Source organism: Streptosporangium sp. NPDC004379 (assembly GCF_042873875.1).
In the GTDB taxonomy this organism is placed as follows: Bacteria; Actinomycetota; Actinomycetes; order Streptosporangiales; family Streptosporangiaceae; genus Streptosporangium.
Genome location: NZ_JBIAMC010000026.1, coordinates 1 through 56,540, shown reverse-complemented (window position 1 = coordinate 56,540; position 56,540 = coordinate 1). Strand labels below are relative to the sequence as shown.

Genomic DNA, 56,540 nt, shown 5'->3' with positions numbered 1-56,540 from the left:
CACCTTCCGATGTACAGAATCTTTGACATCTCGAAGGTAACCGATCTTTGACCCCATGTACAGAATTTTTTACACCGAGCTTCGCCGGTCATCGATGGGCAACCGCTCCGCGCCGATCACCTGCCTGCCGATGGGCTCGCGCGGACGTGAGAAGCCGCCGACTTCCCCGGCCACGTCGGAACCACCACGTCACCTATGAGCGGATGGCAGTAGGGCGGACACACCGCCAGACGGTTCCCGAAGACGGGCCCGGGTTCGGGGCGTGTGGCATCCGGGAGAAGCGAGGACCGGAATCAGCTGTTCCTGATCATCCGCTCGCCGCCGAGTGCCAGCAGAAGGAACATGTCGAACTGGTGGAGGTTGTTCTTGTCCATCCGTTTGATGGCGTCGATGCCGGAACGGGCGGTGTTGATGTGTCCGAGGGCGCTCATCCGCGTGGCATCGAAGGCCGGGTCGTAGTCCGCGACGCCCGCACGATCGTGGGCGCGTCCGGGACGTCCACTTCCCCGATCGCCTCGGCCAGTTCGTTCAGGGCCTCGTCACGCCGATTGACGCTCATGGTCACCATCTTGGCACTTCCCAACGCATTCAGATCGGAGGGCGGGAAAGGCCCGGCCATTCTGACACGGTCTCATCCGGGCCGTAGGGCTGATGGCAAGGTTCGACGATGGAGGACGTCATCGAGCCGGTTGGGCGGAGCCGGCTCGGTTCACGTCGCGCCGGTCAGGCGGGTGAACTCGTCGCGTACGGCGTGGCCGAGCCCGCCGAGGAGCCGGTCGGTACGGCCGTCCGAGGTCGCCGACAGCAGGCCCGCGACGACGGCGGGCGGCAGGTGGGCGAGCACCCGGCAGGCACGCCGTACCGTCATCGCCTCCACCAGGCGGGCCGCGACGGGGACGACGCCGAGCGCGCCGAGGACGGCGGCCGCTACGCGGTCGTCCGCGTGCACCAGGACGGCGGCGGACGGGCCGGTGGGCATCGCGCCCAGCAGCCTGGCCGCCCGTTGCGGCATCATGTGGTCGACCAGCCGCGCGGCGCGCTGCGCCGGCAGCAGCGTCAGCGCCTCGGCCGCCGGGCCCGGCGTCTCCGCCGCGTCGTTCAGGAGCCGTCCGGCGGCGTTCGGCTCCATCGAGCCGAGCAGGGCGGCGGCCTCCCGGCCGGACCGGCCGAGCAGCGGGTTCCCGCCGTCATCGGCCTCCCCCGCCCGGCCCGCGGCCCCGTCCCGCCCTGGTCCGCGCGCGCCGGATCCGCGCGCTCCGGGCCCGCGCCCCGCCTCCCGGGCGCGCTCCGGACCGTGGGCGCCCGCGCCGCGCCGCGCCTCCCGCTCCCGCCCCGGCCCGCGCGCGCCCTGGTCACGCCACGCCTCCCGGTCCGCCCCGTCCGCGGCGGGTCCGCGCTGTTCCTTCCGGTCCTGCCGGTGGGCGCCCTGTCCGCCCCGCGCCTCTCCGCCGGGCCCGTGCGCGCCCTGCGCGCGTCGCGCCTCATGGTCCGGCCGGTGGGCGTCGGGTCCGCGCCGCGCCTCACGGTCCGGGGGACGCGGGTCGTGTCCGCCTCCCGGCTCCCGGTCCTGCCCCCGGCCGGCGCGCCGTTCCTCCCGCTCATGGTTCCGTGGCTCGTCCTCCCGTCCACGGATCCGCGGCCCGTCCTCCCGCCCACGGGGCCGCGGCTCGTCCTCACGCTTACGGGTCCGGGGTCCCGCGGCGAGGATCGCGCCCAGCCGCCGGGCCAGCTCGGCCGCTCCCGTCCGGCCGGCGGGGTCGGCGACGAGCAGTCCGGCGATCGCGTCGGCGAGCGGGCCCGGCCGCCGGAAGTCCGGGGGACGCCCGGAGGTGACCGCCCGCACCGTCTCGATCGGACCGTCGCGGAGGAACGGCGAGTAGCCCTCCAGCGCGCAGAACAGCGTCACCCCCAGCGACCACAGGTCCGACGCCGGTCCCGCCGGATGCCCCTCGATCCGTTCCGGCGCCATGAACTCGACGGTTCCGATCAGGGTGTTGGCCGAGGTGAGGCCGCGTTCCCCGGAGATCCGCGCGATGCCGAAGTCGACCAGGAAGACCCGGTCCCCGGAGTCGACGATGATGTTCGCCGGTTTGACGTCGCGGTGCAGAACCTGCGCGTCGTGCGCGGCGGTCAGTCCGGCCAGCACCTCGCGTCCCACCCGGGCGATCTCCCGCTCGGAGAGGGGCTGCCGTTCGATCCGGTGTTCCAGCGAGGTGCCCTCGATGTACGACATGACGATCCAGGGCGACTCGTCGTCCATGATGACGTCGTAGACGTGGACGACCGCCGGATGCCGGATCCGCGCGGCGGCGCGCGCCTCGCGCAGCGCCCTCTCCCGCCGCACGGACATGTCCTCGCCGTACGGCGCCAGCACGACCTCCTTGAGCGCGACGGACCGCTGCAGCGTCCGGTCCCAGGCGAGCCACACCGTGCCCATGCCGCCCTTGGCGAGCCGGGACCTCAGTTCGTACCGGCCTCCGATGGTCCGTGCCGTCACCCGGGGGCCTCAGTCCTCGTCGGGGAGCAGTTCGACGCCGCCCGAGCGCCCCGCACCCGGCCCCGCGCCCGGTCCGGAACCCGGTTCCGGCCTCCGCACGACGCGGGTGTCGGCCATGCCGCGCAGGGCCTGGTCCTCCAGGGGCCCGTACTCGTCGCCGGACGTGGGCCCGTACGCGCCGGACTCACCGGGCCGGGGGCCGTGCCCGCCGCGCGGGGAACCGTGCTCACCGGGCCGGGGGCCGTGCCCGTCACGCGGGGAACCGTACTCGTCGCGCGGGAAGCCGTGCTCGCCGCGCGGAGGATCGTGCGCGTCGTGCGGATGGCCGTACCCGCCGCCGGACGACGGTTCGTACCCGCCGGACCCGGGGCCGTACCCGTCGTCGTCCCCGGCCCGCTCGACCCGGGTGCCGTTCGGCCCCTGGCGCGCCCCCGTCTCCTCTCCGAAGACGGAGCCGGACCGTGAGGACGTGTCCTCCGGGGACGACCAGATGCTCCAGACGCTGTTCGATCCGCCGGGCCCCGTCGGCCGGGACCGGAGCCGCGAACCGGAGCGGGCGCCGAACTCCTCGCGCACGTTGTCCATCTCGCGGCGCTCGGCGAGCGCGAGCGCCTTCTCGTAGACGCCGGGCCGCTGCATCAGCTTCACCGCGACCGGCAGGCACTCGATGAGCAGGAACAGCGCGAACAGCAGCAGCCGGGCCGCGCTGAGGGTGAAGTCCTTGCCGGTCAGCTCGTTGAGCGCCCGGAGCCGGGTGAGCAGCCCGTCGGTGGCGAGGTTGTCCTCGTCGAAGGACTTCTGGATGCGGGCCTGCTGATCGAGCGCGGCGTCGAGCTGGCGCTGGACCTTGGGCAGGGCCTCCTTGGCGGCGGCGAGCCGTGTCTCCTTGGCCTGTTCCCCGGTGGCGTTCAGCTCCCGCTTGCGGTCCTCCATCTGCCTGGTGAGCAGCTCGATGCGGTCCTTGTCCTTCTCGTAGGCGATCCGGCTCTCCCTCGCGAGAGGGCCGTTGCCCTTCTTGGGGCAGTTCGCACCGCCATAGAGCTGGCACTGCCACTCTTTGTAGTGTTTGTCCGCCTGCTTCTGCTCGTCGGCCCGCCGGGCGGACAGCGCCTTTATCTTCGGGTCCTGTTCCAGGTCGAGGGGGACGTCCCCGCCGGAGGAGATCACCTGCTGGAGGCCGGTCGCCTCCTTGCGGAGCTGTTCGACGCTCTTGCCCGTCGCGCCCTGCGCCTGCTGCACGGTGAAGTCGTCGGCGCGCCGCTGCTTCATCTCGTTGATCTGGGTGTCGATCTCCGCCTTGAAGACCTGCAGCACCAGGGGGGTTGAGATCACCAGGCCGAGCACGATGGCGATGGCGACGCGCGGCGCGGCCATCATCCAGCGGTTCGGTGAGTCGGCCCTGAGGGTGGAGACGAGCCACCGGTCGAGGCTGAGGATGGCCAGGCCCCACAGGAGGGCGACGACGACGGCGAGGACGATGTTGACGCCGAGCGCGCTGTTGAGGGCGAACGTCATCGAGACGGCGGCGAGCACGCTCGTGGTGAGGACGGCGCCCCCGATGCCCTCGAACTTGCCGCGTTCGGTGGGGCACGCCCGGAGGACCTCGGGACGCGCTCCGGAGAGCGCGATGAGAACCGCGGACAGCGTGGCCAGGAAACGTCGCATACTCCTCCTCGGAAAGGAAGTCGTACCGCGCCGGCACCGGTCGGAACGCCGCGGGCCCCCTCGGAGGGGTTATCATAGGCGCCCAATGTCACATTTCCGGATACCCAGCGGAATTTAACCGGAGAAACTCGCGGAACCTTATTCGGATAGCCCGCCATAGCATTCTATAACCGACTAACCAGGATATTGAGGACACGGCGCAGCTGATACGACATATCTACGGAGGACTCCCCGTGCCGGAGCCCGACAGGGACCTGACCAGGAAGGCGATCGCCCAGGCTCTGGCCGACCTCGCCGACACCGGCCACCTCACCGTGGTGGAGGTCGCCGCCGACGGCGTCACCACGTTCCTGCTCCACCGGGACGGCAACGGCCGTCCCCGCGGCCGGAGCTGGTCGGCGACCTGGCCGGACCTCGCGGGCGAGCACGGCTGGGACGCCGACCCGGCCGCGGTCCGCGAGGCGGTGCTCCGCGCGGCCCGCGTCCACCCCCTCTCCCCCGACACGCGTACGGCCCACGTCCACCCGCCCTCCGCCGACACGCGTGCGGCTTATGTCCACCCGCCCTCCGCCGACACGCTCCGTACGGCCCGCGGCGCCTCGCCCTCCGCCGACGTGGTCCTCGTGGCCGCGTCCGCCGACCCGAGGGCCGAGCAGGCCCTCGACTGGCTGCGCGCGGCGCATCCCGCCGCGCAGGTGCTGCGCGCCGACGCCCCGGCCGCCGCGCTGATCCGGGAGGCCATGGCCGACGACCCGCTCACCAGGTCGTACGAGCTGGTCGTCCTCCTCGCCGACCCCGGCACCGGCAGGCTCCGGCTGACCGGAAGGCGGCTCTTCCCCATCGGCTCCCGCCCGGGAACCCGGACCCGGGTCGCCCTCCGCTGCACGGCGCCGGGCGCGCACGGCACCGCGCTGGCCGTGGTCACCTGGCAGGGCCCGGAGCCGCGGCTGCTGTCCGTCCAGTCCGCCCCGATCGCGCCCGGCCGGTACGAGGTGACCGCCGAGCTGGGACGCTCCGGCCGGGTACGGTTCACCGGCCTGCCCGCCCTCTCCCCCGACCCCCGCGACTGGGACCGGCTCGTCGGCGCGCTCCCGGACCGGCTGCCGCCGCGCGCCGGATCGGCGCACCTCGTCTGCGCGGTGGAGGTCTGCGGGTCCGACGACCAGGTCTCGGAACGGCTGAGCCGGGCGCGCCAGATGATCAGCTTCGCCTCCGGAGAGCTCGGCGGCCTGATCCGGGTCTCCCTCCTCGCCTACGCCGCGCACTCGTTCGACCCGTCGGCGCCCGAGCACCCGGTGCGGATCGCGGCCTGGGAGGCGGGCCCCGCCGAGGCCCTGGACGCGCTCGGCGCGCTGGAGGACGAGGGGGCGGTGACCAGGGGATATCCGTACCACCCCCAGGCGGCGCAGCTGGAGGACGCGCTCGCCGTGGTGGCCGGGCGACTCGGCCCCGCGAGCCCGGCGCCCGCCGTCGTCCTCACGGTCGGGGGCCGCCCGCCGCACCCGCCCCGCACCGACCGCTCCAGGATCCTGCCCTGCCCCCGCCGGCACGACTGGCGGCAGCTGGCCGCAGCCCTGCGGCAGCGGCCGGACACCACGCTGGGCGCGATCTGCGACCACGCCGCCGGTCAGGCGCACCCCCTGTGGCACGGGCTCGGCGCGGCGGCGCTGGCCCACCTGGAGGCGGTGGACGTACGCGGGCTGGCCGCCGACCTCGGCCTGACCGCCCCCTCCCCCGTCCGCCTCCCGTTCCCCCTGCTCGACGAGACGGAGTGACGACGCCCATGCAGCCCGATCCGAGCCGGGGACGCCCCGATCACAACATCGCCATGTGGGGCGCCCCCGGCAGCGGTAAGACCACCCTGCTGGCGGCGCTGTACACCGCCCTGACCAGGAGCGACGACGGCTGGAAGATCGTCGGATCCGATCCCGCGTCGTCGGACTACCTGATCGAGCGGACCAACGACCTCCTGCGGGGCAAGGTGTTCCCCGAGGCGAGCATGGCCCTGGAGCGCTACCACTGGACGCTCATCGGCCCCCCTCCCCGGAGGACCGGCTTCTGGGGCAGGAAGTCCAGGCAGGCGGAGCCGCCCCGGATCGGCATCGGCATGATCGACGCCCCCGGGGGACTGTTCGGCACGGGACAGCGTACGGCGGGCGGCCCGAGCGGCCCGGACCCCTCGGAGGACCCCCGCAGGCAGGAGCTGCTGGACAACCTGGAGCAGAGCCGGGGCATCGTCTTCCTCTTCGACCCGATCAGGGAGTTCACCTTCGGGGACGCCTTCGACCACATGTACCCTCCGCTCAACCGGCTCGCCGAGCGGATGCTCGCCACCGGCGGGTTCACCGACGGGAAGCTGCCGCACCACGTCGCCGTGTGCGTCACCAAGTTCGACGACCCCCGGGTGCTGGAGACGGCCGAGGCGCGGGGGCTGCTCACCACGGACGACGACGACCCCTACCGGCTGCCGCGGGTGGCCGGCGACGACGCGCGGGAGCTGTTCCACGAGCTGTCCCAGGTGTCGGCCACCGGCAGCGCCGACATGGTGCTCAAGACGCTCGAACAGTTCTTCCACCCGGACCGGATCCGTTTCTTCGCCACCTCCTCGATCGGCTTCTACGTCGACCGGCGCACGAGGTGTTTCGACTGGGACGACTTCCAGAACATGGTCCCGGGGGAGGCGGACGAGGACTCGCGCATCCGGGGGCAGCTGCACCCGATCAACGTGGTGGAGCCCATGCTCTGGCTGGGACAGCGACTCGCCGCGACCCGGCCGGCGAAGGGGGTCTCGTGACCGGCCGCACGGCGGGGCTCCGGCGCGGGACGCCCGCCGTACGAGCGGGGCTCCGGCACGGGACGCCCGCCGTACGACCAGGGAGGGGAGGCTCGTGACCGGCCACGACATCGGGTTCGAGTGGGCGCTGGAGGGGAAACGGCCCGGCGCCCACAACGACTACGAGCTGCTCTCCTGGAGCGACGACCGCCTCGGGCCCGAGGTCTTCGAGGAGATCAGGAACAGGTACGCCACCGGCCTGTCGGCGGACCTGCCCCAGCTGACGATCGCGGTCGCGGCGACCAGGGAGCGGGAGCGGGTGTCGCGCCACGTCGTGCTCGCGGTCCAGGAGTGGTCCGGGCACCGGGACGCCACCAACCGGAAGATCGCCTACACCCGCTGGTTCTACGTCCCCTACGAGGAACTGGCCGCTCACCGGGTGTCCTACGAGGCGCTCTACCGCGCCCTCGCGCGCCTGCCGGTGACCCCGTACGCCCCGCTGGTCGTGCGGGTGCCGGAGGCCGATCCCGCGGCCTTCGACCCCGGGCCGGACGCGCGGTGCGCCGCCGCGCTGCTGCTGACCGGGCGGCCCGTCTGCGTGGTGGGCGCGGAACGGGTTCCCATGGCCGAACGGCTGCGCTTCCTGGACACCGTCGCCGCCCTCCTGCCGTACGGCATGCGGTCGAGGCTGACCGCGGCGACCTGGGTCAGCAGCACGGCCCGGCACCGGATCAGGCTGTCCTTCGCGCGGCACGCGCCGGAGGACGCCCACGAGGTGCGCTGGGGCCGCGGAACGGAGACCGCCTGGCAGGACAGCCGGGCGAAGGTCTGCCTGGACCTGCTGACCCGGCCCGACGTCCGCGTCGAGGACATGCTGGAGAACCTCGCCCGGATGACCGAGCCACTGTCGTTCGGCCCCGACGACCTTCCGGACGCCGTACGGCTGCTCGAACACTCGGGCTACCCCGAGGAGCAGCTGTCCTCCGATGACGCCGAGGTGGAGGAGGAGGCGGCGGGGTGGGAGCCGGGGTTCCGGGAGGCTCCCGGCGCGGCCCCGGGCTCCGCGGCCGGCCGCCGAGGCGCGGAGGACCCCTGGGCGGAGGAGTCCGTCGCGGCCCCGGGAGCCACGACGGGGCTCCGGCGCGCCGTGCCCGGCGGCGGGGTTCCGGAACCGGTTCCGGCGGGCGGCTCCCCGTGGCCCGGCGCGGCCCCGCGCGCCCTCGGACCCGGCGAGGAGCGGGAACCCGACGAGGCGCGGCACACCTCTCCCGTCAGCAGGCTGACCTCGCTCATCGGCACGCCGTGGAGGCGGCTGAACGGGGCCGCGCCCGCCACGACGACCGCGCCCCATCGGCCGGGCGCCGTGCCGCCCTCGATGCGGACCGCGCTCGGCGGGCTGGAGCGGGCGGACCACGCGAAGCGGTTCGGGCCCCTCTGGAGCCCGCACGGCAGGCTCACCCTGGCCGCCGCGTTCATGGCGCTGGCCGTCACCCTGATCGCCATCGGCGCCGTCGCGATGGTGAGCGCCTCCGGCGACGACCCGCCCACCGAGGAGGGCACCGCCGGGACGGGCCCGGACGTGGTCGTCGTCCAGGCATCGGCCGGGCGGCGCGACGAGTTCGCCAGGCGTCTCGTGGAAGCGGCCGTACGGCGGGCGGGCCACCGGCCCGAGGTCCGGCTGAGCGACGCCCCCGCCGCCGCCGCGCCCCTCGGGGAACCGGCCGTGCTGCTCGTGACGGCCCCTTCCCCGGACCCCGCCCCGCCGGACGGCGCCGCGCCCGAGCCTCCGGCGGACCCGCCCGCGGCGCAGGGGTTCTCGGAGGTCGCCACCATCCCGGTCCCGGACCCGTACGTCCTGGTCTACGACGCCAGGCGGACCGGGCCCGAGCAGGTGGCGGCGGCCCTGACGAGCCCGGACGGCAAGGCCCGGGTCTCGGTGCCCGACACCCCTCCCGACGCCCTCTCCGGGGAGAGCCCCGAACGGTTCCTGCGCGAGCGCCATCCCTCGCTGAAGCCGAGGACCGTCCCGGCGGCCGACCCGCTGCGCGACCTCCGGAAGGAAGAGGTGCTGGCCGCCCTCGTGCCCAGGGAGGTCGCCGGGGACTACTCCCGGTCGGAGGCGTTCGCCGACCCGCCGGGCCGCTCGATCCTCGTGCTGGCCAACGGGTCCGTCGGCCGCGGGCTGCGCGACGCGCTGGGCAGGGTCGCCCGGTCCGTCGATCCCGGCAAGCTGGTGTCGGCGGAGTTCGACACCCCGGCGCGGGCGGCGACCAGGCTGGTCGAGTCGGCCCTGCCGCCGCCCGCCGCCACCTCCCCCACCGCGGGCCGGGAGGACGACCGGGGGGAGGGCGACTGGCGGCTCGCCCTCATCCTGATCATCAGCGGGGGCGTCATCGGGTTCCTGGCCCTCCTGCTGGCCATCCGGCTTCCGTCCAGGATCGAACCGCACTGGAACGCGTCGCATCCGCCGTCCTCACCCGGCTCCAGGCCGGGCGGCCCCTGACCTCACGTCATCCGGCGGATAATCCGGTCGAACTTCACCGGACCCGGCGGAGATGATGATCCCATGGCGTTCCGCGAGCACAAGAACGACGACAACCGTCTCCGCCGGATCCTCGCCGAGCTGCACCGATCACTGGACCGGCGCTACCGGCCCGAGGATGTGGCCGATCTGGTGCTGCAGGCGCTGAAGGGACGGCTGACGCGGCGCGAGCGCGTCGTGCTGGGGCGCGCGGCCGCGCACTCCTCCCGTGGCGAGGCGTGGTTCTCCTCGATGTCCGACGACTACGCCAGGCCGGTGGGCGGCACCCGGCAGGTCGCGACGGCCGCCCGGCTGTTCGAGCACCCTGCGGAGTGCGATCCGGACGACCCGGAGGCTCTGCTCGCCTTCGCGGCCACCGTGGGCCGCTCGATCGGCTGGGCGCCGGAGCGAAGCGACTTCCTGGCGGACCGGCTCGACCGGCGGGCCCGGGACGCGGCGGGGATGGACCTGTCCAAGCGGCAGTACAACCGCCGCTTCCGGATGCTGCGCAGGATCGCCGCCAAGGCGGGCACGCTGAGCATCGAGCAGGACAAGCGGCGCCTGCTCATGGTGGGTGTCACCGGCTTCGGCGCCGACATCCCGCCGGAGCGGTTCGCCGCCGACGTCGACGCCGCCTGCTTCGTCGCCTACTACACCGCCCGGCGCAAGGTGCGCCGGGAGTTCAGCCTGTCCGGACGGGACAACCCGTTCGACGAGATCGCCCAGGTGCTGCTCGACCGGTGCGCGACGGGAAGCGACTGGTGGATGATCGCCCAGGTGCGGGCGACACCCGACGTCCTCGCCCGCCTCACCGACGAGGAGCGGGGACTGCTGCTCGGCCGGTGGTCGGCGGTCATGCGGGAGAGCGCCGGCCTGCTCCGTGACCGCTGGAGTCCCGGCGTCGACCGCACGACGATGATCGTGCGCCGGGGTGACGACTCCAGCACGTGGAACAACCTGGCGACCGCCTACAACGCGGCCCGGGCCGGCTGGCTCGCCTGTCTGGCCTCACTGGACGCTTTGGAGCTTCTGGACGCCGCCTGTCCGGGCAAGGTCATGCGGTTCATGGCGGCCGATCTCGCCGCCTGGCATCAGGTCTCCGGCGGCGGGGTCGACCCGGGCACCGCGGTGTGGGCTGCTCTGCCGCCGCCCTGGGAGGTGCTCGACGGTGAGGCGTCCTGCACCCGTCCGGACGTCGAGGCGGCCTGCCGTACGGCGGGGCTCGATCCGGAGCGGACCGGCTGGACCGCGCCCGCCGCCCGGCGCGGGACGGCGGTGTTCCGGCCGACGCCCGAGCTGGTGCACGGTGTGACCATCGCCGACCCGGTGTGGGCGGCGCTGCTCCGCCGGGCAGGGGTGTTCAGCGGCGGGCGCGTCAAGCCGGAGCTGGCCGCCGAGGCCTACCATGGGCTGGCCTCCGGGGTGGTCGCGAGCGACCTGCCCACGACGCCCCCTGCCGGACCGGTGAGCCGGTGATCGGTGGGTCCTCCCAGGGAGGACCCACCGGCGGGCGGCCTCCGGAGCCGTCGTTAACCGGTGGCCTCCGCCTGGGGCCATCGGGCAGACTGGCACCGGCACGCTGTAGTTCAGTGGTAGAACGCCTGGCTCTTTACCAGGTGGGCGCCGGTTCGAGCCCGGCCGGCGGTGCCGCGCGCGACGGACGGCCTCGCCGTAGCTCAGTGGTGGAGCGCCCGGCTCTGGACCGGGTGGGCGCCGGTTCGAGCCCGGCCGGCGAGGCCGTACCGCCGGCGCCCGGGCGCCCGAAGAAAGCCCGAGGAAGGAACTGGTCGCCGAAGCGGTCCGGGTCTACTCGGAACTGCGGCGGGAGGAGATCCGCACCAGGATGACGGAGTCCATGCGCAAACTCGACGGCTCGAACCTCGCCCGTGTCGCTCTGCTCACGGGCCTGTCCGCCGAACAGATCAACGCCGTCGGCGGAGTCCGGGAGGATGCCCTGACGGACCCTTACGCCGCCGCGGAACGCCTTGAAGCCCCACCGGAGTCGTAGATCGAAAGAAGCCCCGGCCCGGGTGCACCCGGGCCGGGGCTTCTTTTCTGTGCGCCGCCAGGGACTCGAACCCCGGACCCGCTGATTAAGAGTCAGCTGCTCTAACCAACTGAGCTAGCGGCGCGTGAAGCCCTTGAAGAATAGCGCACTCCGCCGGACGATCCGAACCGGAATACGGGGCCCGGCCGAAGGCGGAGGCGGCCTCTCCTGCCCGAAGCGCCCCGGCGCCGGAGCCGCCGGGCGGCGGGACACCCGATGCCGCCCGGCGCTGTCAGCGGCTACGCTAGAACAACATTCGGTACCTGTACGAGCCTGTTCGAGTCCGCCCGGATCGCGTCCGGGTCCCGCCCGGGAGCACACATGTGGTTCGCCTCGCCCGCCGACGTCCGTGACCGGCTCGCCGCCGCGGACTACCTCTCCGACGACTCCATCGCGACCTCGGTGTTCCTCGCCGGCGCGCTCGGCAAGCCGCTGCTGGCCGAGGGGCCGGCCGGGGTGGGCAAGACCCAGCTCGCCAAGGCCGTGTCGGCGGCGACCGGCGCCGCGCTGATCCGCCTCCAGTGCTACGAGGGGCTCGACGAGGCCCGGGCGCTGTACGAGTGGAACTACAAGAAGCAGCTCCTGCGCATCCAGGCGGGCGGCGGCGAGGGCTGGGACGCCGCCCACGACGACATCTTCACCCAGGAGTTCCTGCTGGAGCGCCCGCTGCTGCGGGCGATCCGCGCCGACGCCCCGACGGTCCTGCTGATCGACGAGATCGACAAGGCCGACGTCGAGGTGGAGGGCCTGCTGCTGGAGGTCCTGTCCGACTACCAGGTCACGATCCCCGAGCTGGGCACGGTCACCGCCACACGCCGGCCGTACGTGGTGCTGACCTCCAACGCGAGCCGCGAGCTGTCGGAGGCCCTCAGGCGGCGCTGCCTCTACCTGCATCTGGAGTACCCGACGCCGGAGCGCGAGCGTGACATCGTGCTGGCGCGGGTGCCCGGCGTCGAGGCGGACCTGGCCGAACGGCTCGCCCGTACGGTCGCCACGATGCGCGCCCTGGAGCTGAAGAAGTCGCCCTCCATCGCCGAGACCGTCGACTGGGCCGAAACCCTGCTCGCCCTCGGGCGGACCGAGCTGGACGAGGCGACCGTGGACGCCACCCTGGGGGTGGTGCTCAAACACGCCTCCGACCAGGCGCGGACCCGCAAGGAGCTGGGCCTGTGACCGGCCGGACCGGACTGTCCGGACCGTCCGGGAGCCCGTCCCGCGCCCGCCCGGCCGAGACGGCTCACCGGACGGTTCGGACACCCTCCCGTCCGGGCCGGATTACCCTCCGGGACAGCCGGGCGGGCCGGATTACCCTCCGGACGCTCCGGCACGGCCGGGCGGGGGCCGGGCGGTGAGCCTGCTGGACCGGCACGTCGGCTTCGTGCGCGCGCTGCGCGAGGCCGGGCTGCCGGTGTCACCGGCCGAGGGGCTGGACGCCGCACGGGCGCTGCTGGTCGTCGACCTGGCCGAACGCGAGTCGCTGCGCGCCGCCTACGCCGCCACGCTGGTCAAGCGGCCGTCGTACCGGCCGGGGTTCGACGCTCTCTTCGACCTGTGGTTCCCCGCCGCGACCACCGCCCCGCCCGCGGCCCGGGATCCGGAGGAGCCCGCGGACCCGCGCGACGGGGACCCCGGCGTCTCCGCGTCCCGGGACCTCACCGCGGGTGTGGACCCGGGGACCGCCGACCTGCCAGAGCTGCGCGACCGGCTGGCGGAGCTGCTGCTGGGCGCCGAGGGCATGGACGCCTTCGCCCGCGCCATGGTGGAGCGCTTCGGCCGCCAGGCCGCCTCCCCCGGCCGGCAGAACTGGTTCTCCTACCCGGTGCTGCGCGCACTGTCCCCCGAGACGCTCATGGCCCGGCTGCTGGCCGAGGTCCTCGCCGGGCAGGAGCGCGGCGGCCTGGCCGAGAAGGTGGCCCGGCGGCGGATCGGTGACGGCATCCGGCGCTTCGAGGAGGCCGTCGCCACCGACGTGCGCCGCCGGATCGCCGAGGAGTCGGGGATCGAGCGGATCGCGCGCTCCGCCGTACGGCCGCCGCTGGAGCAGGTGGACTTCCTCCGGATCACCCGGGCCGACCTGGTGAGGCTGCGCCGGGAGGTCCACCCGCTCGCCCGGCGGCTGGCCGCCCGGCTGACGGTCAGGAACCGGACCGGCCACCGGGGCCGCCTGGACTTCCGCCGGACCGTGCGGGCCTCGCTGTCCAGCGGCGGCGTGCCGCTGACCGTCGTCAACCGGCCGCGCCGCCCGCACCGGCCGGAGCTGGTCGTCCTGTGCGACGTCAGCGACTCGGTCGCCTCCTTCGCCCACTTCACGCTGCTGCTGACCTACGCGCTGCGCGAGCAGTTCGCCAGGGTCAGGGCGTTCGGGTTCGTGGACACCGTGGACGAGATCACCCGCTTCTTCACACCCGGCTCCGACGTGACGGAGGCGATGACGCGGATGACCGCCGAGGCCGACATGGTGCGGTTCGGCCGGACGAACTACGGCCACGCCTTCGAGCGGTTCGCCGAACGGTACGGCGACGCCGTGGGGCCGAAGACGTCCCTGCTGATCCTGGGCGACGCCCGGTCCAACTACCAGCCGCCCGCTCTTACGACCCTCCGCTGCATGGTCCGCGAGGCCCGGCACGCCCACTGGCTCAACCCCGAGCCGGTGAGCCAGTGGGACACCGGCGACTCCCTGGCGAGCGCCTACGGCACGGTCGTCCCGATGCGCGAATGCCGCAACGTCGTCCAGCTCTCCGCCTTCGTCGAAGACCTCACCTGACGCCCACCTCGCGTCCGGGTATCCGGCCGGCACGGTCCGCGCGGGAAAGCCATGCCGGGTCCGCAGGTCGCCGCGCCGTTCCAGGGAGGCGCACGGTCCGCGCGGGGAAGGCGTACCGCCGCCACCCGTGGCAGGGTGTGGACATGCGCGTGTCGATACTGGGGCCGTTGGAGGTGACCGTCGGCCACGACGTGGTGAGGATCGGCGGCACTCGGCTGAAGGCGCTGTTGATCCGGCTCGCGGTGGACGTCGGGCACCCGGTCGCCACGGGCTCCCTGGTGGACGCGCTGTGGCCGGAGGCGGCTCCGGAGGATCCGGCGGCGGCGCTGCAGTCGTTGATGTGGCGGCTGCGGCGGGCCCTTCCGGACGAGCGGATCGTGCGGTCCGGGAGCGGCTGGTATCGGCTCGATCTGCCGCCGGAGGCGGTGGACGCCTGTCTGTTCGAACGGCTGGCGGACGAGGGACGGCGAGCGTTGCGGACGGGTGACGCCGGGCTGGCGAGGAGCCGGTTGAGGGAGGCGTCGGCGCTGTGGCGGGGTGAACCGCTGATCGACGCCGCGGACGCGCCCTACGCCGTGGCCGCCGCCGTACGGCTTCGGGAGCTGCGGCTGGCCGCGATCGAGGACCGGGTGGAGGCCGACCTCGCGTGCGGGCCGGCGTCGCCGCCGGTGGCCGAGCTGACCGAGTTGACCGCGGCGTACCCGTTGCGTGAGCGGTTGTGCGCCCTGCTGATACGAGCCCTGGACGCCGACGGCCGGCCGGCGGAGGCGCTGGCCCTCTATGAGGACGTCCGGCGACGGCTGGCCGACGAGCTGGGGTGCGACCCGGGGCCGGAGGTACGGCGGGCGCACCTGGCCGTGTTGCGCGGCGGACAGCCGGACGGCGCCCGGCCGGCCGATGACCGGCGGGACGGGAATCGGCCGAGGGGGAACCTGCGCACACCGCTGACGAGTTTCGTCGGACGTGCCGGAGAGGTGGCACGGATCCACGCGCGGCTGGAAGAAGGCCGGCTGGTGACCCTGGTCGGCCCGGGAGGCGTGGGCAAGACACGGCTCGCGACCGAGTCCGCGTCCAGGATCACCGCGCGCACCGACGGCGGGGTGTGGCTGGTGGAGCTGGCCTCGGTGACCGCCGGTGATGTCGCGCGGGCCGTGCTCACGGCGCTGGGGCCACGTGAGGTGGGCGTTCCGGACACCTCCGCCGGGTCGGGCGATCCGGTGCGCCGCCTGGTCGAGGTGCTGGCGTCCGGTGAGACGCTGCTCGTACTGGACAACTGCGAACATGTGATCGAGGCCGTCGCGGGACTGGTCGGCGAGTTGCTGGCCCGGTGCCCACGCCTGCGGGTGCTGGCCACCGGTCGTGAACCTCTCGGCGTCACCGGCGAGCGGCTGTGTCCTGTTCCGCCGCTGCCGCTGCCCGACGCCCCGGAGGCGGAGAGTCCCGCGACACGGCTGTTCGCCGACCGCGCGGCCGCGGTGAGCCCCGGCTTCGCGCTCACCGAGGACACCGCGGCCGAGGTGACGGAGGTATGCCGCCGGTTGGACGGGTTGCCGCTGGCGATCGAGCTGGCGGCCGCCCGGTTGCGGACCATGACGCTCGGGCGGCTCCTGGCCCGTCTCGACGACCGTTTCCGGGTGCTGGCCCACGGGGCGCGTTCGGCGCCGGAGCGGCATCGGACCCTGCGGGCGGTGGTGGCCTGGAGCTGGGACCTGCTGTCCGACGCGGAGCGTGCGCGGGCGGCCCGGCTGGCGGTGTTCCCGTCCTCGTTCACCGCCGAGGCCGCCGACCGTGTGGGTGTCGGCTGGGAGACGTTGGACACACTGGTGGACAGGTCGCTGCTGCAGCTGGTGGGCGAGCGGTACCGGATGCTGGCCACGATCCGTGAGTACGGCCTGGAACGGCTCGCCGACAGCGGCCTGGCCGGCTCCGCGCGCGTCGCGCACGCGGCCTGCTTCCTCGAACTCGCCGAGCGGGCGGCGCCGCATCTGCGTGGCGCCGGCCAGCCGTACTGGCTCGGGGTGCTGACGGCCGAGGAGGACAACCTGCTCACCGCACTGGACTTCGCGGCCGAGGCCGGGAATGCCGCCACGGCCAGAAGGCTGGGCGCCGCGCTCGGGCTGTTCTGGGCGATCCGGGGAGGCCATGCCGAGGCCGCCGACCGGTTACGCACCGCGCTGACCGTTCCCGGCGCGGCCCCGGTGACGGCGAGCACGCAGGTGGCGGCGCAGTACCTGTTCCACGCGGTGCTCAGCGGGCGCGTACCGGACGCGGAAGCGACCGCCTCGGCGGCCGGAACCATCTCGCCGGTCGAGACCACCGAAGCGGCCGGAGCGATCCCGGCAGCCGGGGCAGCCGGAACGATCCCGGTGGCCGAATCAGCCGAAGCAGCCGGAACCGCGGAAACCGCGGAAGCGGCCGGAACGGCCGCCGGGCCGTTCGGCCGCGACGCCGACCACACGGCCGCGACGCTGGTGGCAGCGCTGCTGGCTCTGCTCGGGAACGACGTCCCCGCCGGCCTCACCGCGATCGACCGGCGACCACCGCCCGCGGATCCCTGGCACCGGGGGATGCTGGCCCTCACCCGCGCCATGCTGGCCGGCGCCGCCGACGGCGGCATGGCGACGATGCGGCGGGACCTCGCGGCAGCGGCGGCGGCCTTCCGGGACGCCGGGGAACGCTGGGGGCTGGCCACCTCGCTGACCTATCTCGGGCTCGCCGAGGGCATGTCCGACGATGCCCGCGCGGGCGCTTCGGCCCTGGAGGAGTCGATCACGCTGATCCGGGACCTGGGAGGCTCCGATCACTTCCAGCGCGTCTGGCTCGCCATGCTGCGGGCCCGGACCGGAGGGCCCGTGGCGGCGCGCGCCGAGTTGCTGGCGGTCCTCGACGAGAGGACGCCGCACGCCACCGAGGCGATGGCGCGGCTCTTCCTGGCCGATCTGAGCCGGCACAGCGGTGAGCCGGCCGAAGCCGCGGCCCAGATCGACCTGGCCGCCGAGCGGCTCGGCGACGGTTGCTTCAATGACGCGTTGCTGCGGTTGGGCCGGGGACGGCTGGCCCTGTCCACCGGTGACCTCCACGTGGCCCGTGCCCATCTGCGGGAGGCGTTCACACTGGCCTCCTCGATGCCTGACATGCCGATGGTGGCGCAGATCGCGGTGGGCGTGGCGGAACTCGCGCTGCGTAGCGGTGCAGCCGGGGACGCCGCCTCCGTGCTCGGTGCCGCCCACGCGTTGCGTGGTGTCCCCGACGTCGGCGATCCCGATGTCCGCAGGGTGAGCCGTGAACTGCGGGCCGCGCTCGGCCCGGAAGCGTACCGGGCCGCCTACGACCGTGGCCGAGGTCTCGGCCGTGACGACGCGCTCGCCGTCGTCTCCGACCGGCTGTCGCACTGACCACGGGCCCGGTGGTCCGGCTGCCCGGCGGCCGCCAGACCGCGGCCGGCCGGGAGCAGCGGATCGTCGGCCAGAAGCGGGGTGAGAGCCGCCCTAGCCGGCTGAGAGCGGCTTGAGAGCCGTCTGACAGGTCGCAACGCCAGGGTGTGTCCCGTCAGCCCGTACGCGACGCGTCCGGCCGGCATCGACCCGGCCGGTTCTGGAGGTCCTGGAGATGATGTTCCTCGAACTGTTCGTTCCGCGCGGGACGAAGAGCCCCGAGCAGCTGCGCCGGCTCGCCGAGGGGCTCACCATGAAGGCGCTGCTGACCCATGTGGACGCCATCCGCGACGTCGTGGGCGGCGACGAGGGGTCCGGCACCGATCCCGGGGTGATGGACTTCCTGGACACGATCACCCATGTGGTCGTGCACGAGATCGGCACCTGGGTCGTCGGCGGGAACGTGCTGGGCCCGGCCGGGCCGACCCGCTACGTGGCGCGCGTGTACGTGCCCGGCCCCTGGCGCAAGGACATGAGCGCGTTCTTCGTCGCCGCCGTCACCCGGGTGATCTCACAGGCCGACCCCGACCCCGAGCGCCACCACCGCGAGCCGTACGTCGAGGTACACGTCATCGGTGTGCCGGAGGGCGGATACGGGATGTCGGGCCGGGTCGTCGGCGAGTCGGCGCTGCTGGAAATGATCAGTGACGCCAGGACCGGAACCCCGGCTCCGGCTGACCCCGGCGTGTTCGTCGATCCGGTGTGCGGCATGACCACCAGGGATCCGGTGGCGACGTTGGAACACGAGGGCACGACCTACGGTTTCTGCTGCCTCTCCTGCCGCCGCCACTTCGCCGACAGGCTGGCCGAAGCGGTACGGTGAACGGCGGAACGCCGGGCGGACCGGCCGTGGCCCGGCCCGCCCGCTGGCTCAACCCCGAGCCGGTGAGCCGGTGGGACACCGGCGACTCGTTGGCGAGCGCCTACGGCGCGGTCGTCCCGATGCGCGAATGCCGCAACGTCGTCCGACTCTCCGCCTTCGTCGAAGATCTCGCCTGACGGCCTGGCGTCGACGTCAGCGGAGGATCCAGCGTTCGGCGGGGGCGGGGTAGCAGGTCTTGGCGCCGGACTCGAAGCCGTCGCCGAAGGCGCGGGTTCGTTCGAACCCGCTGCCGTGGGCGGCCGGGTCGGTCCACGCGGTGCCGGGCAGGTCCCGGCCGGAGAAGACCGCCAGCGTGGCCTCGTCCAGATCGCCCTCCTCCAGCAGGTTCTGCTGCGCCACCCACCGCGCCCACGCCCCGGCGAAGCAGTCGGCCTGCAGCTCGCGCAGCACTCCGGCCTGCTCCTGGCGCGGCAGCCGGGCCTGCATGGCGTGACCGAACTCGTGGGCCAGTACGAAGGACGCGGCGAAGTCGCCGCCGCTGACGTAGTACGGGATCATCAGCCCGGACTCGTCCCACGCGATGAAGTCCCCGGCCGGGCAGTAGAAGGCGTTGCGGGCGGGCGCGGGCTGGTCGCCGCAGGCCGGGCCGCCGCCCTCGTCGGAGCGGTAGTAGGTGTAGGCGCGCGGCTTGCCGTAGGAGCCGCCCAGCTCCGGCACCTGGCTGCTCCAGTACCGCTCCAGCAGGCCGAGGGTGGCCGACAGGGTGCGCTGGTAGGCGGCGTAGTCGAAGGACGTGCGCCCGTCGGTGCTCAGAGGAGCCGAGTCCCGTCGGCTCGGTGTGGTGCCGCTCTTCTGCTCCCGGTGCCGCTTGACGTCGTCGATCGCCTGCTTGATCACGTCGGTGATGCTGCGGTGCTCGCCGTCCCCCGCCGAGCAGGCCGGGAGCAACAGCACCAGTGCGGCGATCACGGCGGAGATCGCCCGTAACCGGGCGCGGGGACGAGGCGGGCGGGGGTTCGTCGTCGGCGTCACCCGCCCGCCGCTACCCAATCACTGACAAAACATCCGTGACGCACCGACTAGGGCGAACCGCCCGTGGCTCAGCGGACGGTGTCGAGGAAGCGGAGCACGCGTTCGGTGAGCAGCGCGGTGGCCTCCGCGTCGTACGTGGACAGGCTCGGGTCGGCGAACAGGTGCCGGTCACCCGGGTAGAGGAACAGCTCGGCGTCCTTGGCCTCCACGACCAGGGCGCGGGCCGCATCGAGGTCGCCCTCAGCGACGAAGAGCTCGTCGGCGTCCATGCCGTGGACCTGCACCGGAACCCCCTCCGGCCACGCACCGCCGTACTCCGAGACCGGCATGCAGGCGTGGAACAGCAGCGCGCCCTTCGCGCCGGGCCGCGTCTGGGCCAGCGACTGCGCCGGGAGGACGCCGAGCGAGAACCCGGCGTGGACCAGCTCGCCGGGCAGCCCCTCGGCGGCGGCCCGCCCACGCTCGGTCAGCACGTCGAACCCGACCTTCTGCGCGTGGGCGACGCCCTCCTCGAAGTCGTCGAAGACCTCCCCCTCGTACAGGTCAGGGGCATGGACGGTGTGCCCGGCCCGCCTGAGCTCCTCGGCGAACTCCAGCACCCCGGCCGTCAGCCCGTGCACATGGTGGAACAGGAGAACCTCGGCCATACTCACTCCCTTCGTCCGGCGGCACCGGGACGGCTTCCGCCGGGGGACGAGTATGGCGGGGCACACCGACAATCCCGACGATCGGCCACGCTCCGGCCGGATGTCCGCGTTCCTCGCCGGTCAGTGGTCGCAGAAGAGCGATGGAAGACGGCTTCTTGAGACTGAGCAACCTTCTGTGCTTCCGGCGGCGTAAAGGCGGGTGACTGTCATCTGAAGAAGGACCGTACATGGCGGATCGATCCGAGTACGACGCGTTCGTCGAGGCGTCGTGGCACCGGCTGCTCCGCACCGCCTACCTGCTCGCCCGTGACTGGGGAGCGGCCGAGGACCTGGTGCAGACGGCGCTGCTGAAGGCATGGCAGGCGTGGCCGCGTCTGGGCGACGAACGTGAGGCGTACGTCCGCAAGATCATTGTGAACCTGCACGTCTCCTGGTGGCGGCGTCGCTGGAGACAGGCCGAGTTGACCAGGGAGTCACCGCCCGACCGGACGCAGGCGGCCGACCACATGGGACAGGCCGACGACCGCGAACTGGTCTGGCAGGCACTCGGCCGGTTGCCCGCCCGGCAACGGGCCGTCGTCGTGCTGCGGTTCTTCGAGGACCTGACCGAAGCCCAGACCGCTTCGACGCTCGGCTGCAGCGTCGGGACGGTCAAGAGCCAGGCGAGCAGGGCATTGGCGAAGCTTCGGATGGACGAGTCGTTCGCGTACGACAGGAGGGGGTAGCACCATGCATGTCGACCAGGGAGAACTCCGCGGCCTGCTGGACGAGCGCAGCCGCCCCGCACTCGACCGCCCGATCCCGTGGCACTCACTGCGGGCCAGGACGCGCGGCGCGCGGCGGCGCCGGCTGGCGGCCGTCACCGCCGCTGTCACCGCCACCGTCGCGGTCGTCACCACGGGAGCGATCGCCGGCCTGCGCGGGCCGGACCACGTCGATCAGCCGACCACCGCGAAAGTGACCGAGAAGCTCCCGGCCCGGTACGAGGAGTCCGACGGCACCGTCTACCGCAGACTCACCACGGCGGTCTTCGACCCGTCGCGCGAGGAATCGAAGACGTTTCAGGTGGAGGTGAGCGGTAAGCCGGTGGCCATCCTGCCTGACTGCCCTTCCCCCAAAGCCGCGCAACCGAATGTCAGCGCGCGGGTGCCGGGCCTGGACAAGGACTTCATGCTGTCACCGGCGCCCTTTCTGATGAACTCGTGCGAGCGGGGCAAGGCGGTCGACATGCAGCCCTTCCCCGCCGGGACACGGACGGTGAGATTCACCGTCAAGGCATACTCGGAGAAGATGCCTCCGGGAAAATGGCGGTTCGGCGTGTACGAGTGGACCCCGCCGGCCACGACGCGGACCGCCTCACCCCCGGTGGACCCGCCCGCGAAGATCGGGAAGGACCTCAGCCTGACCGCCAAGGGCAGCGCCACCTGGCCCGGTACCCGTGAGGTGACGCTCACCGTGCCGAACAGGGGCCGCAGCCTGGCCGTCGTCACCTACTGCGGCGACGACCTCGCCGAGCGGCTCAGGCACGAGGTGTGGGTGAACGGGCGCCCGGTCAAGGGCTTTCTCGTCTGCTCCGCCCTTCCCGAGAGCGGGTATCTCCATCTGGGCAAACGGCCAAGCGGTGAGAAGACGACAACGATCAGGGTCCACCTGGAGACGTCCATCCCGCAGTACCTGCGGCGCCCCGGAACGCTGACGGTGGCCGTTTATGACGGGGAGTGATCGTGCCATCCGGCAACCGGTTCAGGGGCCGTGATCATGAGCTGTCGGGTCTCCTCATCGGACGGCTCGACAACATTACGAGACACAGGAGACCCGACCGGTTGTCCGGACGAGGGTTACAGGTGAAAGGTATGGGCGGCACTCGGCTTAAGGAATGATCGAAACTGATCCGGTCGTATCGGTCAGGCCGGAGGGCCGAACCCTCCGGCCTTCACCTCCTCGATGAAGGACCGCCATACGGCGGGGGCGAACAGGAGCGCGGAACCGGCGGGGTCCTTGCTGTCGCGGACCGCGACGGTCCCGGGCAGGTTGGAGGCGACCTCGACACACTGCCCACCATTGTCTGAAGAACGTGATGACTTCCGCCACACTGCGGCGCTCAGGTCCACTCCCGCCTCGCTTCCTCGATCTTTTTCGTGGATATATGTCCAGGATAAGCCCATTGGCGTATCGCTTCATAGCGGTCCCATATCGAGGCCACGTAGATAGGGTCGTCCGTAACCTGTCCTTCGACAGGCGAATCCGCGTGAACGGTGTCCGGTTGTCCGTTCGGAAGCTTGGCGATCATAAAAGGCCCGGCCAGTCCGGCCATGCACTCCGGGTCGACGATCTGAATTGAGACGTCGGGTCGTTGCGTGATCTCCAGCAGGTGTGAGAGCTGCTCACGCATCACTTCCGAGCTGCTGACCTTGCGACGCAGCACACCCTCATCGAGGAGAACCAGAAGCAGGGGAGAGTTCTCTCGACCGAGGATCAGCTGACGTCGCATGCGGGCCTGGACGCGTTCCTCCACCTCCTCGGGAGCAGCACGGGGGCCATTGATGAAGATATGCCGGGCGTATGCCTCGGTCTGTAGCAGGCCGGGGACGAGGAGCGGGTCCCAGGAGCGCAGGACCAGTGCGTTGGGTTCGATCTCCTCGGTCCAGCTCATGAACCAGGCCGGGCTGCCCGGCTTGGCGAGGATGCGGTGGTAGAGCCGGGTGAAGGAGGTGGCGCCCTCCAGGCCGTAGAAGCGGTCCAGCCGCTCGGCGTCCGACCTCGACGGGGTGCGGGTCGCGGCTTCCAGGCGGCTCACCTGGGTCTGGGTGCAGCCCAGCCGGGCGGCCACCGCCGCCTGGGAGAGCCGGGCCTCCTCCCGCAGCCGGCGCATCTCCGCGCCGAACCGCATCCGCGGTGAGGCGGGGTCGAGGAAAGGCTCGACGCTCATCGCATTCCTCCCGAAAATGAGAAAAACGGGCTCCCTGTTCCGGCGGCGATACCGCGACACGGTTTGCGTAAACCGGCGGTCGTCATCCCCCGCCATCTCCGGTTATGCGGACCGGCAATTTCCTCACCTGCCGCGAGGGCAATCTAATCACACGCATTCCCCTTCCGGCAGGAAGGACGGGAAAGCGGATGATCCCCCTTCGGACAGGAGAGAAACCAGCGGTACATCATCGGGAAAGCAACCTTTCCGGCAGGCTCTTCTCTGCCCGCACCACACATGACAGGGCGCTCCCCTCCGCTCGTCCAGCACCGGCCGTCCCTTCGTCGCCACAACCCGGAACCGGCCCTTGACTCACCGACGCGGCGTCCGGCCATCCCGTACAAGATCCACCTTCACCCCGAGAGAGATGATCATGGAAGCATTCGAACGTGCCCGGCTGGACGCCTACTTCGCCAAAATCACCGCTCGGTTCGTCACCGATGAACAGGTCACGTCCTTTCTGGTGACGCACCTTCTGCCCGAACGACCATGCTTCGTCCACGCGGTCGCGGCCATGAGCCGTCTGCGGGCGGTGCTGCCCAAGCCGAAGTCGATCACTGCTGCCGCGCAGCGCGAGGTCGAACAGACCGTCCCGGTCGACGCGCTCTCCCGCGAGCTGTTCGACCGGCCCAAGACGGCGCTGGACTACTTCGAGTCCCGGGCCGCCGCCGAGCCGATCGTGCTGCTGGACGTCGGCGGCTACTTCGCCCCGACCTTGAACGACCTGAACGGAAGTTTCTCCGGCCGTCTTCTCGGAGTGATCGAGGACACCGAGAACGGCCACCGGCGCTACCAGGCTCTCGGCGGACTTCCCTGCCCGGTGATCTCGGTCGCCCGTTCGCCGCTGAAGGACCCCGAGGACTTCCTCGTCGGCCAGTCGGTGGTCTTCTCCACCGAGGCCGTCATGCGCAGCCGCGGTGACATCCCGCACGGCCGCACGGCCCTGGTGATCGGCTTCGGCAAACTCGGCAGCTCGATCGCCCGCCTGCTGCACGCCAAGGGAGTCCAGGTCACCGTCTTCGACATCGACCCCGTCCGGCGCACCCAGGCCATGTCCCAGGGCTTCGCCGTGGCCCATGACCGGCACAGCGCCCTGGCCGGAGCCGGGCTTGTGCTCTGCGCGACCGGCGCGGTCTCCCTGCGCGGCGAGGACTTCCCCCATCTGCGCAACGGCGCCTACGTTGCCACCGTCACCTCAAGTGAGGACGAACTGGAACTCGACGGACTGCCGGACGTCTACACCCGCACGATGGTCGGCGACCATGTCACCCGCTATCAGACAACCGGTCACTATTTCTACCTGGCGAACGGCGGTAACGCCGTCAACTTCCTGCACGGCGCGAGTGTCGGACCGTTCATCTTCCTGGTCCAAGCCGAGATACTCGCCGGAATCGGAATGCTCACCCGCGGCGACCTCGCCCCCGGTATACACGAGGTCTCCACGGCCGACCGCGCCGCCATCGCGGCGATCTGGCTCTCCTACTTCAACAGGTGATCGACTTGGCCATCACGGCAGACCACATCCGCGCCGTCATCGGCGACTACCTCGACGCGCATCCCGAGGAGAAGCGCGGCCTCGCCCCGATCCTGGAACTGCTGGACGACGGCGCCGGCCTCACGTCCCGCAAGGAGTTCCGCGGCCATGCCACCGCAGGCGCGATCCTCGCCGACCCTGACGGGCGCGTCCTGCACATCCACCATCTCGCCCTGGACAGATGGCTCCTGCCCGGCGGTCATCTGGAGCCGTCCGACGCCACCCTCCTGGACGCGGCCCTGCGTGAACTCGTCGAGGAGACCGGCGTCCCCTCCCACGCCGTCACCCCGGTCGGTGACCGTCCCGTCCACATCGACGTCCACCCGATTCCAGCCAACGACGCCAAGGGCGAGCCCGCTCACCAGCACTTCGACTTCCGGTTCCTCTTCCGCACCACCGCCGATGTCGGCCCGCTCCAGACCGAGGAGATCACCGACGCCGCCTGGCGGGCCGCCGACGACATCAACGGCACCGCTCTGCGGCACCGCGTCATCCAGGCACTTCGCTGACTCGGCCGTATCGATCAGGCCGGCGAGTCGAACTCGCCGGCCTTGACCTCGCCGACGAAGGATCGCCATGTGGCGGGAGCGAACAGCAACGCGGGACCGAAGGGGTCCTTGCTGTCGCGGACTGCGACGGTTCCGGGCAGGTTGGAAGCGACCTCGACGCACTGCCCACCGTTAGGACCGGAACATGATGACTTGCGCCACACGGCACCGCTCAGGTCCATGTCCGCCTCGCTTCCTCGACCATTTTGAGGGACATACGTTCAGGATAAGCACTTCGGCGTAGCGCCTCATATTGGTTTCTAACCGAAACCACGGATTCATAGTCGTCCGTAACCTGCCCCTCAACCGAGGAATCGGCATGGATCGTGTCCGGCTGGCCGTTCGGAAGCTCGGCGATCATAAAAGCACCCGACATGCCCGCCAGGCATTTCGGATCGACGATCTGCACGGAGATCGCAGGCCGCTGAGCCATCTCCAGTAGATGATCGAGCTGCTCGCGCATCACTTCGGCGTCTCCGACCTCGCGATGCAGCACCCCCTCGTCGATGAGGGCCGTGAACAACGGAGAGGCATCTCTGTCAAAGATCTGACCTCGCCTCATGCGCATCCTCACGCGCTCCTCCAACTCCTCCGGAGTGATCCGGACGCTGTGCTTGAGCACGTGCCGCGCGTACGCCTCGGTCTGAAGGAGACCCGGGACGAGGAGTGGATCCCATGATTGGAGGACCAGTGCGTTGGGTTCGATCTCCTCGGTCCAGCTCATGAACCAGGCCGGGCTGCCCGGCTTGGCGAGGATGCGGTGGTAGAGCCGGGTGAAGGAGGTGGCGCCCTCCAGGCCGTAGAAGCGGTCCAGCCGCTCGGCGTCCGACCTCGACGGGGTGCGGGTCGCGGCTTCCAGGCGGCTCACCTGGGTCTGGGTGCAGCCCAGCCGGGCGGCCACCGCCGCCTGGGAGAGCCGGGCCTCCTCCCGCAGCCGGCGCATCTCCGCGCCGAACCGCATCCGCGGTGAGGCGGGGTCGAGGAAAGGCTCGACGCTCATCGCATTCCTCCCGAAAATGAGAAAAACGGGCTCCCTGTTCCGGCGGCGATACCGCGACACGGTTTGCGTAAACCGGCGGTCGTCATCCCCCGCCATCTCCGGTTATGCGGACCGGCAATTTCCTCACCTGCCGCGAGGGCAATCTAATCACACGCATTCCCCTTCCGGCAGGAAGGGCGGGAAAGCGGATGAGCCCCCTTCGGACAGGAGAGAAATCAGCGATGCCCCATCAGGAAAACAGCATTTCCCATTCCTCTCCCGGCCCCTCGAACGCCCCGGACCCCGCAACCGTGGAGCAGCAGACCCGGTTCATCCACCTGGTGCGGCTCGGCTGGGACCTGCGTGTCCTCGGGGTCCGCACCTCGCTGGTCCTGCCGGTGGCCGGGAACCCCGTCCTGGAGGTCCACGCGGCGGCCGGGGTCCTCGCCCGGATCACGGCCGTCCGGCGTCGCCGCGGCTGGGTCTTCACCTGGCGGCCCTGGTGGACGCGTCTATGGCGGCGGGACGAATGGGTGTGGGCGGAGGCCGACAACGCGGCCGACATCGTCAGGGCCGAGGTCACCGGGGTCGCCGGGGTGGCCGCGTGAGACCGGACGGGCGGGCCGTACGGGCCCGCGTGTGGCGGCGGGAGTTCCCCGGCCGGGTGTCCTCCGTGCCGGCCGCCCGTGCCTGGGCCCGCGACCTGCTGGCCGTACGGCTCGCCCCCGGCGTCCTCGACGACGTCCTGCTGCTGCTCAGCGAGGTCGTCACCAACGCCGTCACCCACTCAGACTCCGGCCGTACGACCGGCGGCCGGGTGACCGTCCACCTGGCCCACGGCCCAGAGGGCGTCCACGTCGAGGTCACCGACGACGGCTCGGCCACCAGCGCGCCCGCCGTGCACGTGCCGCGGACCGACGACGACGGCGGACGGGGGCTGTGGCTGGTCGCCCTCCTCGCCACCGCCTGGGGCGCCTCCGGACACGACGACGAGGCGGGAAGATCCGTCTGGTTCGAAATGCTCCGCGACCCGCCCCGGGGGCCGTGAGATCTTCGGCCTCGGTGCCTTGAAGGCTTGAAGGCTTGAAGGCTTGAAGGCTTGAAAAGGAGTGCGCCCTCCCGCTCCCTCGAACCCTACAGGTTACGGAAATCCGGGTCCTCGGCACAGGATGTCCCTGCGCCCGGAGAACACACGGACGGGGAAGCGACGGACCATGACCCCCGGCGCAGAACGATCACGCACCACTCGTCACCGAGCCCAAGAGGAGAGTGATCATAGTGAGGACACGACGCACGATCGGCGTGCTGCTGGCGGCGGCCACGGTCGCGGTGACGCCCCTGGCCACCACCCCGGCGCAGGCCGGCGCCCTCGCGTGGGATTGCAGCCCCGGCTACTCCTGCTACTACGACGGCGGCAACGGGACGAACAGGATCTGGGTCGCGCCCAGCGGCGGCAAGTGCTTCGACCTGGGGCAGATGGGCCTCAACGACCGGATCTCCTCCATCTACAACAGGGGCAACGGGACGGTCCACCTCTACAACTGGATCGGCTACGAGATCGGCTACTGGGACTACCTGGAATCGGTCCCGAAGGGCGCGATGAAGAGCCTGACGGACAACAGCAACAAGGTGGACAGGGTCTGCATCGACGGCTGACGGCCCACCGAGGGGACCGGACCCGCCCACGCGGCTCGTTCTCACCCGCTTCGAGCACAACCGCCTACGGGGAATTCTTTTTCAGGCACGGGAGGAAAAGCTTGAACAGCAGACGACGAATCGGTGCGGTGCTGACGGCCCTGGCCGTCTGCGGCGGTGTGTTCACCGCGGCCGGACCGGCCGCGAACGCGCAGGCCCGCTACTACTACAACACCTGGAAGAACGCCTCGGGCTGGGCGGCCCCCACCCCTCATGACGACCTTCCCATCGGCACGCTCTACGCGGGACGCAACTACTTCTTCTGCCAGAGGCAGAACGCCGCGCATCCCTGGACCGAGGGGAAGTACAAGAACAACTGGTACCTGTACACCGACCTGGACACCCCAAGGGGCGCCAAGGGGTGGATCTCCGCGGTCTACGTGACCGTCGGCGGCAACTGGGAGCCGATCCCCGGCCTGCCGCGCTGCTGAGAGCCGCGGCCGGGCCGTACGGTCTCACCGGACGGGGGCATCGTACGGCCCGGCCGTAAATCGCCGATAGCGCGTCCCATTCGCCCGCTTTTCCGAGGAAAGATCAATTTCTTCCTCGCGGACCGGGGACGTCCGACATAATCGAGGAATGGAGCCGGCTGGCTGGGCGGTACGGGTTCCGACGGGATACACGCTGGGGGCGTGGAAGATCTGCTCCGGCATCGCGACCGGAGGCTGGAGCAGCGTCTACGAGGCGCGGCGGACGGCTCAGGGGCGAGATGACGTCCCGGACCGCGTGGCGCTGAAGTTCATCCCGACCGGGACGTTGAACCGGCGTCAGCTGGGTCATCTCGCGGACATGACGCACCGCGAGATGAGGCTGTACGAGCGTCTGGAACATCCCCGGCTCATCAGGCTCTTCGACACCCTGACCGTCGACGATCCGGCCCATCCCGGACTGGACGGCGCCGCGGTCCTGGTGATGGAGCTGGCTTCGGGCTCGCTCGCCGACCTGCGCCGCGAACACGGCGCGGGAGCGGTCCCCGACGCCCCGCGGCTGCTCGCGGAGGTCTGCGAGGGGATCGCGCACCTGCACGCCGAGGGGTGGGTGCACGGCGACCTCAAGCCGAGCAACATCCTGATCATGGCCGACGGCTCCGTACGGCTCGCGGACTTCGGGCTGGCCGCCGAACTGGAGGGCACCCACGGTTACCTCCCGCCCCTCGGCTCGTCCGACTACGTGCCCCCGGAGCGCTGGACCGAGCCCCTCGGCCAGCGAGGCATGCCGGTCCGTACGACCGCCGACATCTGGGCCTTCGGCGTCATCGCCCACCAGATGCTCACCGGCTCCTTCCCGTTCGCCGGGACCACCGCGCGCGGCCGGGCCGCCGCGGCGGCGGAGTACGCCGGGGGGAAGGCGACGCCGGCGCTCGACCCCTCGCTCCCGGCGGAGTGGCGGGAGGTGATCGCCGACTGCCTGACGCCGCGGCACGCCGACCGGCGGGAGCACAGCGCCGAACGGTTGCTGGCACGGGTGCGGGAGCTCGCCGCGGACCGGCCCGTCGCGGCGAGCCGTACACCGGCGGCGTCACGGCCGCGCGCGCTCGCCAGGCTCGTCGTTCCCGTGGTGGCGGCCGGGATCGTCCTCCTGCCCGTCCACGGGGACGGCGCGGGCATCCCGCGGCAGGAGCGCCGGACGTCCGCCCAGCAGGGGGACATCCGGCAGGGGGAGCGTCCGGCGTCCGCCTACTCGAAGTGGTTCCGGACCGACGCCGACATCCCCCGGCGGTACTACGACCTGATCGTCCAGGCCGGCACCATGTGCCACGAGGCGGGCGTGTACCCGGCCTCCGTGGCGGCCATCCTCAAGGCGGAGAGCGGCTTCGACCCCCGGCTCAGCGACCCCGTCAAGAACGAGTACGGCATCGCGCGCTGGTCTCCGGAGGTGCTGCAGCTCTACCTGCCCCCGGGCAGGCGCAGCGTCGTCCCGAAGCCGCCGTTCACCCCGGAGGACTCCATCCCCGCCCTGGGCCGCTACCTCTGCCGCTTCGCCCCGGCCCTGGAGGCTGTGCCGGGCGATCCCGCGCTGAACCTCGCGGCCTCCTACCGGACCGCCGACTACGTCATCCGCCAGGAGCACGGCATCCCGGAGCGGCTGCGGCCCTACGCCGAACGCGTTCGCCGGGCTCTGTCCCGCTACCGTCCGGCGGCGCCGTCACCCGTGGCCTCCGCCGGGGAGCGGCCCCCGGACTGACCGGGCCTCCCCTCCGCGGGGCGAGGCGAGGGCAGGAGGGCGAGGTGCTCCTCGCGTACCAGGTCGAACCGGAGGGCCAGCGACACCAGCGCCGCCCGCTGCCAGTCGGCCTTGGCCGGCGCCCCTCCCTCCGACGGCTCCTTGACCCGCAGCTTCGTACGGGCCAGGTAGTCGATGTGGAAGTTCACCGCGGAACGGGTGAGGTCCGGGCACTGGGGAAGCCCGTGGAGGCGCTCCAGGATCTCCGGCACCGTGGGGATCACCACGGTCGAGCTGTCCCGCAGCCGGGGTTCGCAGAGGGCCACGAGGATGAGGAAGTACTTCGTCGTCTCGTCGAGCGAGAACGCGGCCGTGGTGGCCTCGCCGTGACCGGGTTCCGGGATCCCGGGATCGGCGTAGGCGTGCTGCGACGCGAAGACCATGAACGACGCCGAACCCTGGGTCCCGGGAACCACGACGCGGGCGAACTCGAACGGCACCGGCATGTCCAGCCGTCGCGGCGCCACCTTGACGAACTCCCCGCCGCCCTCGGGGTTCTCGACCACGTACGTGGCGGTGGTGCTCAGATTGCTGATCGTCCAGTGGTCCTCGACCGCGCGCACGCGTCCCGCCAGCCTTGACACACCCGGGTTCGGCAGCCGGATGTCCACCGGGTATCCGTCCGCCCCGCGGCCGAAGGTGGCGTCCTGCCCGACGGCGAGCTCGTGGAGCTCCGGGACATCGGCGCCTCGTGACGCGGGGAGCTGAACGATGACACCTCTCATACGTGCCGCACCGCCTCTTCCACGCGGTGGCTCCCGAACGCGCCACCCGACACAGGCGACATCATGACAAAAAAACGGTCGCGGATGTCATGGACGAACGACTTCGCATACCGCCGGGCCGCCGGCCGTACCCGTGCCGGTTGACGACGGCGACGCCGGGGCGGGGAACCGGTCGCCCCGGCGGAACCGGTCGCCCGGCGGGCTCGGCGTGGTCAGGGCGCCGAGTCCGCCGGGCGACGTGTCACGGCCTCACGAGCCGGACGGGGGTCGTGCCGGGCGGGCTAGCCGAAGGTCACGTTGAGGCGGCCGTCCGAGGCGAAGGACCAGTGCAGGGCGCCCGCGTAGGAGGAGCACCGGGAGCCGTTCGAGCCCGACCAGAACTGGTTGGAGCCGTCGACGTTGCCGACGGTCTTGTCGTTGCTCCCGCTGCCGCTGCGGCAGGAGGTGTTGTTGCGGAACACCGAGGTGCCGGCGTCGAAGGAGAAGTTGCGCTCGGTGTTGTCGATGCTGACGTTGTCCGAGATCGTCATCGAGCCGGGGTTGCTGTTGTAGGTGAACCCGTGCTTGCCGTTCTTGTAGGCGATGCTGCGCCGGACGACGTGGTTGACCGCGATCTTGTCGCCGCCGAGCTTGTAGCCGTTGCGGTCGCCGTTGCCGGCCTGGGCGCCGTTGCTGAGGGTGCCGTTGTTGTAGGCCAGGGAGTCCTCGATGGTGACCGGGCCGATGGGGCCGGTGTCCGTCTTGGTGTAGAGGTCCCAGCCGTCGTCGATGTTGTTGTGCGACACCGCGTAGCGGAAGACGTTGCCGGAGCCGACGGTGAGCTTCGCGGCGAAGCCGTCGGCGTCCTCGCCGTCGGAGTCGGCGTTGTCGTGCGACTCCGCGCTGAGGACGAGGTTGTTGGACGGCCACTGGTCGCGGGGGGTGTCGGAGGCCATCCGCGAGATCTGCAGTCCGGTGTCGCGGTTGAAGCGCGTCACCGTGCGCTCGAAGACGTTGTTGCTGCCGCCGACGAAGATCCCGTTGTCCCCGGCGCGCTCGACGACGATGCCGTAGACGCGCCAGTACGACCCGTTCACCGCGAGGCCGCGGTTGGCCGGGTCCTCGCTCTGGGCCGAGAAGTTCAGGACCGGGGTCTCACCCGGGTAGGCCGACAGGGTCTTGCGGGCGCCGGAGGTGCCGCTGTTGCCCGCCGCGATGGTGACGGTCTGCGAGAAGTCGTACCTCCCGCCGCGCATGTAGATCGTCCCGCCGGAGGCGACGCGGGTGAGCGCCGAGGTGAGTGTCGTCGGGTCCGACTGCGTCCCGGCCGCGCCGTCCCTGCCGCCGGGCGCCACGTACAGCGTGCCGCTCGACGGGGGCGGGGTGGTGGGGGTCGACGTGGGAGTCGAGGTCGGCGTGGACGTGGGGGTGACCGTCGGGGTCGGAGAGGGGCCGCCGCCCGCGGGGCGCAGGCTCCACTGCTTGCTGGTCACCGAGTCGCAGGAGTTCTGCTGCAGGAGGGCGCCGGAGGCGGTGGAGCTGTCCTTGACGTTGAGGCACTTGCCGCCGTTGGAGTTGACCAGGCGGTAGTCGGCCCCGGCCGCGGTGAGGTTCCAGATCTGCGAGGCGGCGCCGGTGCACGCCTCCTGCTGCACCGCCTTGCCCGCGCTGGTGGAGGCGTCGCGGACGCCGACGCACTTTCCGCTGTGCGAGGCCCTGATCTGGTAGCCGGAGCCCGAGGCGGTGAGCGTGAAGGTCTGTCCGGCGGACTGGTCGCACCCGTTCTGCACGAGCTGCACGCCGTCGCCGGTGCTCTGTCCGGGAACCGCGGCGCACAGCCCGCTCCCGGCGTTGACCAGCGTGTAGTTTCCGTTCGGCGGGGCCGCCGCGGCCGGCGCGCTGAGCGCGGCCAGCAGTCCGCCGGTCGCGACGACGCCTGCGGTCAGCACGACCGCCGTTTTCTTTCCGAGGGGTTCGTTTCTGCGCACGTCCGGCTCCATTCGTACAGGGGGTGACTGAGGACGGGTCGTTTCAGGGCATGGCGAAGCAAGCCGTAAAGCGGGGTGGACCGGCCCGGACCGTCCGTCGCGCGGAGCGTCGTGGCGGAACTCCGTCGGCGACCGGGCGATGAGCGGGCTCTGGGAATGGGATGACGGGGATGACTACGGATTCGCTGTCACGCGCGTTTCACCTTCTGTGCAACCGACGGCAACCGGTTGTAGGAAACAGTGACGTTACATAGCGGGAACGTCAACAGGTCAGAGTAAACCTGCAAACGCCGCGGGGCGTCCTGCCTGGTTACGCCCGCTATTTCTGCAACAACCGTTTGCAATAACGGTGAGCGGGCGGCTCCATGGAAAGCCCGGACGGGCCCGTTGACGCAGTCCTCACCCGACCGTCCCGCGTCTCGCGCCGCGACGCCCGTCCACGGGCTCACGGTCACGGTGAGGAGGGCTCGTCGCATCGCGTGGAGACCGGCGCCTCGGCCGGAGAGCGTCGATCCCGCCGTCATGGCCGCCGAACCTCACGGGCGGCGGCCATGACGGCGGGATCGACGGCTCAGGGCGGTGCGGGACCCGTACGGACGAGCGGCCGGTGCACGGGAGGGGCCGGTTCGTCCGGCGGTCAGCTCGTCCGGCGGTCAGTTCATCCGGCGCAGGACCCGGGCGGCGGTGCGGGCGAGCAGTTCCACCTGCCGGTCGTCGTAGTCCGCCCGCGGACCGGTCAGGATCCAGCGGGTCACCAGGCGCGGCTTGAGGAGGGTGATCCCCTCGGCGGTGACCGTACGGCGCAGCCTGCCGCCGTGCACCGCGAGCAGCGGCTCGATCGTCACCTCGATGCCCGACTCGCGGGTGAGCACCCCGGCCAGGGCGTCGGAGACGTCGACGAGCGCCTTCGCCACCTTCGTGCCGTACTTCTCCCCCAGGAACAGACGGTCGCCGTAGCGGGCGATCTCGGTGTCGGGGTCCCACGCCTCGTTGTCGACGACCCAGACGCCGCCGGGGCCGATGACGAGGTGGTCGATGGACGCCTGTCCGGGGACGGCGCGGCCGTCGAGGACGTGGTAGCCGCGCCTGCGGAGCCTGCGGCGCAGCAGCCTGCCGGTGATGGTCTCGCCCCGTCTCCTGCCCCGCCAGACGGCGGTGGAGTTGTAGGAGTACCAGGCCCAGGCGGCGTCGGCGGCGGCGACCAGCAGGGCGGTCACCACCCCGGCGAGCGGGAGGTTGAGGCCGAAGCGGTAGCCGAGCAGCAGACCGGCGAACAGGCCGCCGACGGCCTTGACCGCCCGCGCCTTCCGGCGCTCGCCCGCCTCCTTGATCCAGAACTGCTCGTACATGACCTGAGGGGACAGGCCGTGAACCTGGTCCTCTGGCGTCACATAGATTGATCCGCCGGGCACAGCGAACCCCCGGGAGTCGAGAGCCGACAAGGAACGGATCTGCCACGCTGAAGATCCCTGTGCCAGAAAATACCCAACCGGGGGCTCCAGGCAGCCGAAGGTGACGCAAATAACACACCTACGCCATACACCGGCGCTTTAACCGACCAGTCGGTATGCTGAGCCGGCACACGGCGGCGGCCGAAGGTCCGGGGGCCTGACGACCGGAGCGGGCGGCGGGGGCCGGACGGCGGGGAGGGCCAGATGACACGCGACAGGGAGTCCGTACGGCAGCGCCTGCTGGGCGAGGCCACGCGCCTGTTCGCCGAGCAGGGCTTCGAGAGCACCTCGGTGCAGGAGGTGGTCTCGGCGGCCGGCGTCACCAAGGGCGCCATGTACCACTACTTCGACTCCAAGGACGACCTGCTCCACGAGATCTACGGGCGCGTGCTGCGCATGCAGATGGAGCGGCTCACCGCCATCGCCGACGGCCCCGGCACGGTGGGCGAGCGCCTGCACGCCGCCGCCGCGGACGTCGTGCGGACCACGGTCGAGAACCTGAACGACTCCAAGATCTTCTTCCGCTCGATGCACCTGCTGGCCCCCGACACCCGCAGGAGCGTGCGCGCCGAGCGCCGCCGCTACCACGAGCGCTTCCGCGACCTGGTGACCGAGGGGCAGCGCGAGGGCGTCTTCAGCACAGCCTCCCCCGCCGAGCTCGTGGTGGACTTCTTCTTCGGTTCGGTCCACCACCTGGGCACCTGGTACAGCACCGAGGGGCCGCTGTCCGGCGCCGAGGTCGGCGGCCACTTCGCCGACCTCCTCCTGGCCTCCCTGCGCCCCTGACCCCCGGGCGCCCCCGAAACCACGGGTCCCCCGCCATCCGCGCGGCGGCATCATGATCCGTCGCAGGAACGACGCGCCGCGCACCGAGGATCACAAATTGATGCCCGACCATCAGGAGTTCTCAGCCGCAGATCCGCGTCTGACAATATGTCGGCCGTGGACTACTGTGATCGGTTCCGTCGCGCGGCGATCGAACAAGGCATCCCCGAGGAAGAGGCGGAGAAATTCGCCGGGTTCCTCCGTTTCGCCATCTGGGCGAACGAGCGCCACGGCGGCGAAATCGTGGCGCACCCCCGGGGCCTTCCGCCGGGGCAGCCCGCCGATCTGCTGGTCGGCCGTACCGGTGGGCTGCCCCGGCTCCCGGTGGGCATGCCATGGCCGACCGACTCGCAGTCCCCGCTGCCGTTCGTCGCGTCCTTCGACTGTGCCGCACTCCCGCGGGTCGACGGGCTCGCGTTACCGCCGGACGGCTCGCTGCTCGTTTTTCTGCATCACGAAGAGGCCTACGACACCTTCGACCGCGGCGAGGAGCAGAAGCACGCGCGCGTCGTCCACGTTCCGGCCGGCACGGACACCGTGGTGGTGACCCCCGCGGACCCCCCGCAACGCCCCTTCTCCTCGCAGCGCGGGTTCATCGGCCCGGAGCGGGACCTTTTCGCCGTCGTCCACGCCGACCTTCCCGAGTGGGTGAAGGAGGAGGAGGCGGACCTGTCCTCTTTCCAGAAGCAGGTGGCGCGCGACCTGCCACACCGCCGGGAGCTCCGCGCCCTGGTCGACCGGCTGTGGCCGGCCGGGAACTCCGCCACCTTCCAGTTCGGCGGTTACTCGTGGAACACCGGTGGGATCTCCAGGAACCACCTGTACGACGATCCCGAGCTGACGATCGCGGAGGAGAATTTCAAAGCCCGGCAGAATCCCGGCGACCCGGCCATCGACAAGGAACTGGAGGATTTCCTGGTGGAGGAGGAACTGCAGCGGGTCAGACGGGAGTGGATTCCACTCGTCCAATTCGACCCCGGTGACGATGTCTACTTCGGCCGCTTCCTGATCCGTGTCGATGACCTCACCGCCCAGCGATTCGACCGAGCCGTCTCCTGGACGGAGTTCACCGAATAACGCCGGCCGGCCCTCGACGCCACGGCACGACGCGGTCAAGGCGTCCACACCCGGGGGAGGACACGCCGAGGCCGGGCAGTGGACGACGGCGCTCGAAGGCGTCCACACCCCGGAGGGGGCCCCCTCCCCTTCCCCCGTCACGCGGCGAAAGGCGCGGCGGCCGCCGTTCCGCCACGGCGTCAGCCCCTCCCCCGGCCGCCGCGCGGCGAAAGGCCCGCCCATGGCGGAAAGGAACCTTCCGCGATGGGCGGCACAATCGGGGGATGCTGGAAACCTCGGCGCGGCTGCTGCGCCTGCTCTCGCTGCTGCAGACCCCTCGTGACTGGACGGGCCCCCAGCTCGCCGAACGGCTCAAGGTGACCACCAGGACCATCCGCAACGACGTCGAGCGGCTGCGCGAGCTCGGCTACCCGGTGCACGCCACCCCCGGCGTCGCGGGCGGCTACCGTCTCGGCGCGGGCGCGCAGATGCCGCCGCTGCTCCTCGACGACGAGGAGGCCGTCGCGGTCGCCGTGGGACTGCGCACCGCCGCGACCGGCTCCATCTCCGGCATCGAGGAGATCTCGCTGCGGGCGCTGGCCAAGCTGGAGCAGGTGCTGCCGTCCCGGCTCCGCCACCGGGTCACCGCCCTGCACACCGCGACGGTGGCGGTCCCGGACCGCTCCCCCGCCAGCGTGGACGCCGCCGTGCTCAGCGCCATCGCGAGCGCCTGCCGGGACCACGAGCGGCTCCGCTTCGACTACCTCAACCACGACGGCGGCGAGAGCGTCCGGGAGGTGGAGCCGCACCGGCTCGTGCACACCAGGCGGCGGTGGTACCTCGCGGCGTGGGACACCGCGCGGCAGGACTGGCGCAGCTTCCGCGTCGACCGGATCCGGCTGCGCACCCCGAACGGCGGGCGGTTCGTCCCCCGTGAGGCGCCCGGCGGCGACGTCGCGGCCTACGTCACCCGGGGCGTGACCTCCGCGGTGATCCGGCAGCGGGCCACCGTACGGTTCCACGCGCCGGCCGAGGCGGTCGCCGAGCGGATCTGGCCCGACTGGGGGGAGCTGGAGGCGTCGGACGAGCGGAGCTGCCTGTTCCACGCCGGGGCCTCGTCCCTGGAGGCCCTGGCGATCCATCTCGGGATGACCGGCCTCGACTTCGAGGTCGTCGATCCGCCGGAGCTGGCCGCGCACCTGCGCGAGATCGGCGCCCGCTACATCCGCGCGGCGGAAGGCCGGCCCGGGGACGGCCGCACCGGCACGACGGGAACGGAGGATGCCGGCGGCCTCCTCGATGCTCAGCGCGACCGCACCGGCGCGGCGGGGACGGACGGGCGAACCGGCGATGAGTTTCCTCTCCGCGATCCGTCAGCACCGTCATGACAACTTTCGCATTCATTCACGGCGGCGGCGGAAGCGCCTTCGACTGGCATCTGCTCGAAGCCGAGCTTCGCGGCCGCGGGCATGACACGGTCGCGGTGGACCTGCCCATGTCCGATCCGCAGGCGGGACTGTGGGACTACGCGGACGCCGTCGTCCGGGCGGCCGGCGAGCGCCGGGACCTCGTCGTGGTGGCCCACTCGTGGGGCGGCTTCGTCGCCCCGCTCGTCTGCGCGCGCGCCGGGGCCGCCGCGCTCGTGCTGCTGACCGCGATGATCCCGAGTCCCGGTGAGACTCCGGAGGAGTGGTGGGAGCGCAGCGGTTACTCCTCGTCCGGCATCGACGACGAGTACGAGCTCTACATGCACGACGTTCCGCGCGAGCTGGCCGAGCGGGTGATGGCCCACGACGGAGCGCTCGCCGCGAACGTGAGCATGGACCGGGCGAGCCGCGAGCCCTGGCCGCTGGACGCCTGGCCGGACGTCCCGACGAGGTATCTGCTCTGCCGTGACGACCGCTGCTTCGTCCCCGGCTTCGTGCGCCGCCACGTGAAGGAACGGCTCGGCATCGTCCCCGACGAGATGCCCGGCGGCCACATGGCGATGCTGTCGCGGCCGGGTGAGCTGGCCGACCGCCTGGTCCGGATCCTGCCCTGACGATCCGCCGGATCCCCGGGCCGCGGGAGCCGCGTGACGCGGGCACGGGTGCGTCCCCCCGGCCCGGTCCCGGTGACCGCGCCCATCGCCGCCGGATTTTTCCCGGAGCCCCGTGTTTCCGGGCCGATGCGGAATCATCCTTTCCGCATCGGCCCGTAGCGTTCCTCCCGTCCCCCGAAAGACGGCTCTGGAGGAGCGATGACCACTCTCGACACCCGATCGGCCGAGGCACCGGAGGCCGCCGGGCCCACGCCGTACCGCTGGCGCTGGCCCGCGCTCTTCGTGATCCTCGCCGGGTCGGTGATGGAGCTCCTCGACGCGACCGTCACCAACATCGCCGGGCCGACGATGCGGGCCGACCTGGGCGGCGGCACCTCGATGATCCAGTGGCTCGGCGCGGCCTACACCCTCGCCATGACGGCCGGGCTGCTCACCGGCGGCCGGCTGGGCGACATCGTCGGGCGCAGGCGGATGTTCCTCATCGGCGCGACCGGGTTCGTCGTGGGCTCGCTGCTGTGCGCGGTGTCCTTCTCGCCGGAGACCGTCATCGCCGCCCGGATCGTCCAGGGGCTCTTCGGAGCCGCGATGGTCCCCCAGGGTCTCGGCATGATGCGGGAGATGTTCCCGCCCACGGAACTGCGTGCGGCCCTCGGCATGTTCGGCCCGGTCATGGGCCTTTCGGCGATCGGCGGGCCGGTCCTGGCGGGCTGGCTGGTCGACGCCGACCTCCTCGGCACCGGCTGGCGCATGATCTTCCTGATCAACCTGCCGATCGGGCTGGCCACCCTGGCCGCCGCACTGCGCTTCCTGCCCGCCTCCCGCCCGTCGCGGTCGCTCACCCTCGACCTGCCCGGCGACGCCCTGGCCTCCCTCGGCTCGCTGCTGGTCGTCTTCCCGCTGGTCCAGGGCCGTGAGTACGGCTGGCCGGCCTGGACGTTCGCGATGATGGCCGCCTCGGCGGCGGTGTTCACGCTGTTCGGCCGGTACGAGTCACGCCGCGCCGGCAGGGGCCGCGACCCGCTGGTCGCGCCCAGCCTGTTCCGCAAGCGCTCGTTCGTGGGCGGCATGTTCACCGGCACGGTCTACTTCGCGGCCTTCACCGGCTTCGGCCTGGTCTTCAACCTCTACACCCAGCTCGGCCTCGGCTACAGCCCGCTGAAGGCCGGCCTCGCCGGGATCCCGCTGTCCGCGGGCATGATCGTCGGCATGGGTCTGGTGCAGGCGCTCCGCGCGCACGGCCGCCGGTTGCTGCACACCGGAGCCCTGATCATGACGGCCGGGGTCGTCGCCCTCCTGCTGCTCCTGGGCGCGGAGGCGGGCCCCTGGCAGTTCGCCCCGGCGCTGCTCGTCACCGGTGTCGGCTCGGGTCTGATCATGGGCCCGTACTTCGAGATCGCGCTGGCCGGCGTCGAACCGCACGAGACGGGGTCGGCCTCCGGCACGCTCACCGCCCTGCAGCAGGTCGGCGCGGCGCTCGGTGTGGCGCTGCTCGGCACGGTCTTCTTCGGCGCGACGGGCGGCGACCCCACCGCCGCCGCCCGTCAGACGTTCTGGGTGGTCGCCGGGATGGTCGTCCTGACCTTCCTCGCCGGCTTCCTCCTCCCCCGCCGGGCCGGCGAGACCGCCGAGGCCGTCCACTGACCCGCCGCCGCGGGTACGGCCGGCGCCCAGGTGCAGGCCGTACCCGCGCGGGCGGGCTCGTCGGGGTGGTCAGATCTGGTTGAGACCGCCGTCGACGAACAGCTCGCTGCCCGTGACGAAGCTGCTCTGGTCCGAGGCGAGAAAGAGGGCGGCCGCCGCCGCCTCCTCGGGGCGGCCCATCCGGCCGAGGGGCACCGTGCTCGCGAGGAAGTCCTTGAGCTGCGCGGCCGACTCCTGATCGGAGGCCAGTCCGGCGATCCCGGGGGTGTCGATGGGACCGGGCACGAGGGTGTTCACCCTGATCCCACGGCCTCTGAGCTCGTTGGCCCAGGTCCGGGCGAGGGAGCGGACGGCGGCCTTGGAGGCGGCGTATACGCCGAAGGCCTCGGCGCCGCTGGTGGCGGCGGTCGAACCGGTGAAGATCACCGAGGCGTCGTCGTTGAGCAGCGGCAGCGCCTTCTGCACGGTGAACAGCGTCCCCTTGACGTTGCTGCCGAAGGTCTGGTCGAAGTGCCGCTCGGTGACCTGCTCCAATGGGGAGAACTCACCGCCCCCGGCGTTGGCGAACAGCACGTCGATGCGGCGGCCCTGCTCGGCGATGACGGCGTAGAGCCGGTCCAGGTCGGCGGGGTCGGAGACGTCTCCGCGGACGCCGGTGACGTTCGCGCCGATCTCGGCGACCGCCGCGTCGAGCGCCTCCTGGCGGCGGCCGGTGATGAACACGTACGCGCCCTCGGCCGCGAACCTGCGGGCGGAGGCCAGGCCGATCCCGCTGTTGGCCCCGGTGACGACCGCTGTCTTCCCGTCAAGCTGTCCCACGGTCTTCTCCTCTTCATGATCACTGGCTGAAGAAACAATTTTTGTTACAGCCAAGTCGGCGACTCGACCTTGAGCACGCCTCGACGGCGGCCTCCAGCCACTGAATAATGTAACCATAGCAGTTACATAAAGAAGGCCGGACACCCCCTTTCCAAGGTCAAAAATGTAATATCAGTGGTTACAGTCCGGGAGGGGAGGCAGATGAGCGCGAACAGCAGGATGAGCGTCCTGGTACACGTGCTGACGTGGATGGCCCTCGACCGGCGCGACAACCCGGAGGGCGCCACCTCACAGCGGATCGCCGGCAGCGTCAACACCAACCCCGTGGTGATCCGCCGCTGCCTGGGGGATCTCCGCAAGGCCGGCCTCGTCCAGGCCAGGCGCGGTGCGGGAGTCGGGTGGAGCCTCACACGCGAGCCCGAGGCGATCACCCTGCTGGACGTCTACGGCGCGATCGAGGACGAGACCCTGTTCGCGATGCACCACACCCCGCCGAACGCCTCCTGCCCCGTGGGTTTCGGCATCCGCCCGACCCTGCGCCGCGTCTACGGCCGGCTGGACGACGTGCTGCGGCAGGAGCTCGCCACCACCACGATCGCCGACGTGCTGCGCGACGTCCTGGCGGAGCAACGGTCCCCCTGACCGGACGTCTCCGGCGCCGGGCCGGTGCCACCGGCGCGGCGCCGGTCAGACCGGGCCGGTCAGACCGCGGCGGGCCAGACCGGAGCCGGTCAGATCGCGGCGCGTCAGATCGGGGCGGGGAGGTCGGCGAGGGCGGACAGGGCGTCGCGGTGGGTGCCGGGGGTGCCGAGCGCCGTCTCCGACGTCTTGGCCCGCTTGAGGTACAGGTGCAGCGGATGCTCCCAGGTCATCCCGGTGCCGCCGTGGAGCTGGACGCCCTCCTCGGCGACGCGCACCGCCACCTCCGAGCACCACGACTTGGCCACCGCCGTCGCGGCCCCGGCCTCCAGGGCGGCCTCGGTGCCCGGCACCGGGCGGGCGGCCAGCAGGTTCGCGGCGTTCCTGGCCGCCGCGCGGGCCCGCGCCACGTCCAGCCACAGGTCCGCCATCCGGTGCTTGATCGCCTGGAAGGATCCGATCGGCCGGGCGAACTGATGGCGCTCCCTGATGTGGGCGAGCGTCGTCTCAAGGCACCACTCGGCGACCCCGAGCTGTTCGGAGGCGAGCAGCCCGGCCCCGGACGCCAGCACCCGCCGCGCGTCGAAGGCCCCGACCCGCTCGCCGGGCGCGCCGGAGAGCGTGACGACGGCGATCGGCCGGGTCAGGTCCAGCGAGGGCACGACGTCGATCCGGGCGTCCCCCGCCCGCACCAGGTAGAGCGCCGTGCCGACCGGGACGAGCAGCACGTCGGCCGCGTCCGCCCCGGCCACCGCCCGGACCTCGCCGTCGAGCGTTCCGGCGTCGTTCAGCGTGACCGCCGACGGCAACGGCCGGTACGGCGAGGCCGCCAGCGACACGGCCAGCGCCGCCGTGGTCTCGCCCGCGGCCAGCTCGGCGAGCAGGTCGCGCCCGCCCGCGGAGAGCCCCTCCCCGGATCCCTCCGGAGTCTCCTCCGGGGACCGGGTCCCCTCCCGGGGTCCCGCCGGGGTTCCTTCCGAGGGTCCCGCCGCGGCCGCCTCCCGGAGCGCCGCCGGGGTCCCCGCCTGGACCAGGGCCTCGGTCGCGAGCACCGCGCTGGTCAGGAACGGCACCGGCGCCACGGCCCGTCCCAGCTCCTCCAGCACCACCGCGGCCTCGCGGGCCGACGCGCCGGCCCCGCCGTACTCCTCGGGCACCAGCAGGCCCGCCACCCCGATGTCCCGCGCCAGGGTCCTCCACAGGCCGGCGAGCTCCGCGTCGTACGGCGAGGCCGACTCGGCGCGCCTCAGCACGGCGTCGGGCCGGCAGCGGTCGGCCAGCAGGTCGCGGACGGAGGCGCGCAGCTCCTCCTCGACCTCGGTGTACAGCAGCGTCATCGGTTCCTCACCACTCCTCGCCCGCCGCGACGCCGCGCGGGCCGTACGGGCCGTTCATCGGGGCAGGTCCTTCCAGGGCACGTCCTTGTCCACGCGGGGCTCCGGCGGCAGGCCCAGCACGCGTTCGGCGACGATGTTGCGCAGGATCTCCGAGGTGCCGCCCTCGATCGAGTTGCCCTTGGCCCGCAGGTAGCGGTAGCCGGGGCCGCGGCCGAAGAAGTCGACGCTCTCGGAGCGGCGGAAGGTCCAGTCGTCGTACTCCAGGCCCTCCTCGCCGCGCAGTTCCACGTCCAGCGCGCTGAGCGCCTGGTTGAGGGAGGCGAACGAGAGCTTCATGGCCGAGCCCTCCGGGCCGGGCTGGCCCGCCGCGAGCTGTTCGCGCAGCCGCGCCCCGGCCAGCCGGGTGGCCTCCGCCTCCACCCACAGTGCGAGCAGCCGCCGGTGCAGGTCGTGGGTGCGCAGCTCGGGGCGGGACCGCCAGGTGTCGGCGACCAGGCCGATCATGCCGCCGCCCCGCCGTACCGGGCCGCCGCCGATCGCCACCCGCTCGTTCATGAGCGTGGTGGTCGCGACCCGCCAGCCGTCGCCGACGGCGCCGAGCCGCAGGGAGTCGGGGAGCCGCACACCGGTCAGGAAGACCTCGTTGAACTCCGCCTCGCCGGTGATCTGCCGCAGCGGCCTGACCTCGACGCCGGGGGCGTGCATGTCGCAGACGAAGTAGGTGAGCCCGCGGTGCTTCGGGACGTCGGGGTCGGTCCGGGCGACGAGGATCGCCCACCGGGAGTGGTGCGCCCCGGAGGTCCACACCTTCTGCCCGTCCACGACCCACTCGTCGCCGTCGCGGACCGCCCGCGTGGCGAGCGTCGCCAGGTCGGAGCCGGCGCCGGGTTCGCTGAACAGCTGGCACCAGATCTCCTCGCCCGTCCACAGCGGACGCAGGAACCGCTCCTGCTGCTCGCGGGTGCCGAACGCCAGGATCGTCGGCGCCGCCATGCCCAGTCCGATGGCCTGCGTGCCCGGGTCGGGCTGCGGGGTGCCGGCGAGCTCCCGATCGACGACGTTCTGCAGCTCCCGGGACGCACCGAGCCCGCCGAGCCCCTCGGGGAAGTGGACCCACGCCAGCCCGGCGTCGAACCGCGCCCGCAGGAACCGCGTGCGGTCCCCGGGGTCGTGCCCCCCGGCCAGGAACGCGACGGCGCGTTCCCTGACCGCCTCCTCGTCCATCGTCACGACGCTCCCTTCGCAGTCACGCGATCACTCGGCCATGCGATCGTCCGGCCCGTTCACGACGCCCCGGACGTACCGGCGGTCCGGGAGGTCCGGGTGCGTCCAGGGGCCCGGTCGCGTCCAAGAGGTCCTGGACGCGCCCGGACCGGGTCTCGGACCCGGAACCCCGGAATCCGGGCCCGGGGGTCCCGGAGCCCTGACCCTGCCCGGGGCGGCCCCGCGGTGACCCGGTGCCGGGGGGCGCCTCCGGCACCGGGTCAGTTCATGTGCTTCTTCAGCTCGCGGTAGGCCAGCGAGCGCTTGTGGACCTCGTCCGGGCCGTCGGCCAGGCGCAGCGACCGGGCGCCCGCCCACAGCCCGGCCAGCGGGAAGTCCTGGCTGACGCCGCCCGCGCCGTGGGCCTGGATGGCCTTGTCCAGGATCCACTCGACCTCGCGCGGGGTGGCGATCTTGATGACCTGGATCTCGGTGTGCGCGCCGCGGTTGCCGACGGTGTCCATCAGCCAGGCCGTCTTGAGCACCAGCAGGCGGAGCTGCTCGATCCTGACCCGCGACTCGGCGATCCAGTCCTGGACGACCCCCTGCTGGGCGATCGGCTTGCCGAACGCCGTACGCGACAGGGTCCGCCGGCACATCAGCTCGACCGCGCGCTCGGCCATCCCGATCAGCCTCATGCAGTGGTGGATGCGGCCCGGCCCGAGGCGGGCCTGGGCGATGGCGAAGCCGCCGCCCTCCTCGCCGATGAGGTTCTCCACCGGCACCCTGACGTCGGTGAAGTCGATCTCGGCGTGCCCGCCGTGGTCGGCGTCGGAGTAGCCGAACACGTGCATGCCACGCCTGATCTCAAGGCCCGGGGTGTCGCGCGGCACCAGGACCATCGACTGCTGCCGGTGGGTGTCGGCCTCCGGGTCGGTCTTGCCCATCACGATGAGGATCCGGCAGTTCGGGTTCATCGCGCCGGAGGCGAACCACTTGCGGCCGTTGATGACGTACTCGGAGCCGTCGCGGACGATGGACAGCGAGATGTTCGTGGCGTCGGAGGAGGCGGTGTCCGGCTCGGTCATGGCGAACGCCGACCGGATCTCCCCGCGCAGCAGCGGCTCCAGCCACTCCTCGCGCTGCCGCTCGTCGCCGAACATCGACAGCACTTCCATGTTGCCGGTGTCGGGGGCGGCGCAGTTGGTGGCGGTGGGGGCGATCCTCGGCGAGCGGCCCATGATCTCCGCCAGCGGGGCGTACTGGAGGTTGGTCAGGCCGGCGCCGTGCTCGCCGGGCAGGAACAGGTTCCACAGGCCGCGTTTGCGCGCCTCCTGCTTGAGGTCCTCCATCAGCGGCGGGCTCGACCACCCGCTCTCGGCGGCCTGTGCCTCGAACGCCTCCTCGGCGGGGTGGACGCACTCGTCCATGAAGGCGAGCAGCCTCTCCCGAAGCTCCTCGGTCCTGGCGTCGAACGCGAAATCCATGGCCCTCCTCACGGTCTCCCCGGAGCGTACCGACCGGACGGTATGACTGTCGACAGGGAACGCCGGGGTGTCGGCCGTCCGGTCGCCGGAGCGGCCGCCCGATCACGGGATCCCCTGGTCGCCGGAACGGTCCCCGGGCGCCGAAGTGGTCGCCCGGCAACCGCGCCGAGTGGACCTTCCGGGCCGTGTGCCGACGGCCGTAGGGTCGCCGCCATGACCGCGAAGATGCCCGACCCGCTCGTCCTCGATGGCCCCGCCGTACGGCTGGAGCCGCTGACCGCCGGCCACGTCCCGGATCTGTTCGTGGCGGGTGGCGGCGATGAGGAGGTGTGGCGCTGGCAGCATCCCACGCCACACGGGGAGGGGGAGCTCGCGATGATGGCGCAGCGGCTGATCGACGATCCCGGCTACGTGCCGTTCGCGGTGATCCGCCGGAGAACCGGCAGCCCGGTCGGCTGGACCTGTTACGCCGACGTCCCCGGCTTCGACTCCAGCATCGAGATCGGCTGGACCTGGTACGGCAGGGCCGTGTGGCGCACGGAGGTGAACACCGCCTGCAAGATCCTGCTGATCGACCACGCCTTCGACCACCTCGGCGTGAACCGCGTCATGCTCAAGACCGACATCCTCAACACCCGCTCGCAGGCCGCGATCCGGCGCATCGGCGGGGTCCACGAGGGCGTCCTGCGCCGCCACCGCCTCCGCCCGGACGGCACCTGGCGCGACACCGCCTACTTCGGCATCCTCGATGAGGAGTGGCCCGCCCACCGCGCCCGCCTGCTGGCACGCTGAGCCCCGGACCGCCCGAACCGGCGTGCGGGCCCGGGGTGGTTCATCGGCCTCTACCCGTCGATCCGGCCGAGTCCAACCGCCCACCCGTGCGCCATGGCTGCGGCCGCGGGCGGCGTGAGGAACGAAACGGCATACAGCACAACGAGGAGCCCGATCGCAACGGCCCGAGCGTGAGAACGCATTCGCAGGTGGTCACGGGGATGTGACCCCTTGTGGAGCGAAGGTCGGCTGCTCGGGACGCGGGCCGCCCTTGGGCCAGAAGCCGGAGCCCGGCTTGCGGGCCTCGCGGCGGATCCTCGACACCCCGAGTCTGCAGGTCGCCTCCTTGATAACCGCGGCCATGCGCCCCGCGACGTAGAGATTCACCGCGGTGTCGTCTTTGCGGGAGAGTTGTCGTATGCCGCCCCGGCGGCCGAGGCTGACGCACGACCCCGTGAAGGCCTGGTCGATCACCGCCGGTTCGGTTCCCGCGATGCGGCTCAGCACGGTGTTGGCGGCCTGTGCCCCGAGCGGTTGCGCGGCCTGGCAGCTCATCCGCAACGGCCGGCCCGAGGGCGCGGCGGCGTCGCCCGCCGCGATGACGCGGTCGTCGTCGAGGCTGGTCAGCGTCTCGTCGGTGAGCAGCCGGCCGAGCCGATCGGTGCGCAGCCCACTCGCGGCCGCGAGTTCCGGTACACCGAAACCGGCCGCCCAGATGGTGAGAGCGCTCGCACGCACCGCAGCACCGGCGAAGACGACCGCGTGCGGCCGGACCTCGGCCACCACCTCGGCCTCAAGCACGGCGACACCGTGCCGGGACAGCCACGTGGCCACGGATCGGCGAGCGGGAGCACTCAGTGACGGTGCGAGGGTCCGGCCGCACACCAGTGTGACCGTACGTCCTTGTTCGGCCAGTTCGGCGGCCGTCTCGATGCCGGTCAATCCGCCGCCGACCACGGTGATCGGAGCATCGAACGGCAATTTCCCCAGCTGAGCGCGCAGCCGCTGCGCGGATTCGAGTTCGGCGATGTCGAAGGCGAATTCGGCGGCGCCGGGAACCGATGACGGTATCGCCGCGGTACTGCCGACCGCGTAGATGACATGGTCGTAGTCCAGTGCGCGCCCTGACGCCAGCCGTACCGTGCGGGTGGCGGTGTCGATGCGGGTGGCGCTGTCGACGATCAACTGGACGCCCTCACCGAGCAGTGTGCCGTAGTCCACCGTGACCTCACCGGTTTCGGCCACGAACTGGTGCAGCCGGATTCGTTCGACGAACTCGGGGCGGGGATTGACCAGTGTGATGTCGATGTCGGCGCGCATCCGCAGATGGTTGGCCGCGACCGTTCCGGCGTAGCCGCCACCGATGACGACGACCTTGCTGGGTGTGTGGCGTTCGGATGTGGACATGACGAGGCCTTTCCTTCTCGACTTCAGCGGTTTGAGGCTTTGCGACCTGGCGGAGCCGGTCCTCCGTCACGAAGTGGCCGCCGCGGGGGCGATCACGTGTTCCGCCGCGGGTGCCCGACGACGACCCGCGTACCTGCCGGGGACGGTTTCCCGCGTGCTCGATGGTGTCCCGCTGGTTCGACAACGCGGCACTGTGGAATGTGAGGCGACGCGTCGACCTCACAGTTCGCCACGCTGTCTTGTCGAACCGGTGAGAGCGGACCCGAACCGAGGGAGTCGGTGCACGATGACCAGGACACCATGACCACCCCGTCCGAGCCGGGAGGCGGCCGGCTCGATCCGGGCCTGGCCGTGATCACGCGCGAGCGGCGCCAACTGATCAATCTCGCGTACCGGCTCCTCGGCTCCCTGGCCGACGCCGAGGATGTCGTCCAGGAGGCCTGCGCCCGCTGGTGCGCCATGTCCCGGCGGCAGCGGGACGCCATCGCATCCCCCGGCGCCTGGCTGACCACGGTCGTCGGCCGTCTCTGTCTCAACGTTCTCTCCTCGGCACGGGCCCGGCGCGAGACCTACGTGGGCGAGTGGATCCCCGAGCCGCTGCCCGGACCCGCGGAGTGGATCAGTGGGCGGCCGGACGGCATCGCCGTGGATCCGGCCGATCGGGTCACCCTGGACGAATCGGTCAACATGGCCTTCCTCGTCGTGCTCGAGTCGATGACCCCCGCCGAACGCGTCGCGTTCGTCCTGCACGATGTCTTCCGGTACTCCTTCGCCGAAGTGGCCGAGATCGTCGGCCGTACCCCGGGGGCCTGTCGCCAGCTGGCCTCCTCGGCCCGCCGCCGCATCCGTGCCACGCAGGCGCCCACGACTCCGGCGGCCCGGCAGGCCCGGATCGTCAGGGACTTCAAGCAGGCTTGGGAGGCCATGGACATCGACGCCCTCATCGCCCTGCTCGACCCCGACGCCACGGCGATCGCCGACGGCGGCGGCGTCGTCGGCGCCGTGCTCCGCCCGGTCGAAGGCGTTGAGCAGATCGTGCGTTCACTGCTCAGTCTTGATGGCAGGCTCCGCGGCCTGACGTTCCTGGAGAGTACGGTCAACGGCCGGCCCGGCCTGATCGCCCAGCAGGACGGCGTCACCGTGTCGGTGTACGCATTCGACATCGCAGGCGACCGGATCAAGCACATCTGGGCGGTACGTAACCCCGACAAGCTCCGGCCGTGGACGGTGGGACCGCGGCACCTCGAACGTGCCGTCGGTGACCCGGTGAGCGGACCGTCGCCCGCCCGACAGCCCTCCCCCCTGAACGCCGTTACCGAACGGGGATCCGCAGGTCGCGGAACGGGCCGATCTCGACCTTGAGGGCGCCGTCGGTGCCGGGCAGGGCGAAGAGGCTCCAGAACTCGCGGGTCTGGCCCGGTGCGAACTTCGCGGTGCCGATGCGGACGCCGGAGACGTCCGTGCATGCGCAGTAGGAGTCCACGCCGTCATCGGTGGGGACCTCCAGGCGGCCGGGCGGGTACCGGCGGCCGGCGGCGACGTCGGTCACGCGGACGTTGCTCGCGGCCCGGTACTTGTACGCCTCCCAGTCCTGGGCGCGGTGAAGGTCGGTGAACCAGATCTCGTCCGAACCCTCGTTGGTGATCTTGTAGGTGAGCAGGCCGAGGCCGCCGGGCAGTCGGCGGAGACCCGTGACCTCCACGGCGATGGGCCGGCCGCCCGCCTTGGCGGCGCCGGTCAGGCCGGTCTCGCCGGGAGACGTCGTGGCCACCGGTTCCCGGGTGGCGGGCCGGGGTTTGGGGAAGGTCACGGTGACGCGGCGGTTACGGCGCCTGCCCTCGTCGCTGTCGTTGTCGTACAGCGGGCGGCGCGAGCCGTACCCCTTGGCCTGAAAGCGGATCCCGTCCCGGGACAGCAGCGCCGACAGGGTGCGCCGCACCGCCTGGGCGCGGCGCAGTGACAGTGGGTCGTTGATGGCGTCGTCTCCGGAGGAGTCCGCGTGGCCCGCCACCGTCACCACCGTGGCGGGGGAGGCGTCGATGAGCTTGGCCGTGCGATCCATGATCGCCTTGGCATCGGAGGTGAGAGCGGCCTCGTTCACCGCGAACAGCACGTCGGAGGAGAGGTTGACCTGCAACTCCTTGCCGTCGTCGGCGGTCTCCTCTGATTCGTCCAGGGACTCGGACGTGAGGACGAGGCGGCGGACGACCGGCGTGACAGGCTCGGCGTCGGGGTCGGGAAAGTCGCCGGCCGGAGCCTCGTCACTGATGGGCACGTTGAGCATCGGCGGGCCCACGGGGGTGACGACGGTGGTCGTCGCGGGGTTGCCCGACGGTGCGGGCAGCACCGCGTAGACGGTGATCGATCGGCCGGGGCCGATGAAGCGGCCGAGGCCGTCGCGGTCCAGGTCGCTGCAGAGACACGGGGAGCCCGCCGGTTCGTACGGAAGGATCCAGGTGCGGGCCCGCGTGTCGAGGACGCCGATTCCGGAGGCCCACCTGATCGCGCCGAGGGGGCGGGTACGGTCGGCCATCTCGCCGGGCCAGGACAGGTGCCTGTCGGTGCCGGTGTTGGACAGGCGGATCTGGACGATGAGGTGCTTGCCCTTGACGCGGTTGAGGCCCACGACCTCGACCTTGAGGTTCTCGGTCATGGTGCTGCGGGTTGCGGCCAGGGCCGGTCGGACGGCTTGATCCGATGCCGCGGGCGTGGCGGGCGGAGCGCCGGTGGCCGGGGCACTCACCGTCGGCGCGGTGGCGGCGGGCGCGGGCTCCTTCATCGGCAGCACCCCGCACCCGGCCGTGGCGAGCGCGAGTACGGCGGCCAGGGCCAGGATCCGACGAGACGTGAGGCAGGATGCACCGGTTCCGGAACGAGCGAAGCCTGCGGCGACTCCTGCGGCCCGTGGTTTTCTTCGCATGAGAGACCCTTTTCAGATGACCTTGGGCAATACGTGCACACCGAGGACAAGATCGCCCATACCGGTTCCGGCAAGGTCGGGCCGCCCTTAAGAACGTACCATACGGTATAGTATGGAAACTGGTTCACAGCGATCGATCCACTGACCGAGGACTTCGGCCGAAACCTCTCTGGGTTCCGTCCTGAATCGAGGGATGACATGACCGACGTAGAGGTGCTCATCGTCGGAGGCGGACCGACCGGGCTGACGCTGGCCTGCGAACTGGCCCGGCGCGGCGTCACCTTCCGAGTGATCGACAAATCTCCCCAATTCCACCGCCAGTCCCGGGGTAAGGGCATACAGCCACGCAGTCTGGAGGTGTTCGACGATCTCGGTGTGGTCCGGGACTTCCTGGACGCGGGGACGTCCGAGATGCCGGCGCGGATTCACATGGACCGCCGGTTCGTCGCGGAGCTGCACCTCCTGGCCGATGTCCGCCCGCGGCCGGATGTGCCGTACCCGACGCTCGTCCTGCTGCCGCAGTGGCGCACCGAGCAGATACTCCGCGCCCGCCTGGCCGAGTTGGGCGGGCACGTGGAGCGCGGCCTGCGACTGACCGGCCTCGAACAGTCCGGCAGCCAGGTCGTCGCGCACCTCGCCACGGGCGAGGTGATCCACGCCTCCTACCTCGTGGGCTGCGACGGCGGCGGCAGCGCCGTGCGCGAAGCCGCCGGGATCGCCTTCCCCGGGCTGGTGTCGGAGACCGAGCACTACCTGCTCGGTGACGTGGAGGTGGACGGCCTGCCCCGCGACGGCTCCTATGTCTGGTACTCAGCGGATGAGTCCTCCGTCGGCCTCGCGCTGCTGCCCGGTACGCGGTCGTGGCAGTTCGGCCTCACCGTACGCCCCGGTGAGGAGGGTGCCGGCCAGGAGCCCTCACTCGAGCTTTTCCAGCGTCTGTTCGCGCAGCGCACCGGCCGGACGGATGTACGCCTGCACAATGCGACCTGGCTGTCGCGCTTCAGCTACAAGGTACGGCTCGCCGACCGCTACCGGTCCGGCCGCGTCTTCCTCGCCGGAGACGCCGCCCACGTCCACCCGATCGCGGGCGGTCTCGGCATGAACACCGGCATCCAGGACGCCTACAACCTGGGCTGGAAGCTGGCCCTCGCGGTACGCGGCCAAGCCTCCGACAGCCTGCTCGACACGTATGAGCGGGAGCGCCGCCCGGTGGCCGAATCCGTGCTCAGGACCAGCGGCACCGGCATGACCGCGCTGTTCTCCACCAGGCCTCTGATGACCTTCTTACGCGACCGGATCGTCCTGCCGCTGATGCGCAGCACCGCGGTGACCAAGGCGATCATCAGCAGGACCTCCCAGCTCAACGTGAACTACCGAGACTCCGAGCTGTCGGTCGGAGACAAGGGCAAGGTCCGCCCCGGCGACCGGGCGCCCGATTCGCCGTGCCGGCACCCGGTGACCGGCGAGCGGTCACGGCTGTTCGACCTCTTCCGCGGTCCTCACTTCACGCTGCTCCGGTTCGGCGCGGTGGTGCCGGGTCTGGCCGAGCGCCTGGACGCGCTCTGCGGCGACGACATCCGTGTCCACCATCTGGAGCCGGGGCCCCCGGGCAAGCGCTATGGCGCCGCCGAGGGCACGTTCGTCCTCGTCCGGCCGGACGGCTATGTGGCCCTCCGGACCCGGTCAGGCGACGCGGTGGTCGACTACCTGAGGACGTTCTCGGTCGCCTGAGACACAGAGCGCCATCGCCAACCTCATCGGCCATGAATACCCGACCGGGGCGCGCCGGGTCAGGGGCGGACGGATTCGGCACCGGCCGGGGCGGAGCCCAGCATGCCCGCCAGCACCTCCCCGACGCCCAGGCGCAGGTCGTCGAGGGTGGGTTCGGCTCCCGCGCCGGCGATGGCGTCGAAGATCACTCCTTCGCCGTAGGCGACCATCTGGCGGCCGTGCCGTACCGGGTCGGTGGACCCGGCCGCGGTGAGGACCGCGACGGCCAGCGTGCGGAAGCGAGCCCCCGCCGCGTCGTAGATCCTGCGCAGCTCGGGGCGGCGGGTGGCCTCCAGCGCCAGCTCGTAGCGGGCGACCGTACGGCGGCGGTCGACGGTGAGCTGCGCCCACAGGGCCTGCGCGGTCATCTCGGCGAGCGCCCCGGGGATGACCGGCCCGAGGCTCTCTTCGTGCCCCGACTCCGGCTCCGGCCCCCGGTCCGGCACCGGGCCCGGGGCGATGTGTCCGCCGGGCGGCGCATGTCCCGCGGTCCCGGGCCCCGGACCCGGGGCGACGGGTTCGACCCCGGTCGCGGCGCGTTCGGTGGCGCCGAGGAGCGGCTCGAAGACCGCGCCCTCGATCTCGGCCAGCCGCTCCAGGGCCAGCTCCAGCAGGGCCGAACGGGTCCGGGCGAGGTTGGAGGTCGAGCCGGGCGGCAGCCCGGCCTCCTCGTCGACCGCCCGGTGGGTCAGGCCGCGCATGCCCCGCTCGGCCAGCAGGGTGATGGCGGCCTCCGCGACGACCAGGGCGCGTTCCGACTTCATACGTCGAGACTACACCTGTAGTGAATCCGCGCTCACCTACCGTGAGTCCCGCGACCAGGTCATGAGCGTATCGGCGTCGGGCGCACCTCGCTCACGCCGCCGGAACCGGGGCCGGGGCCAGGGCCGCAGTCGGAGCCGGGGCCGGGGCCAGGGCCGGAGCCGGAACCGGAACCGGAGCCGGAGGACGGCGGGCCCCGGCACACCGTGGTGCGCCGAGGCCCGCCGCCGTCCCAGCCGATTCTCACCGTTCCTCAGGTCGGCCGTGACCGGCCGCCCCAGCCGGTCTCCCACCGTTCCTCAGGTCGGCCGCGATCAGCCTCCTGCCAGGCGGAGGATGTGCATGAGGAGACTGTCCAGGTCGCCCTGGTCGATGAACCGGGTCGTCCTGACCACCGCCTCGGCGGTGATGCCCTTCCCCGTCAACGGCGGCTCCAGCTCCGCCGGTTTGTAGTCCTGCCGGAGGTTCTGCCCCGACCCCGAGGGCCGTCCCAGGCCCGCCGGCGGCTGTCCTTCCGGATACAGCTTCCCGTTGCGGTAGACGCTGACGGACTTGGTCGGTTGCCTGCTCCCGGAGATGTCGTAGGTATGGCTGTCCCTGACGGGCGCGCGGCGCGCCTTGGGCGGGGACTGCCGTTGGACCGCCCGGCGACTGGTCGGCCGGTGGGCGGGCCGGTGCCGCGCGGCCTTGGCGGGGGCCCTGCTCACCCGCCTGCTCCGCGCCCTGGCCGCGGCCGCCTTGGCCCGCCTGGCCGCCGCCCGGCGCGCGGCCGCCGCCGCTCTCCTCTTGGCCGCCGCGGCGGCCGCCTTCCTGGCCTTCTCGGCCGCTCGTTTCTTCGCAGCCTGCGCGGCCTTCTTCCTGGCCAGCTGCGCGGCCTTCTTCCTCGCCGCCTCCAACGCCTTCTTCCTGGCCAGGGCGGCGGCCCGCCGCTTGGCCAGCGCGATGGCCGCCCGCCGGGCCGCCGCCTGAGCCGCCCGCCTGGCGGCCGCCTGGGCGAGCCTCCTGGCCAGTGCCCGCGCCGCGATCCTGGCCGCGATGCCGACGACGATCCAGACGAGTTGCCCGTCGGGGTCGCTCATCGTGACGGGACTGTTGTTGGCGTAGGCGTAGGCGTTGAGCTGTTGCGGGTCCTCCTCGTCGATGACGGGGTCGACGGACAGGAACCGGCCGTTCCTCGGGTCGTACTCGCGGGCGCCGAGCTCGACGAGCCCGGTCGACGTGTCGCGCACGCCTCCCACGAATCCCCGCTGGCCGGGCCACCACGCCGGTTGCGGGCCGCGGTCCTCGCCGAACGGGGTCGTCCGGCGGACGGCCACGTCCCCCGTGCCGCCGTTGACCGCCGCCTGCGCGGTGCCCTGGTGGTCGGACGCCAGGAAGTACACCCTGTTGTCCGGGGTCCGTACGGCGATCGTCTCGTCGCCGATGGTGTAGTAGCGGGTGCACTCGACGACGTCCTTGGCGATGTCGAGCCGCAGCTCCATGTCGTCGATGTAGAGCGTCGCGTCGGTGGGCGTCCTGCGGAGCAGCCGCTCACCGTCGGCGTCGTAGACGTACGAGGTGGTCCTGCCCGCCTCGGTCACCGATTCGAGGTTGCCCTCGGCGTCCCAGACCAGGGTCTGGTCGGCCGCCCCGACCTTGCGCCGGGTGGTGTTGCCGGTCTCGTCGTAGGCGAAGACGTCCGTTCCCGCCGTCAGCGCGGCGTGCGGCCGCGCCGCGCCCGCGGCGGGGTAGGTGTAGGAGCGGGCGGACTCCGTGCGCCCGCCGAACGCGTGCTGCGTCTCCTTCGTCCTGTTGCCGGTGGAGTCGTAGGCGTAGCTGGTCGCGTACGGCGCCGCACCGCCGATCACGTCCGCCCGCGGGCCGCCGCTCGCGCAGTCGTCGGTGGCCGTCCACGCCGAGGTCAGGCGGCGCAGGTGGTCGTAGGTGAAGCACTGGGTGTCCTTCGACCTGCCGCCGTCCATGTCAGCGATCTTGGTGATGTTCCCGGCCGGGTCGTAGGTGTAGTTGAGGTCCAGGTCGGGAGCCGAGGCCGACTCGCGGTCCAGCCGGGTCCGGGCCAGCCGCCGGGTGCCCTCGTCGTGGGTGTAGGTGAGCCAGCTCTTCTTCCCGCCGCTGTTCAGCTCGTACTGCAGGGTCTCGCCCAGCTTGGAGTAGCGGGTGGCCGTGACGTACGACGACAGACCGGTCACGGTGACCGGCTGGCTGAGCCCGTCGTAGGTGTAGACGACCGACTCCTCCGCCAGCCCGCCCGCGGCGGGGAAGCTGACGGACTGCACCTGGTCGTCGAGGGTGTAGCGGCTGTTCAGCACGTACGAACCGGCCAGTTTCCCTTCCCTGGCGGGCACGGTGACGGTCTGCCGCAGGGTGCGGTAGTCGGAGTCGATCGCGTTGATCTCCGCCTTGTACGCCTGGCCGCCGAGGTAGCGGACACTGGCGTTCAGGTGTCCCTTGGCCAGCGCGTCGTACTTCCACTCCGCGAGCAGCGGGCCGGTCGTGGAGCCCTCGTGCAGCTCGCGCTTGCGCCCCAGCTCGTCGTAGACGTACGCCAGGGTCTTCCCCCGGGCGTCGGTGGAGGTGACGACCTCGTCGGCGTCGTTGTAGGTGAACGTCGTGACGCCCTTGTCGGGGTCCTCGGTCCTGGTCTCCCTGCCGCGCAGGTCGTAGACGTGCTTCCACACGTTGCCCGCGTGGTCGGTCACGGTGAGCAGCCGGTCGGAGGCGTCGTAGGTGTACTTGGTCGACTCGTAGTCGCCGGTGGGCGTGGTTCCCTTGTACTGCCGCAGTTCGACGAGCCGGCCCTCGGTGTCGCCGATGCGGGTGACGGCGTGGCCTCCGGCGGGGGCGGTGATGTGCATCCGGTCGCCGTGGTGGGTGGCGGTGGCCCGCCACTTCTCCACGCCCTTGACCCGGAACGCCTGGGCGGCCACCTCTCCGGTGCCGTCGTAGGAGGTGGTGATCTGGCTGGGGACGGCCGTGTCGGTTACCCCCAGCAGCTCGGTGGACGGCTCTCCGGGGCTGAAGTAGCCGCCGTTGGACTTGGACACCTCGCCGAGCGAGTTGTGGAAGGTGTCGGTGACCGTGCGCCCGTCACGCAGCGCGGGATTCTGCGCCTGGTCGTCCCGGGGCGCCGGCTCCTGGGTCTGCCGGGGACGCAGCAACCCGTCGAGCAGCTCGTGGCTGACGGTGTAGCCGCCGTCCGCCCGCAGGGTCTTCGTGGTGACGACGCTGGGGCCGTCGTTGCGCATCAGGTAGGAGTACTCGGTGCTGGGCGACTGGCCTGCCGCCTTGCTGCGGCCGCCCTGCCACACCTTGACGAGGCGGCCGAGCGCGTCGTGCTCCATGTCGACGCGCCGGTTGTTGGCGTCGATCTCGGTGACGGCCTCGCCCCAGGCCGGTTCCATGAGGGTGCGTTCCACGTGGCCGAGCGGGTTGGTCTCGATGACCTCGGTCGCCGGGGCTCCCGAGGCCGGCGCGTAGTAGTGCTTTGTTAGGTGGTTAGGGCGGCCGTCTGCGGCAGGTCGGGCATCGGCCTGTCCAGGCTGCCAGCAGGGCCTGCAGCTCCTTGAGGA

48 protein-coding genes, 3 tRNA genes and 1 pseudogene are annotated in these 56,540 nt (G+C 71.8%); 30 read left to right on the top strand and 22 right to left on the bottom strand.

Annotated features, from left to right (window positions below; translation table 11 throughout):
* Positions 1-293: 293 nt before the first annotated feature.
* The 4 genes from ACFYSC_RS35065 to ACFYSC_RS35050 form a co-directional block, all read right to left on the bottom strand.
* Positions 294-431, bottom strand: coding sequence for a hypothetical protein (locus ACFYSC_RS35065; protein ID WP_389970130.1), 138 nt, complete (start codon positions 429-431; stop codon positions 294-296).
* On the bottom strand, positions 428-559 hold the full coding sequence (locus ACFYSC_RS35060; RefSeq protein WP_389970128.1) for a hypothetical protein: 132 nt from the start codon (positions 557-559) through the stop codon (positions 428-430). Before ACFYSC_RS35060 ends, ACFYSC_RS35065 begins: the two co-directional genes overlap by 4 nt.
* Before the next feature lie 150 nt (positions 560-709).
* The gene (locus ACFYSC_RS35055; protein ID WP_389970124.1) at positions 710-2,497 is read right to left on the bottom strand and encodes a protein kinase; all 1,788 of its coding nucleotides are present in this window, start codon (positions 2,495-2,497) and stop codon (positions 710-712) included.
* Between the two features lie 9 nt (positions 2,498-2,506).
* Complete coding sequence (locus ACFYSC_RS35050; protein WP_389970121.1) at positions 2,507-4,162, bottom strand: DUF4407 domain-containing protein; 1,656 nt, start codon at positions 4,160-4,162, stop codon at positions 2,507-2,509.
* A gap of 233 nt (positions 4,163-4,395) precedes the next feature.
* Here ACFYSC_RS35050 and ACFYSC_RS35045 point away from each other — a divergent pair, with 233 nt between their 5' ends.
* From ACFYSC_RS35045 to ACFYSC_RS35015, 7 genes are all read left to right on the top strand, one after another.
* On the top strand, positions 4,396-5,937 hold the full coding sequence (locus ACFYSC_RS35045; protein WP_389970118.1) for a hypothetical protein: 1,542 nt from the start codon (positions 4,396-4,398) through the stop codon (positions 5,935-5,937).
* An 8-nt stretch (positions 5,938-5,945) separates the two neighbouring features.
* The gene (locus ACFYSC_RS35040) at positions 5,946-6,956 is read left to right on the top strand and encodes a hypothetical protein (RefSeq protein ID WP_389970115.1); all 1,011 of its coding nucleotides are present in this window, start codon (positions 5,946-5,948) and stop codon (positions 6,954-6,956) included.
* 94 nt (positions 6,957-7,050) lie between these two features.
* Entirely contained in the window at positions 7,051-9,438 is a 2,388-nt protein-coding gene (locus tag ACFYSC_RS35035; protein ID WP_389970113.1) for a hypothetical protein, read from the top strand.
* A gap of 63 nt (positions 9,439-9,501) precedes the next feature.
* A complete protein-coding gene (locus tag ACFYSC_RS35030) occupies positions 9,502-10,932 on the top strand; it encodes a hypothetical protein (RefSeq protein WP_389970110.1) in 1,431 nt (476 codons plus the stop codon).
* Positions 10,933-11,030: 98 nt separating this feature from the next.
* Positions 11,031-11,103: transfer RNA gene (locus tag ACFYSC_RS35025), tRNA-Lys, on the top strand.
* A gap of 18 nt (positions 11,104-11,121) precedes the next feature.
* Positions 11,122-11,193: transfer RNA gene (locus ACFYSC_RS35020), tRNA-Gln, on the top strand.
* Between the two features lie 118 nt (positions 11,194-11,311).
* Entirely contained in the window at positions 11,312-11,464 is a 153-nt protein-coding gene (locus ACFYSC_RS35015) for a hypothetical protein (RefSeq protein ID WP_389970108.1), read from the top strand.
* A 50-nt stretch (positions 11,465-11,514) separates the two neighbouring features.
* Here the strand turns inward: ACFYSC_RS35015 and ACFYSC_RS35010 are convergent.
* Positions 11,515-11,588 (bottom strand) — tRNA-Lys (locus ACFYSC_RS35010).
* A 236-nt stretch (positions 11,589-11,824) separates the two neighbouring features.
* Between ACFYSC_RS35010 and ACFYSC_RS35005 the strand changes: the two genes are divergently transcribed.
* The 5 genes from ACFYSC_RS35005 (at position 11,825) to ACFYSC_RS34985 (ending at position 18,700) form a co-directional block, all read left to right on the top strand.
* The gene (locus ACFYSC_RS35005) at positions 11,825-12,676 is read left to right on the top strand and encodes an AAA family ATPase (protein WP_389970105.1); all 852 of its coding nucleotides are present in this window, start codon (positions 11,825-11,827) and stop codon (positions 12,674-12,676) included.
* A 175-nt stretch (positions 12,677-12,851) separates the two neighbouring features.
* On the top strand, positions 12,852-14,267 hold the full coding sequence (locus ACFYSC_RS35000) for a VWA domain-containing protein (protein WP_389970102.1): 1,416 nt from the start codon (positions 12,852-12,854) through the stop codon (positions 14,265-14,267).
* A 143-nt stretch (positions 14,268-14,410) separates the two neighbouring features.
* On the top strand, positions 14,411-17,662 hold the full coding sequence (locus ACFYSC_RS34995; protein ID WP_389970099.1) for an ATP-binding protein: 3,252 nt from the start codon (positions 14,411-14,413) through the stop codon (positions 17,660-17,662).
* A gap of 214 nt (positions 17,663-17,876) precedes the next feature.
* Positions 17,877-18,524, top strand: a complete 648-nt coding sequence (locus ACFYSC_RS34990; RefSeq protein ID WP_389970096.1) for a YHS domain protein — start codon at positions 17,877-17,879, stop codon at positions 18,522-18,524.
* Positions 18,521-18,700, top strand: a complete 180-nt coding sequence (locus ACFYSC_RS34985; protein WP_389970093.1) for a hypothetical protein — start codon at positions 18,521-18,523, stop codon at positions 18,698-18,700. The genes ACFYSC_RS34990 and ACFYSC_RS34985 overlap by 4 nt, the downstream gene beginning before the upstream one ends.
* A 16-nt stretch (positions 18,701-18,716) precedes the next feature.
* Here ACFYSC_RS34985 and ACFYSC_RS34980 read toward each other — a convergent pair whose 3' ends face one another.
* Complete coding sequence (locus tag ACFYSC_RS34980) at positions 18,717-19,493, bottom strand: neutral zinc metallopeptidase (RefSeq protein ID WP_389970090.1); 777 nt, start codon at positions 19,491-19,493, stop codon at positions 18,717-18,719.
* Positions 19,494-19,624: 131 nt separating this feature from the next.
* On the bottom strand, positions 19,625-20,203 hold the full coding sequence (locus tag ACFYSC_RS34975) for a dienelactone hydrolase family protein (RefSeq protein ID WP_389970087.1): 579 nt from the start codon (positions 20,201-20,203) through the stop codon (positions 19,625-19,627).
* A 227-nt stretch (positions 20,204-20,430) separates the two neighbouring features.
* On the opposite strand from ACFYSC_RS34975, the gene ACFYSC_RS34970 reads away from it, so the two are divergent.
* On the top strand, positions 20,431-20,928 hold the full coding sequence (locus ACFYSC_RS34970) for a SigE family RNA polymerase sigma factor (protein WP_389970083.1): 498 nt from the start codon (positions 20,431-20,433) through the stop codon (positions 20,926-20,928).
* A 4-nt stretch (positions 20,929-20,932) separates the two neighbouring features.
* On the top strand, positions 20,933-21,925 hold the full coding sequence (locus ACFYSC_RS34965) for a hypothetical protein (protein ID WP_389970080.1): 993 nt from the start codon (positions 20,933-20,935) through the stop codon (positions 21,923-21,925).
* A gap of 182 nt (positions 21,926-22,107) precedes the next feature.
* Here the strand turns inward: ACFYSC_RS34965 and ACFYSC_RS34960 are convergent, their stop codons facing one another.
* Together ACFYSC_RS34960 and ACFYSC_RS34955 are read right to left on the bottom strand one after the other, a co-directional pair.
* Positions 22,108-22,368, bottom strand: a complete 261-nt coding sequence (locus ACFYSC_RS34960; protein ID WP_389970077.1) for a DUF397 domain-containing protein — start codon at positions 22,366-22,368, stop codon at positions 22,108-22,110.
* Positions 22,305-23,132 (bottom strand): helix-turn-helix domain-containing protein, encoded by an 828-nt coding sequence (locus tag ACFYSC_RS34955; RefSeq protein WP_389970074.1) that lies wholly within the window; start codon positions 23,130-23,132, stop codon positions 22,305-22,307. The genes ACFYSC_RS34960 and ACFYSC_RS34955 overlap by 64 nt, the downstream gene beginning before the upstream one ends.
* A gap of 412 nt (positions 23,133-23,544) precedes the next feature.
* Here ACFYSC_RS34955 and ACFYSC_RS34950 point away from each other — a divergent pair, with 412 nt between their 5' ends.
* Both ACFYSC_RS34950 and ACFYSC_RS34945 read left to right on the top strand, forming a co-directional pair.
* Positions 23,545-24,666, top strand: coding sequence for an adenosylhomocysteinase (locus tag ACFYSC_RS34950; RefSeq protein ID WP_389970071.1), 1,122 nt, complete (start codon positions 23,545-23,547; stop codon positions 24,664-24,666).
* A gap of 5 nt (positions 24,667-24,671) precedes the next feature.
* Positions 24,672-25,214: an NUDIX hydrolase gene (locus ACFYSC_RS34945; RefSeq protein WP_389970068.1), complete on the top strand. Its 543-nt coding sequence runs from the start codon at positions 24,672-24,674 to the stop codon at positions 25,212-25,214.
* 14 nt (positions 25,215-25,228) lie between these two features.
* Here the strand turns inward: ACFYSC_RS34945 and ACFYSC_RS34940 are convergent, their stop codons facing one another.
* On the bottom strand, positions 25,229-25,435 hold the full coding sequence (locus ACFYSC_RS34940) for a DUF397 domain-containing protein (protein WP_389970065.1): 207 nt from the start codon (positions 25,433-25,435) through the stop codon (positions 25,229-25,231).
* A complete protein-coding gene (locus ACFYSC_RS34935) occupies positions 25,426-26,253 on the bottom strand; it encodes a helix-turn-helix domain-containing protein (RefSeq protein ID WP_389970062.1) in 828 nt (275 codons plus the stop codon). Before ACFYSC_RS34935 ends, ACFYSC_RS34940 begins: the two co-directional genes overlap by 10 nt.
* A 290-nt stretch (positions 26,254-26,543) precedes the next feature.
* Between ACFYSC_RS34935 and ACFYSC_RS34930 the strand changes: the two genes are divergently transcribed.
* The 5 genes from ACFYSC_RS34930 to ACFYSC_RS34910 all read left to right on the top strand — a co-directional run bounded on the left by ACFYSC_RS34930 (position 26,544) and on the right by ACFYSC_RS34910 (position 30,111).
* Positions 26,544-26,840 carry a hypothetical protein gene (locus ACFYSC_RS34930; RefSeq protein ID WP_389970060.1) on the top strand — a complete coding sequence of 99 codons (297 nt, stop codon included), beginning with the start codon at positions 26,544-26,546 and terminating at the stop codon, positions 26,838-26,840.
* Entirely contained in the window at positions 26,837-27,280 is a 444-nt protein-coding gene (locus ACFYSC_RS34925; protein WP_389970058.1) for an ATP-binding protein, read from the top strand. Before ACFYSC_RS34930 ends, ACFYSC_RS34925 begins: the two co-directional genes overlap by 4 nt.
* Positions 27,281-27,510: 230 nt before the next feature.
* Positions 27,511-27,888 carry a peptidase inhibitor family I36 protein gene (locus ACFYSC_RS34920; RefSeq protein ID WP_389970056.1) on the top strand — a complete coding sequence of 126 codons (378 nt, stop codon included), beginning with the start codon at positions 27,511-27,513 and terminating at the stop codon, positions 27,886-27,888.
* A 101-nt stretch (positions 27,889-27,989) separates the two neighbouring features.
* Positions 27,990-28,358: a hypothetical protein gene (locus ACFYSC_RS34915; protein WP_389970054.1), complete on the top strand. Its 369-nt coding sequence runs from the start codon at positions 27,990-27,992 to the stop codon at positions 28,356-28,358.
* A 148-nt stretch (positions 28,359-28,506) separates the two neighbouring features.
* Positions 28,507-30,111 carry a serine/threonine protein kinase gene (locus tag ACFYSC_RS34910; protein WP_389970052.1) on the top strand — a complete coding sequence of 535 codons (1,605 nt, stop codon included), beginning with the start codon at positions 28,507-28,509 and terminating at the stop codon, positions 30,109-30,111.
* Here ACFYSC_RS34910 and ACFYSC_RS34905 read toward each other — a convergent pair.
* The 3 genes from ACFYSC_RS34905 to ACFYSC_RS34895 all read right to left on the bottom strand — a co-directional run bounded on the left by ACFYSC_RS34905 (position 30,054) and on the right by ACFYSC_RS34895 (position 34,191).
* Positions 30,054-30,875 carry a winged helix-turn-helix domain-containing protein gene (locus tag ACFYSC_RS34905; RefSeq protein ID WP_389970050.1) on the bottom strand — a complete coding sequence of 274 codons (822 nt, stop codon included), beginning with the start codon at positions 30,873-30,875 and terminating at the stop codon, positions 30,054-30,056. The genes ACFYSC_RS34910 and ACFYSC_RS34905 overlap by 58 nt on opposite strands.
* Before the next feature lie 281 nt (positions 30,876-31,156).
* Entirely contained in the window at positions 31,157-32,842 is a 1,686-nt protein-coding gene (locus tag ACFYSC_RS34900) for an RICIN domain-containing protein (protein WP_389970048.1), read from the bottom strand.
* A 653-nt stretch (positions 32,843-33,495) separates the two neighbouring features.
* Positions 33,496-34,191: a nuclease-related domain-containing protein gene (locus tag ACFYSC_RS34895; protein WP_389970046.1), complete on the bottom strand. Its 696-nt coding sequence runs from the start codon at positions 34,189-34,191 to the stop codon at positions 33,496-33,498.
* Positions 34,192-34,497: 306 nt separating this feature from the next.
* Between ACFYSC_RS34895 and ACFYSC_RS34890 the strand changes: the two genes are divergently transcribed.
* The 5 genes and pseudogenes from ACFYSC_RS34890 to ACFYSC_RS34870 all read left to right on the top strand — a co-directional run bounded on the left by ACFYSC_RS34890 (position 34,498) and on the right by ACFYSC_RS34870 (position 39,856).
* Complete coding sequence (locus ACFYSC_RS34890) at positions 34,498-35,079, top strand: TetR/AcrR family transcriptional regulator (protein WP_389970044.1); 582 nt, start codon at positions 34,498-34,500, stop codon at positions 35,077-35,079.
* Between the two features lie 156 nt (positions 35,080-35,235).
* A complete protein-coding gene (locus ACFYSC_RS34885; protein WP_389970042.1) occupies positions 35,236-36,195 on the top strand; it encodes a DUF1963 domain-containing protein in 960 nt (319 codons plus the stop codon).
* Between the two features lie 263 nt (positions 36,196-36,458).
* Positions 36,459-37,412, top strand: a pseudogene (locus tag ACFYSC_RS34880) (helix-turn-helix transcriptional regulator); the annotation flags it as partial.
* A 146-nt stretch (positions 37,413-37,558) separates the two neighbouring features.
* Positions 37,559-38,215, top strand: coding sequence for an alpha/beta fold hydrolase (locus ACFYSC_RS34875; RefSeq protein ID WP_389970040.1), 657 nt, complete (start codon positions 37,559-37,561; stop codon positions 38,213-38,215).
* A 198-nt stretch (positions 38,216-38,413) separates the two neighbouring features.
* The gene (locus tag ACFYSC_RS34870) at positions 38,414-39,856 is read left to right on the top strand and encodes an MFS transporter (protein WP_389970038.1); all 1,443 of its coding nucleotides are present in this window, start codon (positions 38,414-38,416) and stop codon (positions 39,854-39,856) included.
* Between the two features lie 69 nt (positions 39,857-39,925).
* Here ACFYSC_RS34870 and ACFYSC_RS34865 read toward each other — a convergent pair whose 3' ends face one another.
* Positions 39,926-40,675, bottom strand: coding sequence for an SDR family oxidoreductase (locus ACFYSC_RS34865; protein WP_389970036.1), 750 nt, complete (start codon positions 40,673-40,675; stop codon positions 39,926-39,928).
* Positions 40,676-40,876: 201 nt separating this feature from the next.
* On the opposite strand from ACFYSC_RS34865, the gene ACFYSC_RS34860 reads away from it, so the two are divergent.
* Positions 40,877-41,317: an Rrf2 family transcriptional regulator gene (locus ACFYSC_RS34860; protein ID WP_389970034.1), complete on the top strand. Its 441-nt coding sequence runs from the start codon at positions 40,877-40,879 to the stop codon at positions 41,315-41,317.
* A 104-nt stretch (positions 41,318-41,421) separates the two neighbouring features.
* Here the strand turns inward: ACFYSC_RS34860 and ACFYSC_RS34855 are convergent, their stop codons facing one another.
* The 3 genes from ACFYSC_RS34855 to ACFYSC_RS34845 form a co-directional block, all read right to left on the bottom strand.
* Positions 41,422-42,651, bottom strand: coding sequence for an acyl-CoA dehydrogenase family protein (locus ACFYSC_RS34855; protein WP_389970032.1), 1,230 nt, complete (start codon positions 42,649-42,651; stop codon positions 41,422-41,424).
* Between the two features lie 54 nt (positions 42,652-42,705).
* Positions 42,706-43,875, bottom strand: coding sequence for an acyl-CoA dehydrogenase family protein (locus ACFYSC_RS34850; RefSeq protein WP_389970186.1), 1,170 nt, complete (start codon positions 43,873-43,875; stop codon positions 42,706-42,708).
* A 260-nt stretch (positions 43,876-44,135) separates the two neighbouring features.
* Positions 44,136-45,341 carry an acyl-CoA dehydrogenase family protein gene (locus ACFYSC_RS34845; RefSeq protein WP_389970031.1) on the bottom strand — a complete coding sequence of 402 codons (1,206 nt, stop codon included), beginning with the start codon at positions 45,339-45,341 and terminating at the stop codon, positions 44,136-44,138.
* A 213-nt stretch (positions 45,342-45,554) separates the two neighbouring features.
* Between ACFYSC_RS34845 and ACFYSC_RS34840 the strand changes: the two genes are divergently transcribed.
* On the top strand, positions 45,555-46,133 hold the full coding sequence (locus ACFYSC_RS34840) for a GNAT family N-acetyltransferase (RefSeq protein ID WP_389970029.1): 579 nt from the start codon (positions 45,555-45,557) through the stop codon (positions 46,131-46,133).
* A 192-nt stretch (positions 46,134-46,325) separates the two neighbouring features.
* Here ACFYSC_RS34840 and ACFYSC_RS34835 read toward each other — a convergent pair whose 3' ends face one another.
* The gene (locus ACFYSC_RS34835; RefSeq protein ID WP_389970027.1) at positions 46,326-47,519 is read right to left on the bottom strand and encodes an NAD(P)/FAD-dependent oxidoreductase; all 1,194 of its coding nucleotides are present in this window, start codon (positions 47,517-47,519) and stop codon (positions 46,326-46,328) included.
* A gap of 279 nt (positions 47,520-47,798) precedes the next feature.
* On the opposite strand from ACFYSC_RS34835, the gene sigJ reads away from it, so the two are divergent.
* Entirely contained in the window at positions 47,799-48,881 is a 1,083-nt protein-coding gene (gene sigJ, locus ACFYSC_RS34830; RefSeq protein ID WP_389970025.1) for an RNA polymerase sigma factor SigJ, read from the top strand.
* Here sigJ and ACFYSC_RS34825 read toward each other — a convergent pair.
* Complete coding sequence (locus ACFYSC_RS34825; RefSeq protein WP_389970024.1) at positions 48,832-50,172, bottom strand: OmpA family protein; 1,341 nt, start codon at positions 50,170-50,172, stop codon at positions 48,832-48,834. The genes sigJ and ACFYSC_RS34825 overlap by 50 nt on opposite strands.
* Positions 50,173-50,637: 465 nt before the next feature.
* On the opposite strand from ACFYSC_RS34825, the gene ACFYSC_RS34820 reads away from it, so the two are divergent.
* Complete coding sequence (locus ACFYSC_RS34820) at positions 50,638-52,170, top strand: FAD-dependent monooxygenase (protein WP_389970022.1); 1,533 nt, start codon at positions 50,638-50,640, stop codon at positions 52,168-52,170.
* Positions 52,171-52,229: 59 nt separating this feature from the next.
* Here the strand turns inward: ACFYSC_RS34820 and ACFYSC_RS34815 are convergent, their stop codons facing one another.
* Positions 52,230-52,973 carry a TetR/AcrR family transcriptional regulator gene (locus ACFYSC_RS34815; protein ID WP_389970020.1) on the bottom strand — a complete coding sequence of 248 codons (744 nt, stop codon included), beginning with the start codon at positions 52,971-52,973 and terminating at the stop codon, positions 52,230-52,232.
* Between the two features lie 312 nt (positions 52,974-53,285).
* Positions 53,286-56,387 (bottom strand): RHS repeat domain-containing protein, encoded by a 3,102-nt coding sequence (locus ACFYSC_RS34810; protein WP_389970018.1) that lies wholly within the window; start codon positions 56,385-56,387, stop codon positions 53,286-53,288.
* Positions 56,388-56,540 lie beyond the last annotated feature (153 nt).

Bases quoted from the DNA above. Each gene is read 5' to 3' on its own strand.
- ACFYSC_RS35065 (WP_389970130.1), bottom strand. From the start codon at position 431: ATGAGCGCCCTCGGACACATCAACACCGCCCGTTCCGGCATCGACGCC.
- ACFYSC_RS35060 (WP_389970128.1), bottom strand. From the start codon at position 559: ATGAGCGTCAATCGGCGTGACGAGGCCCTGAACGAACTGGCCGAGGCG.
- ACFYSC_RS35050 (WP_389970121.1), bottom strand. From the start codon at position 4,162: ATGCGACGTTTCCTGGCCACGCTGTCCGCGGTTCTCATCGCGCTCTCC.
- ACFYSC_RS35040 (WP_389970115.1), top strand. From the start codon at position 5,946: ATGCAGCCCGATCCGAGCCGGGGACGCCCCGATCACAACATCGCCATG.
- ACFYSC_RS35030 (WP_389970110.1), top strand. From the start codon at position 9,502: ATGGCGTTCCGCGAGCACAAGAACGACGACAACCGTCTCCGCCGGATC.
- ACFYSC_RS35015 (WP_389970108.1), top strand. From the start codon at position 11,312: ATGCGCAAACTCGACGGCTCGAACCTCGCCCGTGTCGCTCTGCTCACG.
- ACFYSC_RS35005 (WP_389970105.1), top strand. From the start codon at position 11,825: ATGTGGTTCGCCTCGCCCGCCGACGTCCGTGACCGGCTCGCCGCCGCG.
- ACFYSC_RS34995 (WP_389970099.1), top strand. From the start codon at position 14,411: ATGCGCGTGTCGATACTGGGGCCGTTGGAGGTGACCGTCGGCCACGAC.
- ACFYSC_RS34990 (WP_389970096.1), top strand. From the start codon at position 17,877: ATGATGTTCCTCGAACTGTTCGTTCCGCGCGGGACGAAGAGCCCCGAG.
- ACFYSC_RS34975 (WP_389970087.1), bottom strand. From the start codon at position 20,203: ATGGCCGAGGTTCTCCTGTTCCACCATGTGCACGGGCTGACGGCCGGG.
- ACFYSC_RS34970 (WP_389970083.1), top strand. From the start codon at position 20,431: ATGGCGGATCGATCCGAGTACGACGCGTTCGTCGAGGCGTCGTGGCAC.
- ACFYSC_RS34965 (WP_389970080.1), top strand. From the start codon at position 20,933: ATGCATGTCGACCAGGGAGAACTCCGCGGCCTGCTGGACGAGCGCAGC.
- ACFYSC_RS34960 (WP_389970077.1), bottom strand. From the start codon at position 22,368: ATGGGCTTATCCTGGACATATATCCACGAAAAAGATCGAGGAAGCGAG.
- ACFYSC_RS34955 (WP_389970074.1), bottom strand. From the start codon at position 23,132: ATGAGCGTCGAGCCTTTCCTCGACCCCGCCTCACCGCGGATGCGGTTC.
- ACFYSC_RS34950 (WP_389970071.1), top strand. From the start codon at position 23,545: ATGGAAGCATTCGAACGTGCCCGGCTGGACGCCTACTTCGCCAAAATC.
- ACFYSC_RS34940 (WP_389970065.1), bottom strand. From the start codon at position 25,435: ATGGACCTGAGCGGTGCCGTGTGGCGCAAGTCATCATGTTCCGGTCCT.
- ACFYSC_RS34935 (WP_389970062.1), bottom strand. From the start codon at position 26,253: ATGAGCGTCGAGCCTTTCCTCGACCCCGCCTCACCGCGGATGCGGTTC.
- ACFYSC_RS34910 (WP_389970052.1), top strand. From the start codon at position 28,507: ATGGAGCCGGCTGGCTGGGCGGTACGGGTTCCGACGGGATACACGCTG.
- ACFYSC_RS34905 (WP_389970050.1), bottom strand. From the start codon at position 30,875: ATGAGAGGTGTCATCGTTCAGCTCCCCGCGTCACGAGGCGCCGATGTC.
- ACFYSC_RS34895 (WP_389970046.1), bottom strand. From the start codon at position 34,191: ATGTACGAGCAGTTCTGGATCAAGGAGGCGGGCGAGCGCCGGAAGGCG.
- ACFYSC_RS34890 (WP_389970044.1), top strand. From the start codon at position 34,498: ATGACACGCGACAGGGAGTCCGTACGGCAGCGCCTGCTGGGCGAGGCC.
- ACFYSC_RS34875 (WP_389970040.1), top strand. From the start codon at position 37,559: ATGACAACTTTCGCATTCATTCACGGCGGCGGCGGAAGCGCCTTCGAC.
- ACFYSC_RS34870 (WP_389970038.1), top strand. From the start codon at position 38,414: ATGACCACTCTCGACACCCGATCGGCCGAGGCACCGGAGGCCGCCGGG.
- ACFYSC_RS34860 (WP_389970034.1), top strand. From the start codon at position 40,877: ATGAGCGCGAACAGCAGGATGAGCGTCCTGGTACACGTGCTGACGTGG.
- ACFYSC_RS34855 (WP_389970032.1), bottom strand. From the start codon at position 42,651: ATGACGCTGCTGTACACCGAGGTCGAGGAGGAGCTGCGCGCCTCCGTC.
- ACFYSC_RS34850 (WP_389970186.1), bottom strand. From the start codon at position 43,875: ATGGACGAGGAGGCGGTCAGGGAACGCGCCGTCGCGTTCCTGGCCGGG.
- ACFYSC_RS34845 (WP_389970031.1), bottom strand. From the start codon at position 45,341: ATGGATTTCGCGTTCGACGCCAGGACCGAGGAGCTTCGGGAGAGGCTG.
- ACFYSC_RS34840 (WP_389970029.1), top strand. From the start codon at position 45,555: ATGACCGCGAAGATGCCCGACCCGCTCGTCCTCGATGGCCCCGCCGTA.
- ACFYSC_RS34835 (WP_389970027.1), bottom strand. From the start codon at position 47,519: ATGTCCACATCCGAACGCCACACACCCAGCAAGGTCGTCGTCATCGGT.
- ACFYSC_RS34825 (WP_389970024.1), bottom strand. From the start codon at position 50,172: ATGACCGAGAACCTCAAGGTCGAGGTCGTGGGCCTCAACCGCGTCAAG.
- ACFYSC_RS34820 (WP_389970022.1), top strand. From the start codon at position 50,638: ATGACCGACGTAGAGGTGCTCATCGTCGGAGGCGGACCGACCGGGCTG.
- ACFYSC_RS34815 (WP_389970020.1), bottom strand. From the start codon at position 52,973: ATGAAGTCGGAACGCGCCCTGGTCGTCGCGGAGGCCGCCATCACCCTG.